Genomic DNA, 54,591 nt, shown 5'->3' with positions numbered 1-54,591 from the left:
GTGCTGCGAAGAGGCCGGCGACAGCACCGTAGATCTTCGTCATTTTCACTGGCCTCTTCGCAGCACAAGGCTGCTCCTACCGGGAAGTGTGCTGCCTGGTCAGGCGCCTGGTAGGGGCGCGCGGCGGGCCTGGGGGGCGGCCCATAGCAGCTGAGCCACGCCAATGGCGCGCTCTTCGAAACCGCCCTGGCAATAACACAGGTAGAACTCCCACAGGCGCTGGAAGGTTTCGTCGTAGCCCAACTCCATCAACGCGTTGCGCGCATGGCGCAGGTTGTCGCGCCAATGGCGCAGGGTGCGCGCATAGTCGGTGCCAAAGTCCTCCAGGTGCACCAGGTTCAGCGCCGTCTGGCGGCTGGCGGTGTCGAGCAGGACGCTTAGTGAGGGGAGGGCGCCGCCGGGGAAGATGTAGCGTTGTATGAAGTCCACCGAACGCCGGGCCTTTTCATAGCGCTGGTCACGAATGGTGATGGCCTGCAACAGCATCAGGCCGTCGTCCTTGAGCAGCGCGGCGCAGTGGCGAAAGTACAGGGGCAGGTAACGATGGCCGACGGCTTCGATCATTTCGATCGACACCAACTTGTCGAAGCGCCCTTGCAAGTCGCGGTAGTCCTCGCGCAGTACCGTGATACGTTGCTCCAGGCCTGCCGCCTGCACGCGTTGCAGCGTGTGCGCGTACTGCGCCTCGGAAAGCGTCGTGGTGGTCACGCGGCAGCCGAAGTGGGTAGCGGCATGGATGGCCAAGCTGCCCCAGCCGCTGCCGATTTCCAGCAGGTGCTCGTGGGGCTTGAGCTCAAGCTTCTGGCAGATGCGCTCCAGCTTGTTCAACTGGGCCTGCTCCAAGGTCTGCTCGGGGCTGTCGAACTGTGCCGCGGAATACATCAGGGTTGGGTCGAGCAGCCGTTCGAACAGCGCATTGCCCAGGTCGTAGTGGGCCAGGATGTTGCGCCGCGCACCGCGCCGGCTGTTGCGGTTAAGGCGATGCAGCAGGCGCAGTGCCGGGCGGCCGAAGCGCGCCAGGCCACCTTCAAGGGCATCCAGCACGTCCAGGTTGGCCACGAACAGGCGGGTTACCGCCGCCAGGTCGGGGGTGCGCCAGTAGCCATGGATATAAGCCTCCCCAGCACCGATCGAACCGTTGCCGGCGATCAGGCTCCAGGCGGCGTCATCGACGATCTCGACTTCGGCATACAGCGCGCTGCCGGCGTCACCGAAGTTCCAGTGCTGGTCATTGCAAATCAAACGCAGGCAGCCTTGGCTCAAGCGCCGCAATTGCGCCAGCACGGCCATCCGGGCCAGGCTGCCAAGCACCGGCGTCAGGCCGGCCGACTTGCTAACGCTCAGTGTGGGGTCGGACATGATCAGGTTCCTTACAGGCGTGGCCAAGGCTCAGGTCGCCCTGGCTGGCGGTGTGGTTGTAGACAGGGGTGCGCTTGAGCAGCAGGCGCAGGGCCTGCCAGTAGATGGCAGACACCGTACGCAGGCTCATCCACGGGAAGCTCAGGATGTAGCGGTGCAAGGCGGGCCGGTCCAGCGGTTCGCGGCGCAGCGCCAGGTGGGCCTCGAATACCTTCTGCCCCTCGCGCCAGTTCGCCATGTGAACGTGCACGCGTTGGCCGTCGAGCACGAAGCGCAGGCGGTAGTCCATGTCCAGCGGCATGAACGGCGATACATGAAACGCCTTGGCCAGGCTAAATGCGTCGGGTTGGCCGTCTTGCACCGGCAGCACGTAGTGGTGGCGCTGCCGCCAAGGTGTATTGCGGACCTCCAGCAGTATCGCCACCAGGTGACCGTCGCGGTCATGGCAGAAGTAGACGCTCACCGGGTTGAACGACAGCCCCCAGCAGCGCAGTTGCGTGAGCAGGTGCACCGCGCCTTGGGGTGCGTGCCCGGTTGCTTGGCCGACCAGCTGGCGGGCGGCCTGGGCCAACGGTATGCCACGCGCGGTCAGTGCCGGCAGGTAGTCGGTTTCCCGCCAGCACAAGGGCGCCAGCCGCGAGCGCGCGAGCCAGCGCGACAGGCCGCGCCAGTGTATTTGCTCGTCCAGGTCCAGGTAGAACATGCCGACCCGGTAGCGGAATGCATGGTGCCGCGGGGTCAGCCGCCGATGGCTGACCCAGCCATGACACAGGCTGCTGTTCACAAGCGCTCTCCGAAGTATTCTGCCACTTTCAACGCGCTGAGCACGCCGTCTTCATGGAAGCCGTTGCCCCAGTAGGCACCGCAGTAGTAGCTGTGCTGGCGGCCCTGCAGTTCGCCTTGGCGGGCCTGTGCAGCCAAGGCCGCGAGGCTGTACTGCGGGTGGCTGTAGCTGAAGCGGGCGAGCACCTGGGCTGGGTCGATCTGCGCCGTCTGGTTGAGGCTCACGCAGAAGGTGACCGGGGCGTCGATGCCCTGCAGGATGTTCATGTTGTAGGTGAGTGCCGCAGGTGCCTGCTCGGCGCCGCCCAGCCGATAGTTCCAGCTGGCCCAGGCTTTGCGCCGACGCGGTAGCAGGCGAGTGTCGGTGTGCAGCACCACATCGTTGCTGGCGTAGGTGAGGGTACCCAGCACCGCACGCTCGTCCGCACTGGCTGTTGCCAGCAGGGCCAGGGCCTGGTCGCTGTGGCAGGCGAACACCACCTTGTCGAAGCGCTCGGTACCGGCAGCGCTGATCACAGTCACGCCGTCGGCGTCACGGATCACCCGGGCCACGGGGCAGTTGCGCCGGATACGCTCGGCAAAGGGCTGGCACAACGGTGCCACGTAGCTGCGCGAGCCACCTTCGATCACCCGCCATTGCGGGCGCTGGTTGACCGACAGCAAACCGTGGTTGCGGCAAAAACGCACGAAAAACTGCAACGGAAAGCCCAGCATGTCGGCGCGTGACATCGACCAGATCGCCGAGCCCATGGGCACGATGTAGTGGTTGATGAAGCGCCGCCCATAGCCGTGTGTGCGCAGGTAGCTGCCCAGCGTGGTGTCCTCTTCGATGCGCCGGTTGTCCAGGTCGGCCAGGGCTTGGCGATTGAAGCGCAGGATGTCGCGCAGCATGCCCCAGAACCCAGGTGACAACAGGTTGCGCCGTTGGGCGAACAAGGTGTCGAGGTCATGGCCGTTGTACTCCAGGCCACTGGCGGGGTCATGCACCGCAAAGCTCATCTGGGTCGGCCGCGAAGCCACCCCCAGGTGTTCGAGCAGGCGAATGAAATGCGGGTAAGTCCAATCGTTGAAGACGATGAACCCGGTGTCCAGCGCATACTGCTGGCCGCCCCAGTTCACGTCGACGGTATGGGTGTGGCCACCCACCCAGTCAGCCGCCTCGAACACCGTCAACGCATGCTGGCGTGAGAGCAAGTGGGCACAGGTGAGGCCAGCGATACCGCTGCCGATGATTGCGATGCGCATGGCGTGCTATTCCCGTGGGTTTCGTGCCAGGCGTTGGCCTAGCTGCAGACGCCAGCGCACCGGCAATGCGCCGAGCAGGCGCAACACCCAAGTGAATGCGCCGGGGAAGTTGATTTCCAGCGGGCGTTTGGCCAAGCGCGCGACGATGTGCCCGGCGGCGTGCTCGGCGCTCCAGCGCTGTGGCATGGGGAAGTCGTTGCGCTGGGTCAAGGGCGTGTCGACGAAGCCAGGGCTGACGAGGGTGACATCAATGCCCTCGCGGACCAGGTCGATGCGCAGCGACTCCACCAAGTAACGCAGAGCCGCCTTGGACGCACCATAGGCGCCGGCGCGGGGCAGGGCCAGCCAGCTCACCGAGCTGCCCACCACCACCAGGTGCGGGCGCTGCCCACGGCGCAGCAAGGGCAGGGCAGCGGCAAGGCAGTGGCTGGTGCCGATCAGGTTGGTGCGCATCACCCGTTCGACCAGCGCCGGGTCGAAGTGCCCTGGTTCCAGGTATTCGCAGGTGCCCGCGTTGAGGATCACCAGGTCGAGTGCACCCCAGGCATGCTCGATCTGCTCGGCGACCTTAGCGACCTGGCCCGGCTCGTCGTTATCGCCAATGGCCAGCATGGCCTGCTGCGCAAACCGCGCCGCTAAGGGTGCCAAGCGGTCGGCCTGGCGGCCACCCAAGGCCACCTGATGCCCCTGCTCCAGCAAGCGCAGGGCCAGCGCCGCGCCCATGCCACTGCTGGCACCGGTCACCCAGCAGCGGCTCATGCCAGCCTGCCTTTGAGCCAGCGGACCGCGCTGCCCATGATCGGGACGTGCTCGTAAAGCAGCGCACCGGCGTCGAAGTAATCCTGATGAAAGTGAACCCGCTCGTGCCAACGCAGGTGGCTGCAGCCTTGCAGGCTGATCAGCGCGCCATTGCCTAGGCGAGGGTGGCGAAAATGCAAGGTCCAGCGCAGGTACCCGTGCCCCGGCTGCACTTCGTCGTAACCCTCGAAGGTGTAGCGTACCTCCTGCACGTTCGCGTACAGCTGCGCGAAGTACCCCCGCAGCGCAGGCAAGCCGCTGATCTGGTGCAGGGGGTCGCGAAAGGTCACGTCCTCGCTGTACAGGTCACCGAGCATGTCGAGGGTGTGCGCATCGAGGCTGGCAAAGCGTTCGGCGAAGGTTTGCAGGTAGCTGTGCATTCACTTTCCTGTACAAAAAAGTTTTCTTGTACAGGTATAGTTTAGCTTTCACCGCAAAGCTATACAGGATGATTTTTCTGTACAGTTTTTACCCGGTGGCCGCCAAACGGTGGCCTTATTCCGGCGCCTGCGCCCCGGCAATATGCCGCCCGGCCACGTAACCGAACGTCAGCGCCGGGCCCAGGTTGATGCCGCCTGAGGGGTACCAGCCGCCAAACACACTGGCCATGTCGGTACCGGCGGCATAAAGCCCGCCAATCGGCTGGCCTTGCTCATCCAGTACCCGTGCATGGCCATCGGTGCGCAAGCCGGCAAAGGTGCCAAAGCAACCGGGCTGAACCTTCACAGCATAGAACGGCCCTTGTTCGATCGGCGCCACGCACGGGTTCGGCCCGCTGTACGCCGGGTCACCCTGCTTGCGGTTGAACGGCGTGGAGCCGCGGCCAAAGGCCGGGTCCTGGCCGTGGCGCGCATGGCTGTTGTACTCCGCGACGGTGGCACTCAAGCCGACAGGGTCGATGCCGCAGGCGCGGGCCAATTGTTCGAGGCTGGCACCGCGCTTGAGGTAGCCACTGCGCAGGTGCGGCCATACTGGCAACGGCGCAGGCCGGGCGTGACCGAGGCCGTAACGCCGCAAGAAGCGGTGGTCGCAAATCAGCCACGAGCAGGCTTCCTCGCCCGGCGGCACCGCCTCGAGCATGGCTGACACATAGTCGTAATAGCCGTGCGCCTCGTTGACGAAGCGCTTACCGCTGGCCAACACGCCAATAACGCCGGGCTTGCCGCGTTCGATGATGTGCGGGAAGTGGCCGACGCTGCCGTCGCGGTGCGGCACTTTGGAGACCGGTGCCCAGGCCACTGCAGATTTCAGGTCGGTGGCCACCACACCGCCTGCCGATTCGCCAAGGCGCAGGCCATCGCCCGAGCAGGACTGCGGGGGCAGGGCGAGGTTGTCATGGCCACTGGCATCACGCGCAAACAGCTGCCGGCGCCGCGTACTGTCGTTGGGGAAGCCCCCGGCGGCGAGCACCACGGCTTTCGCCCGGACGGTAAGGTCACCCTGCGGTGTGCCTATCACGGCGCCGCGCACTTGCCCGTGCTCAATCAGCAGGCGCTTGGCCGGGGCAGATTCCAGCAGCCGCACGCCCAGGTCTTCGGCCGATTTGGCCAGGCGCGCCACTAGGGCTACGCCGTTGACCAGGTGCATGGCCCGGCCATGGCGGGCGAGGTGGTACAGGTGGCGGCCAAAGCGCTTGCACACATGCAAGAAGGCCCGTGGCGAGCGGGTCATGTTGAGGAAGGCGGCCAGGTCAGGGCCGGCCATGATCGGCATGCCCATGAACGAGGTCTCGCGCAGGGTCTTGCGCAGGCGGGGCAACAGCGCGCCGACCTCGCGGGCATCATAGGGCGCGGCGATCACCTGGTGCCCACCGGTGGCGGCGCCGGGTGTGTCGCCATGCATGTCGGGGATGGCGTTGCCGTCGACAAACTGCAGCGCAGTGTGTTTCTCGAAAAAGGCGACCATGTGCGGGCAGGCCTCTAGGAAGGCATCAACCCGTTCAGCATCGTAATGCGTGCCCAATTCGTTACGCAGGTAGGTGCGGGGCTGTTCGATGTCTTCAACGATGCCGGCGCGGCGGGCCAGCGGGTTGCGGGGTACCCAGGCCCAGCCACCGGACCAGGCCGTGGCACCGCCGAACACCGGCGCCTTCTCTACCAGCATCACGCGCTGCCCATGCCAGGCTGCCGTTACCGCTGCGGCCAGGCCGGCTGCGCCTGAGCCAATGACCAGAACGTCGTATTCGGCTTGCAAGGTGTCGGTAGGCATCGCAGGGTCTCCGGTATTATTATTGGAACGTGATTCCATATTCTTTATGTGAGACGGTGCCGGATGCAAGTGAGGCCGTGCAGAACTGGTCGATAACCGGACACTTCAACGCCCGCCTGCTGCGCCGATGGCCGTGGCTGTGGAATCATCTTCCAAAATTCATCCATTTTTCAGGGACCTTAGCCATGGCTGGTAGTCAGATCGAACGCGCCTTCAGTCTTGTAGAAAGCCTGACCGGCGAGCCTGAGGGCCTTGCCCTGCAGACGTTGGCCGAGCGCCTGGAGATCCCCAAGAGCGCCACCCATCGCATGCTGGCCGAGCTGATCCGCCTGGGCTACGTGCGGCAGAACCGCGACAACAGCCGCTATCAGCTGTCTGCCAAGCTGGTGGCGATGGGCTTTCGCTACCTGTCCAGCAGTGGCGCCGACATCATTCAGCCGATTCTCGATCGCCTGGCCCAGGACAGCGGTGAGCTGGTGCGCCTGGGCGTGATCGAAGGCAGCCGCCAGACCTGGATCGCCAAGTCCCAGGGCGCGCGCTCCGGCTTGCGCTACGACCCCGACATGGGTCGCGATGCCCCGCTGTTCTACACCGCCTCCGGGCATGCCTGGCTGGCCAGCCTGAGCGACGACGAGGCGCTGCAGATGGTCTTGCGCCAAGGCATCGCCGACCCGGCACAGTTCGGCCCGAATGCGCCGCGTTCCACGGATGAACTGCTGGGCTACCTACAGCGTGCACGGGAGCGTGGCTATGCCTGGGTCGAGCAGACATCAGCGGTGGGCACTTCAGCGTTGGCCGCCGTGGTGCGGCGCCCACGCACTGACGAGGTGATCGGGGTGCTGAGCATCGCCGGCCCCAGTGCCCGGCTGGCGCAAGGGCGCCTGCCTGAACTGGCAGCACTCTTGCTGGCGGCGGTGGGCGAACTCTCGTCGGCCAGCCAGGCCAGTGAGCTGTTTGCCTAAAGCGTCGCCTGTTCATTAGTGGTCGATAACCGCACAGTCTGTGCAGGCGGCGCTTCTGTAAAGCGGACCCGGGTTCTAAATTGTCAAGTGTAAATACTGGAACACTGTTCCGTAATTTATGCCCGACAACAATGACAAGAGGACAGTCCGTTGAATGCACCGCTTCGTATCGCCCTGATTGGCGCCGGTATCATGGGCCGCCAGCACTACCAGCACCTGCGCCAGCTGCCGCAAGCGCAGTTGTGCGCGGTGGCAGACCCCGGCCCGCAGGCTGAGGCTTTCGCCGCCGAATGCGGGGTGGCCTATTACGCCGATCACCGGCAGATGCTGGCCAGCGTCAAACCCGAGGCGGTGATCGTCGCCAACCCCAACAACCTGCACGTGGCCACCGCGCTCGATTGCATCGCAGCCGGCGTGCCGGTGCTGGTGGAAAAGCCTGTGGGCGTGCACCTGGACGAAGTCCGTGCGTTGGTCGAAGCGTCCAAGCGCTGTGGTGTGCCAGTGCTGGTCGGCCACCATCGTCGGCACAACCCGCTGATCGCCAGCGCGCGCGGCCTGATTGCCGAGGGGGCGCTGGGTAGGCTGATCAATGTCACTGCGCTGTGGCAGTTGCAGAAGCCCGACAGCTACTTCGACACCCCCTGGCGCCGCGAGCCGGGCGCCGGTTTTTTGCTGACTAACCTGATCCACGACCTCGACCTGCTGCGCTACCTGTGCGGCGAGGTCGTGCAGGTGCAGGCGTTCACCCGCAACGATGTGCGTGGGTATGCCAATGAAGACAGCGCCGCCGTGCTGCTGCAGTTCGCCAACGGGGCGCTGGGCAGCCTGACAGGTTCGGACGCGGTGGCTGCCCCCTGGAGCTGGGAGTTGACGTCCGGCGAGAGCCCGATCTACCCGCGTCAGGACGGCCAGCCCTGCTACCTGCTGGCCGGCAGCCACGGCGCGCTGAGTATTCCGCAGCTCAAGCACTGGCAGTACGGCCAAGCAGGCTCCGGCTGGCACACACCCTTGCTGCAAAGTGGCGCCGAAACGCCGGCAGGTGAAGCGTTGACCTTGCAATTGCAGCACTTCATTCGCGTCGCCCGCGGTGAAGAGGCCCCCTTGACCGACGCTGCAGATGGTGGCCGCACGCTGGCCCTGGTCGAGGCGATCCGCCAGGCAGCCGAAAGCGGCCGGGCCTGTGCCCCCGAGACGATCGTCTGACGCGAGCCCCCTTCACACCTTTAATTGCCTTCAGGTAACGAACATGACTGACCGTATTTTTTCCCTTGCCGCGCTGACGGTGCTCGAGCTTTCGCCGCCGGCCATGGTGGAGGCCGCTGCCCGTGCCGGCTACAGCCACGTGGGCCTGCGTTTGGTGCCGGCTACCGCAGAGGAACAGCACTTCCCGCTGGTGGCCGACGCTGAGCTGCGCCGGCAGACCCAGGCGCGCCTGCGCGATACCGGCATCAAGGTACTCGACCTGGAAATCCTGCGCCTCAAGCCCGAAACCTGTGTTGCCGATTTCGAAGCCATTCTGGCGGTGGGTGCCGAGCTGGGCGGGACCGAACTGCTGGTGGCCGGTAACGACCCGGACGAGGCACGCCTCACGGAGCGCTTTGCCGCACTGTGCGACCTGGCGGCGGGCTATGGCATCCATCCGCACCTGGAGTTCATGCCCTGGACTGATGTTCGCGACCTGCGCCAGGCCATGCGGGTGGTTGCCAACGCTGACCGGGCAAACGGCTGCGTTCTGGTGGACGCCTTCCATTTCAACCGCTCCGCTTCCTCACTCGACGACCTGGCCCACCTGGCACCGCAGCGCATGCGCTATGCGCAGCTGTGCGACGTGGCCGGCCCGGTGCCGGACGACATGGACGAAATCCTGCGCCAGGCCCGCAACGAACGGCGCTTCCCGGGTGATGGCGATGCTGATTTGATCGGCCTGTTGCGTGGCTTGCCGGCCACCGTACCGTTGAGCCTGGAGATTCCGACGCGGCAGTTGCTGGAGCAGGGCGTGAGTGGCGAGCAGCGTGCGCGGATGGCGCTGGAGAAAGCCAAGGCGGTATTGGCGCGGGTTTGAACTTCAAGGGCCGCTGTGCAGGCGCAGAGAACAAAGATCGAAAGCGAGCCCCCCATCCTGTGGGAGCGGGTTTACCCGCGAAGCAGGCGCCGCGGTATATGGCACCGGCTTCGCCGGTGTTCGCGGGTAAACCTGCTCCCACAGGTCCCTGCTAAATCTATTAGGTATGTGTTGTTCTGTAAGAAGTAACCCAGCCCTTTTGGTTGCGTTGCCGCGAAGAGAACAAAGATCGCAAGCGAGTCCCCAATCCTGTGGGAGCGGGTTTACCCGCGAAGCAGGCGACGCGGTGTATGGCACCGGCTTCGCCGGTGTTCGCGGGTAAACCTGCTCCCACAGGTCCCTGCTAAATCAATCAGGTATGTGTTGTTCTGTAAGAAGTAACCCAGCCCTTTGGGCCGCGTTGTCGAGCAGAGAACAAAGATCGCAAGCAAGTCGCTGACCCTGTGGGAGCGGGTTTACCCGCGAAGAAGGCGACGCGGTGTATGGCACCGGCTTCGCCGGTGTTCGCTGGCAAGCCAGCTCCCACAGGTCCCTGCTAAATCAATCAGGTATGTGTTGTTCTGTAAGAAGTAACCCAGCCCTTTGGGCTGCGTTGCCGCGAAGAGAACAAAGATCGAAAGCAAATCGCTGAACCCTGTGGGAGCGGGTTTACCCGCGAAGAAGGCGACGCGGTGTATGGCACCGGCTTCGCCGGTGTTCGCTGGCAAGCCAGCTCCCACAGGCCCCTGCTAAATCTATTCGGTATGTGTTGTTCTGTGAAAGCTGGCAAGCCAGCCAAGGGCTGCAAAGCAGCGCATGACAGTAAACCTCAAGGCCGGTCCAAGTTAGCGCAAAGGTCCAATGGCCTGTCTGCAGGCAAAAAAAGAGGCTCCGAAGAGCCCCATAGAGGAAACCTGGTTAGCCCTCAAGCGGCCTCAATCCCACGCGGCGCCATGAAGTACATCCACACCAGGGCAATGAAGTACATCACCGGAATCATGGTGAACAGCACCGAATAATTGTTGTGGGTGACCGTCAGCACGCTGCCGACGATCTGTGTCATGAACATGCCGCCGATGGCCGCGCACATGCTGCCGAAGCCGAACACCGTGCTCACCAGATGCTTGGGCGTGTAGTCCATGACCAGGCTCCAGATGTTCGCGGTCCAGGCTTGGTGCGCGCCGACCGCCACGGCGATGGCAAGCACCGCGACCCACAGGCCACTGGCGTGGGCAGCGAAGACCACGCTGACGATGGTGCAGGCAAAGATCAACATCGAGATCAACCGGGCACGGGTGGCGCGCACGCCGCGGCCGATCAGCCAGGACGACAGAATGCCGCCGCCGATGCTGCCGAAGTCTGCAGTCAGCCAGATCAGGATCAACGGGATCCCCATCTGGGTGACGCTGATGCCCAGGTCGTACTGCTGGTTGAGAAACGGCGGCAGCCAGTACAGGTAAAACCAGAACACCGGCGCCGTGATCGAGTAGGCCACGGCAAAGGCCCAGGTGCCGCGCTGGCGCAGGATGCGGCTGAACGGCACGGGTTTGGCTTCGGGCTCCACGTCTTGCTGGATATAGTCCAGCTCGCTCTGGCGAACGTGCGGGTGCGTCTCAGGGTTGAAATACTTCAAACCCCACAACACCACCCAAACCAGACCGAGGCTACCCATGGCGATGAACGCGGCCTGCCAGCCCCAAGCAGCGAGAATCAGTGGCAGCAGCGCCGGGGTGACCATGGCGCCGACGTTGGTGCCGGCATTGAACAGGCCGGTGGCGATGGCGCGCTCGCCGGCGGGGAACCACAGGCGCGTGGTCTTTACGCACGCCGGGTAGTTGGCCGCCTCAGTCAGGCCCAGAATGAAGCGGCAGACCATGAAGCCGGTTGCCGAGGTCGCCAGGCCATGGGCGCCGGTGGCCAGGCTCCACAGCAGTACTGCGCCGAAGAAGGCATGCTTTACCCCGACTTTGTCGATCAGCCGGCCCTGCAGCACAAAGCCGATGGCATAGCCGACCTGGAACCAGAAGTTGATGTTGGCGTAGTCCATCGCCGTCCAGCCCATGTCCTTGGCGAGAACGGGCTGCATGATGCCGAGGGCGGCACGGTCGATGTAGTTCAGGGTGGTGGCGAAGAACACCAGGGCAAGCATGCCCCAGCGGGTCTTGCCGACGGCGAAGGCGCCGCGCACCTTGTCGCCGATGGATCCATGGGCGAGGCGGGGGCTGGCAGTGTCGAACTTGGAAGGGGTCATGTGAAGTCGTTTCTTGAAATTGTTTTGAACGGCAATGCGTCTGGAACGCGGTTTTGCCCAGGGCAAGGCTGGGCGTGCAAGGTCATTTATGGTGAGCAGTGAAGGGGGGAGCGTCAATTCAAAGATGGGGCTACTGTTCGATGATCGAACAAAAGTGACGCGGCGTCTTCTGGCTGATTGCACAGTGCCATGCCTGCCAGGTAACCGAAGGTCATCCCAGGGCCAAGGGTGATACCGCCGCTGGGGTAGTGCCCGCCCATGATGCTGTGCATGTCGTTGCCGACCGCGAACAGGCCAGGTATTGGGCGCTGCAGGCTGTCCATTACCTGTGCCGAAGCATCCGTGTGCAGGCCGGCGAAGGTGCCGAGGCTGCCCGGCAGCAGTTTTACCGCATGAAAGGGCCCGTGCAGCAGCGGCCTCAGCGACGGATTGGGCGCGTGCAAGGGGTCGCCCTGCGCACGGTTATACAACGATGCGCCACGCTGGAAGTCCGGGTCCGTACCCTGCGCCGCATGGTGGTTGAAATGTGCCACGGTGCGCTGCAGTTGCGCTGCGTCGATCCCGCAGCGTGCGGCCAGTTGCGCCAGGGTAGGGCCGCTGAACAGGTAGCCACGGCGCTCATAGAAGCCGGCAGGGAAGGGGAACGGCTTGGCCCAGCCGATACCGTAACGACGTTGCGCGGCGTGGTCACAGATCAACCAGGCTTCGTGCTCCTCACCGGGTGGCGTGGAGGTGAACAGCGCATTCATGAAAGCATGGTAGCTGTCGGCCTCGTTGACGAACCGCCGACCGTCACCGCGCACGGCAATGAAACCCGGCTTGGCGCGGTCGATCAGGTGCGGGAAGTGGCCGAGGCTGCCGTCGCTTCGCGGCACCAGTGAGACCGGCGCCCAGGCCCCGGCGTGGGCCGCCGTGGTGGCGAACTGTGCGCCGACCTGTTCGCCCAGGCGCAGGCCGTCGCCATTGTTCTGCGGCGGCGCTGCGGAATAATGGCGATCGCCCTCAGGGGCATGGGGTATCAGCTGGGCGATGCGCTGGCGGTCATGGGGGAACCCGCCGCAGGCCAACACGACACCGCGTCGCGTATGGATCACCTGGCCATCGCTGAACTGCACGCCTGTGATACGCCCATCCCTCAGCAAGCCTGTGGCCTGCCGGTCATGCAACAGCGTCACGCCCAGGTCGAGGGCACTGCGCAGCAGGCGCGCCACCAGCGCGTTGCCGTTGACCAACTGCAGGCCGCGACGGTACAGCAGCAAGTCGCGCCCATGGCGCAGCAGGCGTTTGCCGACGTGCCAGGCCGCCTTGGGTGAGCGGCTGGCGTTGAAGAAGGCGGCCATGTCTGCGCCACCGGCGATGCCCATGCCGGCCAGGCTGACGATGTCCAGGGGGGGCCGTAGCCGGTGGATCCAGTGCCCAAGCAGGCGCCCGTCGAATGGCTGCGCACACAGGGAGCGCCCGCCACGCGCACTGCCATCCCCCTCGTGCATGTCGGGCATTTTCGTCCCGGACTGGAACTGCACGGCGGTATGTCGCTGGAAGAACGCCACCATTTCCGGTCCATGGCGCAAAAACGCCTGCTGGCGCGGGTCCAGTTCGGCGACGTGGGTCTGTGCGCGCAGGTAGCGTTCTGGCGCATCGTCGGCTTCGACGGTGCCTTCGGCGATCGCCAGCGGGTTGCGGGGTATCCATAACCAGCCCCCCGACCAGGCGCTGGTGCCGCCGAACTGGCTGGCCTTTTCCGCGACGATCACCTTCAGGCCGTGATGGGCGGCGGTTACTGCGGCAGCCAGGCCAGAGGCGCCGGAGCCGAGGACAAGTACGTCACATTCCAGGGGTTGCATGGAGGGGCTCCGGTCAGGTTGGAGGGGGCGTCAGTTACTGCAGCGGCGAAAAGCCGGTGGGCCGCATCAACCGCGACTGCAACCGCAACACTGCGCCCAGCTCTCGATTGCGCTGCGAGAACTCCGCCCAGCGCGGGTCCGCCGCCATCGCCGCGCGGCGCTGCATGCGGTCGTCGAGGCTGGTGTAGGCCCACAGGTGCACCACCTGGTTGACCTCGCCGAATTCACTGGTAAAGAAACCGACCAGCTTGCCCAGGTGCTCGCTCTGCACCGCCAGCGCGTGGCTTTGGTACAGGGCCAGCCAGTCGGCCATTTTCAGTGGGTCGAGGGTGTAGGTTCTCAGTTCGTAGTACATGCGTTTGTCTCCAGAGGGTGGGCCTGCGCCTGCAGGCGGTTGGCAATATGGCTGGCGGCGATCCAGCCGAAGGTGAGGGCAGGGCCTAGGGTGATGCCTGGGCCGGGGTAGGTGCCGTTCATCAATGAGTTCATGTCGTTGCCCGTTGCATAAAGGCCGGCAACCGGCGTACCGGCGCGGTTGAGCACGTTGGAATGGGCGTCGGTCACCAGGCCGCGTGCCGAGCCCAGGTCGCCGGTGTGGAGCTGGATGGCGTAGAAGGGCGCCTTGACCAAGGGCGCGAGGCAGGGGTTGGGCGTGTGATGCGGGTCGCCCATGTAGCGGTTGTAGCTGTTGCCGCCTTTGTCGAATGCGCGGTCGATGCCGTTGCGGGCGTCGGCGTTGAAGCGCTCCAGCGTCGCCTGCAATGCCTGAGGGTCGACGCCGATGGCCTCGGCCAGGGCGTGCGGTGTGGCGGCACGGTATAGGTAGCCGGCGTCGATCAGTGCCGCGTTGTTCACGGGTTTCGGGCGTGCCAGGCCCAGGCCGTAGCGGTTCATGGCCTCGGCGTCGCAGATCAGCCAGCAGGTGGTGAGGTTGCTGGCGAACATGGTCTGCACGAAGTGATGGTAGGAGTTCGACTCGTTGACGAAGCGCTGCCCGGCCGGGTTGATCGCGATCATCCCCGGTTTGGCACGGTCGGTGACCAGGTGCGGGAAGCGTTCGCGCTCACCATTGGCATGGCGCAATTCGGAAACGGGTGCCCAGAAGAAGTTGGCGGCCAGCCCCTCGCCGTAGGCAGCATCCACCGCTTCACCCAGGTGCAGCGCGGCGCCGTCATTGGTTGACGGCGACATGGTCAGGTGCGGCGCATTAACGCCCGGGCGGTAGGCGGCAGCCAGTTCGCCGGCTGCGAAGCCGCCCATGGCGCAGACCACGCCACCCCGGGCACGCACCTGCACGCGCCGGCCTTCGTGCTGCACCACCACGCCAGTCACCGCGCCGTGCTCGACGATCAGCGCCTTAGCCTCGCTGCGCAGCCACAGTTGCGTGCCATGGGCAAAGGCCGTGGTGGCCAGGCGTGCAATCAGCGCATTGCCGGTGGTCAGGCGGGTGCCACGGTGATGGCGAAGGCGGTCCAACGCATAGCGCGCCATCAACTTCAGGCAATGCCACAGGGAGCGTGGTGATTTGCGCAGGCCAAGAAAATGCTGGATATCCACACGGTTGACCATCATCCCGCCGAACAACAGCATGCCCGGCGGCGGCATTTTCAGGTCCTTGAAGCGCGGGCCGAGGCGGCGGCCGTCGTATTCGACCATTTCCAGTGCTCGGCCGAACTGGGTGGCGCCGGGCTCATCCGGGTAATAGTCCGGTGAGTGCGGGCGCAGGGCATAGCGCAGTTCGGTGTGGCGCTCCAGCCAGCGCAGCGCTTCATGCCCACGTGCAATGAAGGCGTCTACCAGCGGTGCGTTGTAGCCGGCACCAATCACGGTTTTCAGGTAGGTGCGCATGGCTTCGGGGGAGTCTTTGGCGCCGGCTGCACGGGCTTGATCGGTGCCATACACCCACGCCGCACCGCCGGAAATCGCCGACGTGCCGCCGAAGGTGTCGGCTTTCTCCACGATCAGTACCTTCAGGCCAAGGCTGGCGGCCGTGGCGGCGGCGGCAAAGCCCCCGGCACCACTGCCCAGGACCACCAAGTCGTACACCGGTTGCGCGTGTTCGGTAGCGGCCATGGCTCAGATCTCCAGCGGGGTGACGCCCATGAAGGCGCCGAGGTGTCCGAGTTGGGCAAAGGCCATCTGCGGGCCAGTCTGGATCGCACAGCCCCGGTCGCGTGCCTGCTGCAACAGTGGGGTGATTTCTGGCGAGGTGACCACGTCGGCAACCAACGTGGAGGGTTGCAGGGTTGCCAGCATCGGCGCCGGCAGCGGCAACTCATCGGTGCTGCCCATGCCGACCGGCGACGCGTTGACCACCAGGTCGAACGCTTCAAGCGAGCGGTAGTGGGTGGCGATTTCGAGACTGGGGAAGGCCGTGCCGAGTACTTCGCAAAGCGCGCCAACGCGGGTAGCGCTGGGGTCGCTGAGGGTGATCTGGCGCACGCCCGCTTCGCCCAGTGCGTAGGCGATTGCACTGCCCACCCCACCACAACCAATCACCAGCGCGCGTTTGCCTGCTGGCTGAAAGCCCTGTTTGCGTGCGGCGCCAAGAAAGCCTGCGCCGTCGACATTGTCGCCGAGCAGGCGGCCGTCACTGTGGCGGCGCACCACGTTGACCGAACCCAGTGCGGCGGCGCGCGCACTGAGGCCGTCCAGGCGTGCGGCCAGTGCCTGTTTGTAGGGCACGGTGACCACGCAACCGCGCAGGTTCTGCCAGCCGCGCAGGCTGCCGACAAAGGCTTGCAGTGCAGTCTCTTGCAGGTCGATGGGGAGCATTGCCAGGTCGCAGCCATTGCTGGCGAACCAGGTGTTGAAGTTTTCAGGCGATTTCACCTGGGCGATGGGTGAACCGACGATGGCGACCAGTTCTGTCGAACCCCGAATCATGTTGACCTCCGTGCTTGCTGTTGTTGTGCAGCAAGGGTGACCGGGTGCAGGGCGCGGGGAAATGCGCTTGTCGGGCGGGTAGTGCGATAATCGCAGTCAGGTAGCGATTATTGGCGGGCAATGCTGAAAAATGTCCGTCAGAAATACGCTCTCTCATTGTAGGAGCAGCCTTGTGCTGCGAAGAGGCCAGCAAAAACAGTGAAGATCGAGGGTTTTGCCACCGGCCTCTTCGCAGCACAAGGCTGCTCCTACCCGGGCTCGCGCATCACTGGAGAACCCCAATGAATCAACCCGATATCCACCCCCGCGACCTTATCGCGGGCTTGCAGAAAGGCCTGGCATTGATGCAACTGTTCAGCGTCGATCAGCCGCGCCTGACCGTGCCCCAGGCAGCCAGGCAATCGGGCCTTACCCCCAGCGCCGCGCGCCGCTTCCTGCTGACGTTGGTACACGAAGGCTTTGCCGACACCGACAGCCGCCAGTACTGGCTCACGCCCAAGGCGCTGCGCATCGGCCAGGCCTACGTGGACTCGGCACAGTTGCCGCGCATGCTGCGGCCCATCGTCGAGCAGGTGGCGCGGCAGACCCAGGAGCATGTCTCGGTCGGCACCCGTGACGGCGATGAAATCATCCACCTGGTGCGCAGCCGCTACAGCCACATCGCCTCGTTGTCGATCAGGCCCGGCTCGCGGGTGCCGATGTACTGCACCGCCGGCGGGCGAGTCTGGCTGGCGGCGCTGGAGGAAGCCGCGCGCGATGACTACTTCTCACGCAACCCGCTCCGCCCGCTCACGCCCTATACCCAGACCGATCGGGCGCTGCTGGAAGCAGAGTTGCAGCGCGTGCGCCAGCAGGGCTACAGCATCGTCGACCAGGAATACGAAATCGGCATGCGCGTGCTGGGGGTACCGCTGCTGGACCGTAGCGGCCAGCTGAAGGCGACGCTGACGATCACCACCCACGCCTCGCGGTTGAGCGTCGACGAGATACGGCTGCGCTACCTGCCACCGCTCTACGAGGCGCAAGCGTTGTTGAAGCCGGTGGTGGGCTGATTGCTGCGCTGTCAGCCAGCGGGCTACAGCTTGAACGTCAATTGTGGATAATGGGCCTAGCTGACGAGCCTTATCGTGCCCGTCAGATGCAGCAATCGCCTACGCATGCTTCACAATCTTTTTATTTATATAACAACAAGATAAGGATATTTCAGATGACGATCGAACGCCTGCACACTAACGCTCGCATGAGCCTTGTGGTCAAGCACCAAGGCACCGTGTACCTGTCCGGTGAGGTTGCCAACGATTTTGCGGGCGATGTGCAGCAACAAACCCGTGAAACCTTGCAGAACATCGAGCGACTGCTCGACCAGGCCGGCACAGACAAGACACGGATTTTGTCCGCAACCCTTTACCTCAAAGACATCGATGCCGACTTCGCGGGCATGAATCAGGTGTGGGACCAGTGGTTGCCGCACGGGTGTGCGCCAGCGCGTGCGACGGTGCAGGCCAAGTTGTATGACCCTGCCGTGCTGGTCGAAATCTCGATTATCGCAGCGCTCCCTGACGCTTGACCGCCCGCTGGCAAGCCAACGCGCAGGTACAACGCTGCCCTTGAGAGCAGTGCTTGCCTGTAGGAGCTGGCTTGCCTGCGATCACCGGCAAAGCCGGTGCCATGCACCGAGGTGCCTTCATTGCCGACAGGCCTGGACAATCTTCTACCGCCGAACGGAACTACCGCCCGGGCCACGCTTTCTCAAGGCTAGCTGCCTGCTTTGAAAGTGGCGTGATATTCGCATCCATGTGAATAACGCTACCCGCTTGCGAGCGCAGGGCAGTGTTTTGGTAAGTAGGAGGTAGACATGTCTGACAGGAGCAGCCTCAGGAGCAGAGCGACGGTGCTGTGCTTTCGCAGTGGCAAAATACTCCTGGTGCGTAGAAAGGCCAGGAAATGGGGCTTTCCGGGGGGCGGTGTGGGCACGAATGAGGCACCGTTGCACGCCGCCAGCCGAGAGCTGAAAGAGGAAACAGGGATATGCCGTGAGCGCCTGGTGGCGCTGTGCACGCTGCAAGTCGGTAACACCCTCCATTACATTTTTACCCTTCAGCTGGACGATCAGGATAAACCGGTGCCGAAAAACGAGATCGTCGCTTGCAAGTGGATTGAGCGCGATGCACTGAATACCTCCCTCCTCAAGCCCGCCGCTGCGGCACTGCTGCGTAGCGAACTGCCGGCGCTGTGTGCTTGACCCGAGTCACGCTAGCCGTCACGGCGTTTCCGGCCTGCTTCATAACGCGACAGAAGAGGCTGCACGCTTAACCCATGCACGACAATGCTCAGCGCCACTACCGACAGCGTGAGGTTGGTGATGGCCGTGGCATCGCTGGCGCTCAGGCCGTGGTTTACCGAGTAGAACAGGTAGTAAAGGCTGCCGATTCCGCGTATGCCGAACCAGCCCAGCATGCCGCGCTGGCGAAGGTCCAGCAAGCCACGCCCTGGGATGATCAGCGTACTCAATGGCCGAATGAACACGAACAGCGCCGCGCCTACGGTCAGTGCGCGCCAGTCCCAGTGCTCGATCAACACGACACCGAGCAAGGTCACCAGAAACACCTCCATCGCCCGCTCCACAAGCCCACCAAACGAGAGCATGTCGCCCAGCATGATGCCGGCTGCGACCTGCGTGTCTTCCAGCGCGGCGATATCGCCTTTGACCGCGTGCTCCGGGGCGACATGCTGGTGGCCGACCACAGGCTGCACAAGGTGTTCTGCAGGCGCTTGCGGGGTGGGGCTGGCGTGCACTTCGGCCTGTCGCAGGCCCAGCCCGGCAGCGAACACCGCGAGAAACCCATAGCCATGGATCAGGTCGGCCACCACATAAGCCATCGCGATCAGCGCCAGCGCCAGGTAGTCGTTGGGCGAGAGGGTGCTGTCCTCGTGCCGGGTGCGCAGGTACAGGGTCAGGTGCCCTAGGCCGCGCCCCATCCAGTAGCCACTGAGCAAGCCGGCGGGCACCGCCCACAGCACGTCTTGCCACAACCAGTCAGTCAGCCATTGGCTGCCTGCTGCGCCCTGCACAAGCAGCAAGCCCAGGATTACGAACGGAAAGGCGACCCCATCGTTAAGCCCTGCCTCACCCGACAGGCTGAAGCGCACGCGGTCGTAGTCCTGCGCGTCATTGACCTGGACCAAGGTGGCCAGCACCGGATCGGTCGGGGCCAGGATGGCGCCGATCAACACCGACACCCCCCAGCCCAGGTTCAGGCCGTAATGCAGCACCAGGCTGACCCCGGCGATGCAAGCCAGCATGACCGGCCCAGCCAGGAAAACCGCCACCCGCCAGCTGCGGCTGCTCAGCGGCAGGCGCAGCTTGAGGCCGCTGACGAACAGGGAAAACAGCACGGCGACCTCGGTCAGGTGCTCCATCCAGCCGTGCGCATCGGGCAGCTCGAGTTGCAGCAAGCCGAGGCCACCGGGGCCCAGCGCGACGCCCAGCGCCAGGCACACGACCGATGTTGTGACCGGGATCCAGCGCAGGTAAGAGGAGGTCAACGCCAGCAGCAACAAGACTGCGCCGAGCATGGCCACCCAGACGATGAAGCTCATGTGCGCAGTGCCTCCACGGCGTCGGGCTCTGGGGCTGGCGCAGGCAGGCAGCTTTGCTAGCCACCGGCTGGGTCAGACACTCAGTCTAGTCGTCGCCCGAACTGCCGCAGGTGACAAGGCGGCGGGCGACCCTGCCTCAGGCTCGCGTATTGTTGGGCGCACCGGCAGTACTGCGGCCTGTAGCTGCTTGCCAACGGCGTGATCGAACGAAAGCCTACCGTCTATCTGACGCTCCTCGATGATACGCCCGGCGTCCAACACGACCACCCGTTGGCAGAAGTAGCGCACCAGGCTCAGGTCATGGGTGATCAGCAAGAACGCGGTGCCGTGCTCGCGTCGAAGTGCGTCCAGGCGCTGCAGAAGCTGCAGTTGCAACACCCGGTCCAGGTTTGACAAGGCCTCGTCCAGTATTACCAGTTTGGGTGAGATGGCCAGCGCGCGGGCGATATTGGCGCGCTGCAGCTGGCCACCACTGAGTTGGTGCGGCAGGCGCTCGGCATGCTCGCTGCGCAGGCCCATGTGCTCTAGTAGCTCCACGGTACGGGCGTTGCGTGCAGCTTCGTCCAGCTCGCTCAGGTGACGCAACGGCTCGGCAATGCTCCAGCCGATGCTGCGTTGCGGGTTGAACGCGCTGGGCGCGTCCTGGAGTACCAACTGAACGGCGCGCAAGAAAGCACGGGCCTCACCGCCGCGCAGTCGGCTGACCTCTTGGCCGGCAAATGTCACCTGGCCACACGCGGGTTTCTCCAGGCCCAGCAGTAACCGGGCAAGCGTGCTCTTGCCGCTGCCGCTGCTGCCGAGCAGGCCGAGCGACTCACCGGGCTGCAACTCAAGCTCAATGCCGTCGAGCACCTGCAGCCAGCCGCGTCTGCTCAGTAGCCCTCCGGAACGGTAGCCATGCCCGAGTTGGTTAACGTGCAGCAGGCTCATGGCTGGCTCCCGTTTAGTAGCTGATGGGCTTCAAGCAGGGTGCGGGCGGTGGCGCTGGCCGGTTGATCGAACAGGCCATGCACTGTTTGCCGCTCGACGACGCGCCCTGCTTCCATCACCGCGACATGGTCGGCGCAGCGGGCAACCACCCCCATGTCATGGGTCACCAACAGCACGCCAAGCCTGTGCTGCTGCACCAGCTTCATGAGCAGGTCGAGAAAGCGCGCCTGGTTCAAGGCGTCGAGGTCGCTGGTGGGCTCGTCCGCTAGCAGAAAGGGGCTTTCGGCCATGAGCGCAAGGGCGATCATCATGCGCTGCAACATGCCACCGCTAAGCTGGAACGCGAACGACTGCAAGACCCGACTGCGGTCATCCAACCCCACGGCCTCCAGGCATTCATCCATCCGCGCATGTGCAGCGCTGCCGACGACCCCTCGCAGTTTCAGGGTTTCCTGGGCATGGCTAGCCATGTTGCGCACAGGGTTGAATGCACTGCGTGGGTTCTGCAGGATCAGGCTGGCAAGCTGCCCACGCACCTGATCGGCCGCCAATGGCTTGCCATCGTGCAGCAACTGGCCGCGTGTACGGCGCAGGCCTGGCGGCAGCAGGTCAAGCAAACCCAGGCAACTGAGCGATTTGCCCGATCCGCTGTGACCGACCAGGGCACAGACTTCACCTCGGCGCAGCTGCAGGTCGACGTCGTCCACCAACACGCCAGCACGCCCTTCGATACACAGGCCTTTGAGCTGTAACGTCGACACGGGCATTCAATGAGCCTCCTGGGATGGGTCCAGGCGATCACGCAACGCATCGCCCAGCAGGTTGAACGCCATTACCGAGAAGAAGATCATCAGCCCGGGTAACAGCAGCAGTTGCGGCTGGGTCCAGATGAACTCCTTGGCATCGTTGATCATCACCCCCCATTCGGCACTGGGCGGGGTGACGCCAAGGCCGAGGAAGGACAGCCCCGAGACATGCAGCATCATGTGCCCGATGTCCATCGTGGCCAGCACCAGCAAGGGGCCGGCAATGTTCGGCAGCACATGCTGGCGCAGCCGTGCCCAACGTGAAGCACCGGCCAGGCGTGATGCCATCACGTATTCGCGGCCGCGTTGGGCGATGACCATGCCGCGCACCATGCGCGCATACCATGCCCAGTGCGACAGGGCGATGGCAATGATCACGTTGCTCAGGCCAGTACCCAGCAGGGTGACGAAGAAGAACGCCAGCACCAGCGTGGGGAAGGTCATGAACATGTCGCACAGGCGCATCAGCAGCAGGTCGACCTTGCCACCGACAAAACCGGACACCCCGCCCACCAGCAGGCCCAGAAACAGCACCAGCGCCAGTGTCAGCACTACGCTACCCAGCGACAGCCGTGTGCCGACGATCAACCGGGACAGCACGTCGCGGCCAAGGTGGTCGGTGCCCAGCCAGTGGCTGCTGTCCGGTGGCAGCAGGCGTCGGCCGAGGTCGACCAGGTCCGGGTCGTGCGGGGCAAGCCATTGGCCAAACACGGCCAACATGCAGAGCACGCTGACCAGTACCAGCCCTGCTATCAGGTTGGCCTGGCCGGCCAGCGTAGCGCGACGGAAGATGGCCAGTACACTCATGCGTCGACCCCTTCAAGACGGCTGCGAGGGTCGAGCCAGGCATAACAGACATCCACCACCAGGTTGCAGACCATCAGCAGGCCTGTCAGCAGCAGGGTGAAGCACTGCATGACCGGAAAGTCGCGGTTGAGCACCGCCGACACCGCGAAGCGGCCGACGCCGGGCCAGGCGAAGATGGTCTCGATTACCAGTGCCCCGCCGATCAATTCCCCAATGTGCATACCGGTGGCCGTGACGAAGGGTAGCCAGGCGTTGCGTAGCACGTGGTCGCGCCATACCCGGCGCTCGGGCAGCCCGCGGGCACGGGCGTAGGTAACATAACGCTGGCCGCTGGCCTCCAGCAGGCTTGCCCGCAGCAGGCGGGCGTTGATCGACATCGACATCAGGGCAATCGCCAGTACCGGCATCACCAGATGCCCGGCACTGCCGCGGCCCAGTGGCGGTAGCCAGCCCAGCCAAAGGGAAAACAGCGCAATCAGCAGAAACGCCAACCAGAAGTTGGGCATCGAGACACCCAGGAACGTCACCGCGCGAACGGCGTGATCGGGCCAGCGCCCTTGCCAGCGCGCAGCCACCAGGCCCAGCGGAATCGACAGCAGCAGGGTGCAGGCCAGGGCCAGGCCGCCCAGTTGCAAGGTGGCGGGCAGGTAGTAAAGGAGGTCGTCGAGCACCGGCCGCCCAGTGAGGTATGAAATACCGAAGTCCAGCTGCACGGCCTTCGCGAGCCAGGTCAGGTACTGCTCAAACAACGGCCGGTCGAGGCCCAAGGTATGGCGGACTTCGGCAATGGCCGCGTCAGTCGGCGGGATGTGCGACAGGCGAAGGTAGTCCAGTGCCGGGTCGGTGCTACCCAGGTGCAGCAGCACGAAGACCAGCAGTGAAACACCGAGCATTACCGGTACCAGCAGTGCCAGCCGCAATAGGATATAGCGCAGCATGTCAGTCTCCCTGCTTCGGTGTCATGGCTTCGAACGGCACGTCGAACAGCGTGCTGCCGAATTGCACATGGGCAACGGAGTCGCGGCGAACGCTGATGGCGGTAAGGTAGGAAATCGGCAGGTACACGGCTTGCTCATGCAAGGTGGTGAGGATGAACCGGTACTGTTCGGCGCGTTGCTGCGCGTCGGTACTTGCCAGTACCTGGCCAATGCGTTGGTCCAGTTCGTCCTTGATCGCCAAACCGCGCTGCGCCATGTAGTCGGCATGGCCGGCATAGCGCATGGAGCTGACAAAGGAGTGCGGGTCGTAGGGCGCTCCCCAGGTGTCGGCGAAGATCATGCCGAAGTCGCCATCGCGCTGGCGCCGGACCAGCCCACCTTCTTCGACCGCACGCAGCTCGATGCGCATGCCGACGTTAGCCAGCTCGCCTTGCAGCACTTCGGCCAGGCTCTTCTGCAGTGCGCTGGTGCCAAGGAATACCAGTTCGATCGACAGCGGTTCACCGGCCTTGCTACGTACCGTTGCGCCTGCCGTCAGGGTCCAGCCGGCAGCGTCAAGTTCGCGGGCGGCTTGGGCAGGGTCGTAGGCGTAGGGTTTCAGGCCGATGTCGGCATAGGGCATGTTGCTGGCGAACAGGGTATCGGCACGGGGCTCGAGGCCATACAGAATCTTGTCGATGATGGCCTGCTTGTTCACCGCTTGGTTGATCGCTTGACGCACGGCCAGGTCACGGGTGGCGCCATGCCCGGTGTTCATCGCCAGGGTGCGGGTAGCCAGCGGTGCCGAGAGGGCGGTGGCGAAGCCTTGGTCGCGCAGGCGCACGAACGTGCCGGCGGTAATCTCGCCGGCGGCCCCTTGAATCAGCTCGAGCTCGCCGGCCTGCAGGGCCAGCGCGCGGCTGTTGGGATCAGGGATGACGTTTACCCGCACCTCGCCATAGGCCGGTTTTGCGCCCCAGTAAAAGGGGTTGCGGGCAAAGCGGTCATACTCGCCCAAGCGCGATTCGATACGCATCCATGGGCCGGTGCCGGCGGGTTCGCCAGGTTTGGCCTGCGGGGAGCCGAAGCGCAGCGGGCGCACTTGGGCCAGTTCCATCAACGTTGGGTAGTACGGGTGCTTGAGCACCAGGCGCAAGGTCAGCCGGTCAGGGGCCTCGATGTGGTCGAGGGTGGTGACCAGCTCCATCCAGCGATGGCGTTGGCTATTGGCAAGGACGGCATCCAGGTTGGCCTTGGCAGCTGCAGCGTCGAATGGCGTGCCGTCACTGAAGCGCACGCCATCTCGCAAGTTGAAGGTGTAAGTCTTGCCATCGTCGGAGACTTGCCAAGCCTGTGCCAACCACGGCTCTACAGTGCCCGCCGAGGTGTAACGCACCAGCGGTTCATACACCATGGCCTGGGCGTACATCTGATTGGGCGAGTAGCCGCGTGGGTCGAGTGGGCCTGCGTTAACGGGCCAGGAATACACCAGCGTCGGGCTTTGTTGGGGTGTGCTTTCTGCGTGTGCGCAGAGGCTCGCGGCGACCATGAGAATGCCCCAGAGGGCGGGCTTTCGTTTAGCTGACTGCTGCTTCACACGGGGTCCCCACTTCGACGGAGGCGTAAGGCTAAAGAGTGGTGGGAATGATGTCCATGCAAAAACTTCTTACTGAACGTTACAAAATGCCGCGCCAGAAAAGGCAGTAGAAAGCCCTGGCGATGATTGAACCGTGACGCGTTCGCCCAGGGCCTGAAGTGGCGAGCTCAGGCGACCTGTTTGCCACAAGCCGGTTGACGTAGCGGGCTTTTGATGGTCATCTGCGCGCCTGTTTCAGGTGCCCCCTGCCGCCGTGCATGGGGTGAAACGGGAAGCCGGTTCGTCATCGTTCGATGATCAGTCCGGCGCTGCCCCCGCAACGGTATGCGAGCGAAGCATTCAAGACACCACTGTGCCCTGGCATGGGAAGGTGAAGGCTTCATGACCCTCGCGAGCCCGGAGACCGGCCTGAAGCATCGTTTGGCAAACCCGCGGTGGGCGGGCGCAGGCCGATTTCCGTGGGCGTGCTCGCCCGCGATTCCTCTTTGCGTTGTTCCCCCGGGATTCTTTCATTCCTGCTTCAAGTGGAACGACATGTCCCGTTATTCGCTGTTCAGTTCTCTGCCAGGTACGCTGCTGCACGCCAGCCTGGTGCCCTGTGTTTTTCTCTCTGTTGCCGCCCACGCCGCCGAGGCGGACAACGCCCTGGCGCTACCGGCCACGGACATTACCGGCACGGCCGAGCACAACCCTCAGCCCGACCTGCATACCCCAGGCACCAGTGGCTCGAGGCTTGGCCTGACGCCGCTGGAAACCCCAGCCAGCGTGACCAGTATCAGTGCCGAGCAAATCCTCAAGCGCAACAACGCCACGGTGCAGGACGCGGTCACCCGTTCACCCGGCATCACCTTCATCGGCACCCCCGGTAACGGCGGCACGGCCTTGTCGGCCCGCGGCTTCACCGGGCACAGCTCGACCATGCAGTTGTACGACGGTACCCGGCTGTACGTGGGCGCCGGCACAGTGACCTTCCCGGTCGATACCTGGTCGGTCGAGCGCATCGATGTGCTGCGCGGCCCGGCCTCGGTGCTGTACGGGGAGGGCGCCACCGGTGCGGTGGTCAACGTCGTGCCGAAGAAGCCCTTTGAAGGCGAAATCCGCAATCACCTGCGCCTGGGCTACGGCTCGGATGACCGTCGGCAGATGGCCCTGGACAGCGGCGGCTCGCTGACCGACACCTTGAGCTACCGCCTGAACCTCAACAAGCTGGCCAGCAACGGCTGGGTCGACCGGGGCGATTCGCAGAGCCTCGCCATCAGCGGCGCGCTGCGCTGGCAGCCCAGCGATGAACTGAGCTTCACCCTCAGCCACGACTACGGAGACCAAGACCCGCAGCAGTACATGGGGACGCCGTTGGTGGACGGGCATTACCGCGAGTCGCTGCGCGATCACAACTACAACGTCGACAACGCCGAAGTGCATTACAACGACCAGTCCACACGGCTAGTCACCGACTGGGTAATCAACGACAACCTCACCGCCAGTAACCAACTGTACTTCCTCAAGGCCCAGCGCCGCTGGCGCAACGCCGAGACCTACACCTGGCTGCCAGGCGACCAGGTGCGGCGCAGCAGCTTCATCAGCATCAAGCAGACCCAGGAACAGCTTGGCGATCGCCAGTCGTTCACCCTGCAACACCCACTGTTCGGCCTGGACAGCCAGACCGTGGTGGGCGCCGACTACAACACGATCCGTTTCGTGCGCAAGCACGACTTCGGCAACACCCTGACCGATACCGTGCCGCTGTCCGGTTCCGGTGGGGGCGAGTACATCAGCAACGACCCTTACCGCTCGCGCGAAGCCAACCAGGCCAAGCAATTCTCGCTGTTCGCCGAAAACCGCACGCAACTCACCGAGCGCCTGTCGTTGATCACCGGTGCACGCCGCGACCAGGTGCACCTGAACCGCGACGACCTGGATGCCGATACCCGCACCGATCGCAGCTTGTCTGGCGACAACTGGCGCGCCGGCCTGGTGTTCGCGCTGACCGAGGACCTGTCGGTTTATGGCCAGTACGCCACCAGTACCGAAGGTGTGAGCAACCTGCTCACCCTCAACGCCGCGCAGCAGCAATGGGACCTGAGCACCGCCAAACAGACCGAAGCCGGCATCAAGCACATGCTGCCTGACGGGCGAGGCGAGTGGACCCTGGCGGCGTATCACATCGTCAAGAAAAAGCTGCTGAGCACCGACCCGCTCAACCCCACGCTGCAACAGCAGGTCGGCCAACAGTCGTCGGACGGCATCGAGGCCACCCTCGAACTGCGCCTGCCGTATGACGTGCAGCTGTCGGCCAACGCCGCCTGGGTGCGCGCGGAGTATGACGAGTTTGCCAGTGGCGCCAACGACTACGCCGGCAACCAGCCGATCAACGTGCCGCGCCGCTCCGCCAACCTGTGGTTGAGCAAAGACTTCGGCCAACGCTTCAGTGCCGGCGCCGGGGCGCGCTATGTCGACAGCCGCTACGCCGACAACGCCAACACCGTCGAGGTGCCCAGCTACACCGTGGTTGACGCCAACATCGACTGGCACGTGCAACCGGACCTGACCCTGGGCCTGCAGTTGAACAACCTGTTCGACCGCCAGTACGCCACCACCACGGGTAACAACGGCCGGCAGTGGTACCTGGGCGAACCGCGTTCGTTCTTCGTCACGGCTGACTACAGCTTCTGAGCCTGTCGCACCGGCCCCTGGCCGGTGCTTCCTGGAGGTGATGCCCATGACGCAACTGCACATCGAGGCCCTGGACTGGGCCCTGCTTGAACGGGGACAGCCGCCGCGCCCGCTGCTGCAGGGTGTGGACCTGCGGGTGGAGCAGGGCGAGTTCGTCGGCTTGATCGGCCCCAATGGCAGCGGCAAGACCAGCCTGCTGCGGTGCGCCTACCGTGCCAACGAACCTGCCGAGGGCCGTGTGCGCCTTGGCGGTGATGACCTTTGGCAACGCAGCGCACGCTGGAGCGCACAACGCATCGCGGTGGTGCTGCAGGAGTTTCCCGATGCGTTTGGCTTGAGCGTTGGCGACATCGTTGCGATGGGGCGCGCACCGCACAAGGGCTTGTTCGACGGCGACACGGCCGAGGACGCCCGGCAAGTGGCCCAGGCACTGGCGCAAGTTGGCCTTGCCGGCGAGGGCGAACGGGCCTTTGCCAGCCTGTCTGGCGGCGAGAAACAGCGCGTTCTGCTGGCCCGGGCGCTGGTGCAGACGCCACAGCTGCTGCTACTCGACGAGCCAACCAACCACCTCGACCCACGCTACCAGCTGGAGCTGCTTCAGCACCTGCGTGGCCTGGGCCTGAGCATTTTGGCCAGCTTCCACGACCTCAACCTGGCGGCTGCGTTTTGCGATCGGCTGTACGTCATCGACGGCGGGCGCATCGTCGCCTGTGGTACGCCACAGCAGGTGCTGACCCCCGCGCTGCTGCTGCAGGTTTTCGGCGTCGAGGCGCTGGTCGACCCGCATCCTCTGCATCCCTACCCACGCATTACCTGGATCACCCGAACATGACTGTCCGCTACCTGATCGGCCTGTTGGCGTTGCTGACCGCGCTGCCTGCGATGGCCAGCGATTACCCCCTGAGCGTGCGCAGCTGTGACCGCGACATAACGTTCACCCAGCCACCGCAGCGGGTCGTGGTGCACGACGTGAACATGACCGCCATGCTGCTGCACCTGGGGCTGCGCGAGCACATCATTGGCTACACCGGCTTCACTGCCAGCAAGCACCGCGACCCGTGGGTGGATGCAGCGCTGCAGGGCGTACCACCGCTGGCCAGCCGTTACCCTGCCATCGAAACCTTGCTGGCGGCTGAAACCGACCTGTTCTTTGCCGGCTGGAACTACGGCATGCAGGTCGGTGGGCCGGTCACGCCCAGCACCCTCGCGCCGTTCGGTATCCCGGTGTACGAGCTGAGCGAGTCGTGTTCGTGGGTCATGGCCCAGCAACGGGCCAGGCTGGATGACGTTTATCGCGACCTGGGCAATCTAGGTCGGATTTTTTCCGTCGAGCCCCAGGCCGACGCCTTGATCGCGAACATGCGCGCGCGCATCGGTGACGTGCAGCGCCGGGTTGAACACGCGCAGCCTACGCCCCGTGTGTTTCTGTACGACAGTGGCGAAGACCGCCCGACCACCTCGGGAAGGCTGGGCGTACCCCAGGCCCTGATCGAGGCGGCAGGCGGTCGCAATGTGATGGACGACGTGTCTGCCAGCTGGACCCAGGTGAACTGGGAGAGTGTGGTGGAGCGCGACCCGCAGGTCATTCTGATCGTCGACTATGGCCCGAGCAGTTGGCAGCAGAAGCGCGATTTCTTGCTGCGCCAGCCGGCGTTGAAAGACGTGCAGGCGATTCGTGAGCAGCGCTTCATCGTGCTGACTTATCTGGAGGTAACGCCCGCTGTCGAGAACGCCCTGGCCATCGAGAAGCTGGCTGCTGCCCTACATCCGCAGCTGTTCCAAGGTGCCCTTCAATGAGGGTCGGGCACAGCCCCGTGGCCTACCGGTGGTTGATCGTGATGCTGAGCGCACTGTTGCTGGTGTCGTGCCTGATCGCCCTGGCATTCGGCCCCGCATCGGTACCGCTGGCCCACGTGGCCGGGATCGTCGGCCAGCAACTGGGCATCGCCGGGCCAGGCGAGTGGTCCCAGAGCCAGGCGCAGATCGTCTGGCTGATCCGCGCCCCCCGGGTGTTGCTGGGGGCCTTGGTGGGGGCCGGCTTGGCGCTGGTCGGCACGGCGTTGCAGGCCGTGACCCGTAACCCCCTGGCAGACCCGCACCTACTGGGCGTCAGCTCCGGCGCGGCGTTGGGGGCGGTGCTGGTGATGCTCTACCTCGGCGAATTCATCGGCGCCTTCAGCCTGCCGTTGGCGGCGTTCATGGGCGCGGCGGCGAGCATGCTGCTGGTGATCGCCGTGGCGCGGCGCCATGGCCGCATGGAAAGCGACCGCCTGCTGCTGGCGGGCGTCGCCGTGTCGTTCGTGTTGATGGCCGTGGTCAACCTGCTGCTGTACACGGGCGACCAGCACGCCGCCGCCTCGGTGGTGTTCTGGATGCTGGGAGGCTTGGGGGCGGCGCGTTGGCATGTCCTCTGGTTGCCGGCGCTTTGCGTGGTGCTGGGGCTGGTGGCCTTGCAGGTCATGGGGCGCGGGCTGAATGCGCTGATGAGCGGTGAGCAGACCGCAGTGAGCCTGGGCTTCAGCGGCCGACGCCTGCGCCTGCAGGTGTTCACCTGCACCTCGTTGCTGACCGGTGTGCTGGTATCGCTCTCCGGTGCCATCGGCTTTGTCGGCTTGATGGTACCGCACATGGCGCGGGCGCTGGTGGGGGCGGAAAACCGCCGGCTGATGCCGGTGAGTGCACTGCTGGGGGGGATTTTCCTGGTCTGGGTAGACGTGGCTGCACGCACCCTGATCGCCCCGCAAGACCTGCCGATCGGCATTGCCACCGCAGCGCTTGGCGGGCTGTTTTTCATTGCCCTGCTCAAGCGCTGAACGGCGGTGGCAGGCGCCCGCTAGGGCTGCAGGAAATCAGTGACCACGTTGGCGAACGCTTCTGGCTGGTCGAGCATGACGAAGTGGAAGCTGTCGTCAATGCGCGTGAAGTTGATGTGCGGGGTATTGGCATAGGCGTTGCGGAAGGTCGCCTCGACATTGGCCGCGGGGATGCCGTACACCGGGTCATAGGCATAAACGACCTCGACCGGCACCTGGATGCGATCAAGCTCTGGGCGCAGGTCGGTGGTCATCAGTTCGTAAGTGGCTTGGGCCGTGGTCTGCCGATCCGAGCTTGTCGCCGCCGCAAGCAGCACAGGCCGGGCTGCTTGGCTTTTTACCAAGCGGGCAATGGATACACGCTGCAGGGCTTCAGCCTGCTCAGGCGTTGACGCCAGCAGCGAATCGCGGAATGCAGCCGCCTGCGGTTCGGCTGTCTCGCGGGTTGCGAAAGGGTTCATGAGCAGTGTGTAGAAGGGCAGGGCATCGACGACCATCAAGCGCGCGACCTGATCGGGGTGACGCGCGCCGAGCATCAGCGCCACCTCGCCACCCAACGAGTGACCAATGATGACCGGGGCCTTGAGGTGCTGGGTGCGGATGTAGTCAGCGATGGCCTCGGCCGTTGGCGCCACGACTTCTCCACGCGAGTCGGACACCGCAGGTGCGCCGGCGAAACCTGCGACCTGTACCAGGTGAAGGCGGTGGCTGCGCTGCAAGCGGGTGGCCAGATCACGCCACACCTCGCGGGAAGACGCCAAACCTGGGATCAAGATCACATCAGGGCCGCTGCCTTCGACCGTTACCGAAATGCGGTCTTTGTTCACCTGTGTCGGCGTCACGGGCGCCGGCTGGGTGGCCGATGCCGGGGCTGACAGCAGTGTGAACGCGGCGCCGAATGCCGCGAGGAGGGTGCGTGTACGCATGACATTTTCCTTTTGTCCTGTTCGCCGTCCGCTACTGCCAACGGGGTAAAACCGCTGGAGGATACCATCCAGCCTGTCTAATTAGCCTGCGGCAGCTATCTAATTCGAAGCGTCTGTACGGTAGCGCACAGACCGCTTGCGCCATTGCGCACAGGCTTTAACGGTCTGCATCCCAGGTGCAGCGGCTGTGAGGTTTCACTCAAGGCGTAAGGATATGGCGGACAAATACGTTGGAAAAAAAGTTGGGGTGGGTACGGATAATGTGGTCTACGTGATCAACATTTATCAGGATGAGACCGTTGAGCGCTCGCCCAATGGAATGATTCGGCATGAAGGTCCGGTGCATTATGAAATGCAATTCGGTGGGGCCGTGCGGCAGATATCGGAATCCGAATACGAAATCGCTAGCACGGGCGTGAGGGTCAGTGTGCAGGAAGGTGACAGCTAAACAGCACAACCTCACAGGCTGTTTACGCTCGGGGCCATGCCTGCGCGGGCTTCAGGTTAATGAAATCGCGCAGGCATCTCAGCCCGGTCAGGCGGCTCCCTTGGCCTGTTGTTCCAGGTGCACCTGCAAGGTCGGGTCGATTTGCAGAGCGCTGGCCAGTTCATCAAGGTAGGCCCGCTCTGCGGCCTGCTGGTCATCCACCAGCATCACGCTGGCCAGGTACATCTCCGCAGCCATGGCCGGGTCCTGTGCCGACTGTGCCACTTCGGCAGCATCGAGGGGTTTGCTGACTTCGTCATCCAGCCACTGCTGCAGTTGCGGGTCGCTGGTGTGACGTTTGATTTCTGCGTAGATCAACTGTTCTTCTTGCTCGTCGATGCGCCCGTCAGCTTTGGCTGCCGCAATTAGCGCGCGCAATATTGCATGGCTGTGGCCCTCGGCCTCGGGGCCGGACAATTGATCGACAGTACGCATGGCCTGTTGCGGGGCTGCCGCCTGGCTGCGCTGCCAGCTTTGATAGGCCTGGAACGCCATCATGCCCAGCGACGCCAGGGCCGCGTAATTGGTGCCACCCGTGGCGCGCCCCTGGCTAACGCCGCCAGCGCTGCCGCCACCCCGTAACAGGCCGCCCAATAGACCGCCAAGGCCACCGCCGCCACCCGCGGCACTGCCGCCGTTAAGCAAACCACCCAGCAAGCCGCCCAAACCGCCCAGGCCATCTTGCGATGACAGGCCACCGCTGCCTTGTTGCGCTTGCGAGCCTTGCCCGGCCCGGAGTAACTGTTCAAGAAGATCACTGGTGTTCATCGCCCCGCCCTCGGTCGGTAGTCGTTGCCCAGACAAGCAACGATAGCCCCCTCAAGGCGATTCGCCATGACCGTTTGGCCGACGGCTAAGGGTGACATTCTTGAAGCAGCTAGGGAATGCATCCCCGCTCGTGTGGTCTGTACAGGCACTTTGCAAAGGACATGCGCCATGTCGATACGTACTGCACGCTGCTTGCTGCTTCTGCCGTTGTTTGCGGGCTGCCAATATTTACCTCATACCGATTACTTCGTCGCGCCTGAAAACGAGCCGGATCCCGCGTGGGTTCGCGTCGTCAACTTCACGCAGCATGCCACTATTTACCAATACGAAAACGGCGTGCGCTCGGGCGGCGTGATCCGCACCGGTCCGCTGCCGTTCATCAATACACAGGACCAGGGCATGCCCAAAGCCGGGCAGGACTTGACGTTCGACTACTTCGAAACCCGTGTCAGGCCCGGTATCAAAACGCAGGTGGGCATGTTCTGGGAGGGGCCGCGTACGCAATCCTGCATGGTCGTAACTCAGTTCACGCCCCAGGCAGGGCGCTACTATCAGTTCAGGTTGACCTCCGGTTCAGGCGGTATCTGCACGCTGTATCCGACGCTGGTTGAGCGCGACAAAGACGGCGCCGGGTGGCACCTCGTCCCCAACCCGCAAGTGACGTACCCCCACAGCGGGCCAACGGCCAAAACGACTTACAGTAACAGTCGCTTCGAAGACCCCGACTACCACCCCCCTGCGGGTCTGTACCCGGGCATGTAACGGAGTTGAACGAATGACGGAAAAGCCCGTGTACCTGTTCGCCAAGGTGCGGCGACCCTGTGAATATCGTCCCAACGTAACAGCCATCGTGCTGTTTGGTCTTGAGGTCGAAGGAGGGCAGGACCCGCCGGTTTATCTGGAGATTCGCTTCATCGATTACGGCGCTCAACAGGTTGAAGGCGATCACCTAATGCTGTCATTGGCGCAGGCCCTGGAGTCCGCGCGCGCCGATTACGGGATTTTGCCGGCTGATTGGCGTGCGCTGAGCCAGGAAGAGATTGATCGGATTGATGGGTAGCGGGCGATGCTTGTGCTCGTAAGTGAATCGCACGGCCCTGTTATTCCGGCTGCATTCGCCTGTTCCAGCCAAAAGTGTCGGCACAGGGTGCCAGCCATTGCCGTAGTTCTGGATTGCGCGCTAACGCTTCGGGTTCCAGCAAGCGCGCCCCTATATTGGCATGGCGCAGGAAGGTCACCTCGAGGCACTGCTGCAACTGTTCGACCAGCAAGGGGAAGCCCATCAGGTTGTGCAGGCGGGGCCACTTGATCTGCTTGCGGTAGCGCAGTTGCTGCGACTCGATGCGCAGGTCATCGTTGGGGCGCCACTGGACGTTGAAGAGCTTGTCATGACGCGACAGGTCGACCCACCAGCTACCGTTGGCCGGGATGTGCAGATCGAGTTTCAGGCTTTCAGGCCGCAACTTCTTGCGTTTGTAAAACCAGTGCTCGGGCGGCTCATTGCTCAGGTCAATGGAGCAGACGCTGTAGGACACCTCAGGGACATTGAACTGGGTAAACCATTCAGCGATTTCGGGGTGGGTCGGGTGATCGAACATGGTTGGCCTCGTCCTGAGAGAGCGGTCAGACAGTGCGGTAGCTTAATGGCTTGTTGGGTGGGGTGATAGCAGACAGTCACCACCGCCTGCTGTCGACTAACCGGACGTGAACGACCTCCGTCCGAGCCATGTTCTAACTTCTCAGTTGCCAAGGCTTAGGACTGGGTCCATACCAATGACATCTCTGCCAAAGGAGTCACCGCATGTCAAAGCTATATCCAAGTATTGATCCTGAGGGGCTGGTCGAGTATTCGGTGGTCTACACCGACCGCTCGCTCAATCATATGTCGCAGGCATTTCAAGGCGTGATGAAGAACATTTCCAGCACCCTGAAACAGGTCTATAACGCTCAGGCTGTTGCAGTAGTGCCGGGTAGCGGTACATTCGGGATGGAATCGGTAGCGCGGCAGTTTGCCACCGGCCAGCAGTGCCTGGTGATCCGCAACGGTTGGTTCAGTTATCGCTGGAGCCAGATCCTTGAGATGGGCAACATTCCGGCGGCTACCACGGTGCTGAAAGCCCAACCGATCGACACGGGTCGCCAGCCAGCCTACGCGCCCCCGCCTCTGGACGAAGTGTTAGCGGCCATTGAGGCGCACAAACCGCAGATTGTCTTTGCACCACACGTTGAAACGTCATCCGGGATTATCCTGCCCGACGATTACTTGCGGGCCATTGGCGACGCTGTGCATGCAGTGGGGGGGCTGTTCGTTCTGGACTGCATCGCCTCAGGCACGCTTTGGGTTGATATGGACAAGTGCGCAGTCGACCTGCTGATCAGCGCACCGCAGAAAGGTTGGAGCGCCTCCCCTTGCTGCGCGCTGGTGATGCTCAGTGCTTTGGCCCTCGAGCGCATCGAGCAGACGCATAGCAGCAGCTTTGCCTGCGACCTGAAAAAGTGGCTTCAGATCATGCAGGCATACGAACAGGGCGGACATGCTTACCACGCGACCATGCCCAGCGATTCTCTCGCGCGATTCAACGACGTGATGAGCGAGATGCAAGCCTACGGTTTCGACAAGGTGCGCGATGAACAACAGGCGCTGGGCGATCGCGTCCGCGCCATGTTGACCGGCAGAGGCATCAAAAGCGTGGCCGCAGCCGGCTTTCAGGCCCCGGGTGTAGTGGTGAGCTACACCGATGATCCCGACATCAAGAACGGTAAGAAATTTGCAGAACACGGCCTACAGATAGCCGCCGGAGTGCCGTTGCAATGTGATGAGCCGGCCGACTTCCAGACCTTCCGTATCGGTCTGTTCGGGCTCGAAAAACTGCACAATATCGAGCGCACGGTCAGCACTCTTGAACGGGCGCTGGACGAAGTGATGGTGAACTGAGCCCTCCTTTTGGCTGCAGCACGGCTACGGCTGTCAGCTAGGGGTCGAAAGGGGTTACTAGCGAGCGGCTGCAATCGACCCATGGCTGCCGTTGGACTCACCAACATTTATTGTGGGAGCGGGTTTACCCGCGAAGCAGGCAACGCGGAGGATGGCACGGGCTTCGCCCGTGTTCGCGGGTAAACCCGCTCCCACAAAGATCACCTCAGACATGACTGGCTGCTATGGGTCGAAAGCAGCCGGTCGCGACTGACCGCAATCGACCCAAAGCAGACACTGAATAGGGCTGTTGTGGCCTGCCAAAGAACATTCGAGCGCCGCCAGCAGGCAAGCATGCAAACTGGCTTTGCGCTGCGCTCGATGAAACGCTACCCGGTGCCTAGTTCGCGGGCAAGAGGATCACGAAGTTCTTTTTCATGTCTTCCAGCACAGTCCATTTGCCCTTGGCGCCCGGTTCGATAATGAACGTGTCGCCAGCGGCCAGTGTGACGGGGGCGCTGCCCTCAAGCTCGATGACGCAGCGTCCACTCAGGACATGGCAGAACTCCCACACTTTGTAGTCGATGCGCCACGCGCCGGTGCTGGCTTCCCATTCTCCGGAAATGCGGCCTTGCTGTTCATCGTGATAGTACTTGGACGTCAGCGTATGAGGGGTGCCTTCCACGACCTCTTCAAAAAAGGGAAGGTCGCGCACCGGTTGGATATCCAGTTCGCGGAACACGGTCAGTTTGTTGTTCATGGTTTTTTCTCGAGCACGTTGTGGGTAGGGCGATACATCAAATAGGCTTCACCGGTTACGCTCAGCATCGGGTGCGGAACGATCTGGCAGGTTTTAACAATTTGAAAACCGTGACGTTCGTAGAAGCGGCGTGCACCGTGGTTTTCTGCATAATCGATCAGGCATAGCCCATCCAGGCCAGAGTCCTCAGCGCGTTGCTGAGCATGGCGAAGAAACTGGACGCCCAGCCCTTGGCTGCGCCAGGCCTCATCCAGGGCCAGGCTGGATATGTATAAGGTGCCGGGTATTTCCATGTCGGCATAAGGCGCGAGGACCGGGTCTGTCTCGACAGGCCTGTCAGGGGTCTCGCGCAAGGCATAGCTATGCATCATGCCGATGACGCGCCCTTCGAAAATGGCCATCAGGCAGTTCTTATAGGAAAAGTCGCCCTGTTCCCTGGCATAGCGAGATGTGCCGACACTCAGTAATGCTTCCCCGGGTGCGGCAAGCTTGCTCCATATGTAATCGGCCATGCCCTCCGATGTCAGTTGAAAGAAGCGCGCAATATCGTGCGCATCCGAGGCTTGAGCGGGCCTGAAGTCGATAGGCATGTACAGTGCTCCCATGGGATCGGGTGGTTAGTTTTCAAGGATTACGCCTTTGAAAGGGTGGCAGGTTAGGCGGGTTCAACGGTTCCCATCATGCTCTGGGCGAACACCGTCAGCACGGCATGCGACGCTGCCCATGCTCAAAGGCCGGTGGCCGTCTAATGGCTCAGGCCTGGGGAATCGATCGTGCAAATGCCGGAGGGGTGAGGCAAGAAGCGGGGCGCGCTGAGGCCGGACATGTGCGTGCACAAAAGCGTGCTGTAGTCGGTGGTTGATCAGCCCCTTGAGAGTCCCCCTTGGAACCCTGTACCATTGCGAATGATTAGCAGATGCATTCCATTCTGATCATGGACGCGAGGAACGATCGTGTTGCCTTCCCCAGCTATCGCACCTGAAACACGCGAGCGCATCGCCGGTCTTTACCGTGATCATCACCTCTGGTTGCTCAGTTGGCTGCAACGCCGGCATCACTTCGGTGATCATGCGTCTGACGTTGCACAGGACACCTTCCTGCATGCCATTCTGCGCCCGCAGCAGCTTGCTGGATTGCGCCAACCTAGGGCTTGGTTGAGCAGTGTAGCGAAAGGGCTGTTGATCGACCGCTATCGCCGGCAGAAGCTTGAGGCGGCCTATCTACAGGCGTTGGCGCAGTTGCCGGAGGCTGAAGCGCCCTCTGCTGAGCGACAATTGATGCTGTTGCAGACGCTGATGCAGATCGACGCCTTGCTTGACGGCCTTGCACCGAAGGTACGCATGGCGTTTCTGCTGTCGCGCCTGGAGGGCCTCAGCTACCAAGATATCGCAGCCCGCCTGGGGGTCAGCCTGAGCAGCGTAGAGAAGTATATGGCCAAGGCTATTCGTCACTGTTACCAGCTTACACTCGAACCATGACAGACAAGGTGCTCGACCAAGCCATCGACTGGCTGGTGAAACTCGAGTCCTCGCAACATGCTCCGAGCGTGAGTGCAGCGTGCTTGGCTTGGCGCCAGGCGGATCCGACGCATGAGGCGCGCTGGCAAGCCCTGCAAGAGGCTCAAGCCTGTTTCCCGCTCGCGCGCGAGCTACCGTCCGGTGTCGCAATTAGTACGCTGGGTAATCAGGGGCGCCGCACGGCGATCAAGACGCTCGGATTGGGCATTTTTGGCTTGGGCATGGCGGGTGGTGCCCTGCAGCAGTCGCCTTGGCGCCGCAGCTTCGCCGACTACAGCACCAGCACCGGCGAGCGACGCCGCTTCGCACTGGCCGACGGCAGTACGGTGCAACTCGACAGCAGGAGTGCCATGGATGTAAGGCTCGATTCGCGCGGGCGCCGGATCTTACTGCGGGAAGGGCAGGCGTACGTACAAACGGCCCTCGACGCGTTGCAGCGCCCGCTTTGCGTGACGACGGCGCAAGGGCGCTACGAGACAACGAACGCAGCGTTCAACCTTTGCCAAGAAAACGGCTACACACGGTTGACCGTTGACCAAGGCAGCGTTGCTGTTCAGCTTCCGGGCCAGGCGCCAGCGCGAGCGCAAGCCGGGCAACAATGGCGGATCGACAGTGCCGGCTCCCGACTTGTCGAACGGCCGACATTCGAAGGCTCCGCCTGGGTCCGCGGCGTGTTGATCGCCCGGGACATGCCCTTGCAGGCCGTGCTCGATCAACTAGGGCGCCAACGTGCGGGCTGGGTGGGCTGCGACCCGGCCGTGGCCGGGCTGAAGATCTCTGGCGTATTTCAGCTAGACGATACCGACAATGCCCTGCGCACCCTGACCCACACGCTGCCTGTACGCCTGGTCTGGCGTACGTCGCTGTGGGTGCGCATCGTTCCCGCCTGAAAAAAACTGCCGGGTTGTTTACGGGGTTTAGCAGGCTCTTTCGACAAGAAGAAAAAGCCCGCATTTTTCAGGAGCCGCAACTCGATGGATCTGCAATCCCGTTATCGTCCCGCCTTGCTTGCCCAGGCCATCTTCATTGGCACGATGTCGAGCCTCTGCCAAATGGCTCAGGCGCAGCAACCTGCACAGCGCTACGACTTGCCCGCAGCACCGCTGGGCCAGGCGTTAAACCGCTTTGCCGAGCGATCCGGCATCAGCCTGCCGTACACACCGAACATGGTCGAAGGCAAACAGGCACAAGCCGTCAACGGCGAGATGTCTGATGAAATGGCACTTCACTTGCTGCTGGAGGGCACTGGTTTGACAGCAACGCAGGCCGTCGATGGCAACTGGTCCTTACAACCGCTGACGAATGACGGCGGACCTGCATTGGAACTGGGCAGTACCCTCATCGAAGGCCAGGGCATGGGCATGATGACCGAGAATACCGGCTCATACACCACCGAGAAGGTCAGTATCGGCTCCAAGACCCCGACAAGCCTGCGGCAGACACCACAATCGGTGTCGGTGATCACCAACCAGGTCATCGAAGAACAGCGTATGACCGACCTTGCCGATGCCATGAAGATTACCCCCGGCATCACGGTGAAGAACAACAACTTCCGCCTTTCGGACTTCTATTCGCGCGGCTTCAAGGTGGAGAACATCCAGATTGACGGTGCTGCACCGATGGCCCTGGGGACCACGTCAGGCAGCTTCTACTCGAACAAGAACTACGACATGGTCGAGTTCGACCACGTTGAAGTGCTGCGTGGCTCGTCCGCCCTGTTCGGTGGCACCGGTGACCCGGGCGGCATGATCAACCTGGTGCGCAAGCGACCGCTGGACACCTATCAACTCAAGGTCGACATGTCGGCTGGCAGCTGGGACAACTACCGCACCCAGTTCGACGTCACCGGGCCGTTGGGCATCGATGGCAAGCTGCGTGGTCGCCTGGTCGCCGCCTACACCGACCGTCAGTACATGCTCGACGACCGTGCCACTGAAAAGCCGATCGTATATGGCATTCTGGAGGCCGACATCACGCCAGACACCATGCTGACCGTCGGCGGCCGCTCTGAGCGCATTCACGAGACCGGCTCCGGCACTGGCCTGCCGCGCTACAGCACCGGTGCCGACCTGGGCCTATCGCGCAGCACCAGCCTGACCGAGAACTGGGCCTATCTGGATGGCCGCTCTCAGGAAGTGTTCGCCAAGGTCGACCACACATTCAACGACGACTGGAAAGCCAACGTCACCTACACCCAAACACTGGACTCGGGTTTCAGCAAGAGTGCATTCAACTTCGGCTCGGTCAACCCGGTCACCCTTGATGGCCCGGCCTGGAGCGGCAACGTCAACCAATACCGCAGCGACCAGAAGCTTTGGGATGCCAACATCGCCGGCAAATTCCGGGCATTCGACCTGCAGCATGAATTTCTCATGGGCATCGACTACCAGAAAATCACCAGCCAATGGGAAGGCACCCTGCAGTCGTCCGGGTCCGGCGGCCCGATCAACGTGTTCAACCCAAGCTCTACACCGTGGGTGATGCCGCCGACCAACAAGGACTTCTACCGTGACTATAACCCCAACACTCAAACCCAATACGGCTTGTACTCGACACTTCGTCTGCAACTGGCTGACCCGCTGCACCTGATCGTCGGCGCCCGAGCCCAGCGTTATAAGTTCGAGCAGTTGTACCGCGCCCGCAGCAATGGTGTTTGGACCGTCGAGTCGGACATCGACACACGTGAACCCACCAAGCTGGTGCCCTATGGCGGTCTGGTTTACGACCTGAATGACGAGTGGTCGACCTACGTCAGCTATTCCGAGATCTACAAACCACAGCAGAACAAGCTGCAGGGCCCGCTGCCAGGCAGCTCGATCGAGGCGATGAAGGGCAAGACCTACGAAACCGGGATCAAGGGCGAGCTGTTCAATGGCGCAGTGAATGCTTCGTTTGCGCTGTACTACACCAAGCGAAACAACGAGGCGGTGGTCGATCCGGCCTACCAGCTCACCAACGTGCTGTTCGGTGGCAACTGCTGCTACCTTACTCAGGGCGAAGTGGTCAGCAAGGGCATCGACATGGAGCTGACCGGTGAGATCCTGCCGGACTGGAACGTGCTGGCCGGCTACACCTACAACAACAACCGCAACCGCCAGGACAACACGGCGTTCAGCAGTATCACCCCCAAGCACCAGTTCAAGCTGTGGAGCACCTACCAGATGCCGGGCCAGTTCCATGACTTCAAGGTCGGTGGTGGCGTGACCGTGCAGAGTGCCAACCTAGTCAGCGGGACCGCCAGTGTGATCGACAGCGCCGGTAACGTGTTGCGCAACGAAGCCTATGACTACCGTCAGGGTGGTTACGCGGTGTGGAATGCGTTGGTCGAGTACAGGATCGATGATCACTGGACCTTGGCCTACAACGCCAACAACATCTTCGACAAGACCTACTACGCAACGTTAGGCTCTTCGGCGTCGGGTAACTGGTATGGCGACGAGCGCAATCACATGCTGACTCTCCGTGGCACATTCTGGTAAGTGGTAACTGATTTTCAGGAAGCGCTTTAGGGGGGATTCAAAGCCCCCCAACTGGCCGCTTGGGTTCGATTGCAGCCATTCGCCAGTGACCGCTATCGACCCAAACCTGCCATCCACTGCTGTTCAGTACAGGTCTGCAATCTCGCCGCACATCACATGGCTGCGGCGAGACCAGGCCACGTCAGTTTTCGTACCGTAGCGTAACAGCGAAGTTACGCGGCTCACCGTAATAGTTGCCCAGGTTCGAGTTAAAGACGGCAGCGTAATAATGCTTGTCAAACACGTTGTTCAGGTTCAGTTGTGCACTCAGGTTCTTGTTGATCTGGTAATTGGCGTTCAGATCGACCAGGCTGTACGCACCTTGCTCCACGTTGCCCAGGTAGACTTTGCTCTGATGATAGAGGCTGCCGCCCACGCGCCAGTTGTCCAATTCGCCGGGCAAACGGTAGTTGGTGGCCAGTTTGACTAATCGGCGCGGGGAGGTTTCGGTGGCGTAGTCGGTACCTTTGCGGGTTCCGCCGACATATTCAGGGTGACTGTAGGTGTAGCCGAGCACGGCGTTCCAACCGGGGAGAATCTCGCCAGAAGCCTCTACTTCAAAACCTCGGTTGCGCACCTTGCCGCCTTCCTCGTAGCACGTTGAGCTATGCCCTGGCCCGCAAATACGGTCTGCGCCAGCGACCGCCTGAGGTAAATGGCTTTGGTCAACCTGAAATACCGCCACCGACGTATTGAGCAGCCCGTCGTAGAACTCGTTCTTTAGGCCGATTTCGTAGTTGCTGCCGGTGATAGGGTTGAGCAGTGTGTTGTTGATGTCGTAGTTGCTTTGAACCTGATAAATCTCGGTGTAGCTGGCGTAAACCGAGGCATTGTCAGTCAGGTCATACACGACGCCCGCATAAGGAATGACTTTTCCGTTTTCCTTGAAACGGTCGTCATAGTCAGCAGACGCGTAGTCAACCCAGCTGAAACGGCTGCCCACTATCACATGCAGGTCGTCGCTGGGGTTCAACCGGGTGGCGGCATAAAGCCCTTTGTCCTTGCGTACGTTGCGGTACTGGATGCGTTCGTAGCTATAGGTGGGCGCGACTACGTGCGAAGGGGCGAAACCCAGAATATCGACGACGCTTGGGTTGTTGTTGTAACGCGACTCGTTGATGAACCGGTCTTTGCGTGCGTTAGCGCCAAACACCAGTTCGTGGCGCTGGCCGAGCAGGTAGAAAGCGCCGTTCAGCGCGGCATCAAGGCTGATTTGTTCGTCGTCGTATGTTGTGTCGTTGGTGGACAGGCGGAACTGGTCGTTACCAATATTGTTGCCGTAGAGCCCGAGGAAATCGGCATTCGACCACATCAGGTTAGTATTGACGGTGAGTTTCCAGTCATCGTTGAACGCATGCTTGATGTCAGCGAATACCGTGCGATTGATTTTGTTCAGGTGGGCCCAGCTTGGCGCAAAGGACGCTGAGCGCGACAGTGGATAGAAGCTGCCATCGAGTTGAGTGGGCAAGCCGCCCCAGTCATAACCGCCGTGATAATCCTTTTGAAAGACGGTGCCGAGAGTCACGGTCGTATCTTCACTCACGTCGGCTTCGCCAATGGCGTAGAACAGCTGGTTCTCTTTGTCGGCACGGTCTACGAAACTATTGCCGGCGTTGTATAACAGTACGGTCCTGCCACGCAGCGTGCCCTGTTCGTTCAACGGCCCGCTTACGTCGATCTGACTATGATAATTATCCCAGGAGCCGCCGCCGATTTCTGCTTTGAGCTTATAGGTATCCGTTGGCCGCTTGCGCACCAGGTTGATGGCCGCCGAGGGGTTTCCCGCACCCTGCATCAAGCCGTTTGCGCCGCGAACAAACTCTACCCGGTCGTAGATGGCCATGTTGTTAACAGAGGTCACGTCCATCGAGTAGCTTTCGGAAATGCTGGTCGGTACGCCGTCGTATTGCAGGTCGTTGACCTGGAAGCCGCGGGAGAAATAGCGTGAGCGTTCGGTACCAAAATCCTTGGTGGTGTTGATTCCCGTCGCAGCCCTGGCAACGTCTTCCAGGGATTGCATGTTTTGATCGTCCATTTGCTGACGCGTGACGACGCTGACCGACTGCGGCGTTTCGCGCAGCGAGAGATTCATCCGCGTCGCTGTGTTGGTGCTACCTGTCGTGTAGGACCTCGACCCCTCGGTGATGGCGCCCAGCCCCGAGCCTGTCACGTTGGTCACGCCCAGTTGCAATGAGCCCGACGGTGCAGCCGGCAGTACCACATAGCTGTTATCCCCACCGGCAACTGCCTGCAATCCAGACCCGCTCAGCAACACAGAAAAGCCCTGATCGATACTGTAGCGGCCGTTGATGCCCCGGCTCTGCTTGCCTTCGGTCAGGCCGTTGTCGAACGACAAGACAACGCCTGCTTTGGTGGCAAAGCTGTTCAGCACAGTGCCAAGAGACCCGGCTTCGATAGCAAATTCCTGCTGGTGCAGGGTACGGGCTGGTACCTGGCTTTCAGCCGCGCGAGTAAGTGCTGGAGTGGCCATCAACAACGATGCACCCATTAGGGCAAGGCATAGCGCGCTTGGGGTGTTCAACGTGGCGGTGCAGAAGCCTGGAAGGGGATGCTGCATGCTTTCTCCTGATGCGATTGTTGGCATTTTATGAGGTGTCTGCAAAAGGAGTCGCGCTGCCGAGCGTAAAGTGACAACGCGTTATGAAATTTTTTTTTGCCTGTTTTTTGGCCCAAAAGTCGATTGCCCTCAGGCCACCATTTCACTATATTGAGATTAATTCTTATTCTCTGCTTGGCTTCGACATGCCGTCTGGCAACCCTATCGCGACGCTCTACAACGACCATCAACCCTGGCTTATCAGCTGGCTGCGCAAGCGTACCGGGTGTTCGCAGGCGGCGGCAGACTTCGCCCAGGACACCTTTCTTCGCGTGCTGCTCGCCGAGCGCCGTGAACCCCAGGCGGCCACGCTCAATGAGCCACGGCATTTTCTGGTAACCATCGCCAAGCGGGTAATGATCGACAGTTTTCGCCGTCAGTCGGTGGAGCGTGCCTACCTCGAAGTGCTCGCCGCGCAGCCTGAGTCGTTCGAGATTTCTGCCGAGGAACAGCTGTCCTTGCTCCAGACACTGCTGGAGCTGGATCGCATGCTTGACGGCCTGGGCGTGAAGGCGAAAACGGCGTTCCTGATGTCGCAAGTGCAAGGGCTGACCTACCCTCAAATCGCGGAACAATTACAGGTGTCCGCCAGCTCAGTGACCAAATATATGGCCCGAGCCACCGAACGCTGCCTCTTGTATCTCTTGGACAATCCCTGGTGACCAAGGACGCCCAGCGCCAAGCGCTTCGCCACGCTGCGCAGTGGTTCGCGCACCTGTCCGCGAACCCTGACGACCCGGCGCTGCGCGCACAGTGGCAACGCTGGCACTGCCGAAGTGCGGAGCATGAGTGGGCATGGCAGCAGTTGACCGAATTGCAGGCGCGCCTTGGCAGCATGCCGCAGCAGTTGGCCTGGGCGGTCATGGAAAAGTCCACGTTACGCGAGAGCGGGCCGAATCGCCGCACCCTTCTCAAAGGGCTGTTGCTCGGCGCCGGCGCGAGTTCATTGGCATGGCAAGGCTATGACGTTGCGCCAAAATGGATGGCCGATCTCAAAACCCGCACCGGAGAACAGCGCCAAGAGGCGCTTGCTGACGGCACCTTGCTGGTGTTGGATACCGATACCGCGCTGGATGTAATGTTCAATGCCAGCACGCGCTTGCTGATCCTTCGGGCCGGTGAGATCCACGTAACCACCGGCAAGGACTCCCGTCCGTTCCTGGTGCGCAGTGCCCAGGGGGAGCTGCGCGCATTGGGCACTCGTTTCGCCGTGCGCCAGTTAGACGGGCTGACGCGTCTTAGCGTCTACCAGCATGCCGTTGCGGTACGCCCTGAGCAGGCCACCGATGAGGTCGTGATCGAGGAAGGGCAATCGGTGACGTTTGATCGTCAGCGACTGTTGGGCACGCAGGCGTTGAAAACAGCCGAAGAGGCCTGGGCCCAGGGGCGGCTGGTAGTGGAAGGCTGGAGGCTGGACCTACTGATCAATGAGTTGCAGCGCTATTGCCCCGGCTATCTTGGCTGCGCGCCCGAGGTCAGCCATTTGCGGGTGTCGGGCTCGTATTCGCTTGGTAATATCGAGCTGACATTGAACACGATTGCCCGCTCGTTACCCATCCGAATCCAGCAACTTACCCGTTACTGGACGCGCATCCTGCCGGTTTGATGATTCGTCCACTTTTGGCCCCGACGCTTTTCCCGGCTCATTGTCAAACGCAGGGGCTTACGCTTTAATTCCAATTTGCCATTCACCCAATCGGCGATCTTGATGCCTTATCCGTCTGACCTTTCACACGACATCAGTACGATTGCCAAGATCGAGGCCGTCCCGCTTATTCTCAATATGGTGAAGCATGTTACCGGCATGCGCTTTGCGGCAATTGCGCGTGTCACCGAGACAAAATGGGTGGCTTGCGCTGTCGATGATTCTATTGATTTTGGGCTCATACCTGGCGGTGAGTTGGTGCTGGAAACGACGATTTGCCACGAAATTCGTCAGCACCGCAAACCCGTTATATTCAGGAATGCCAGTGAGCATCCGGTGTACTCAACCCACCACACCCCTCAGACATACGGCTTAGAAAGCTACGTCTCCATTCCTATCACCAGGACAAACGGAGACTTCTTCGGAACGCTCTGTGCTATCGATGAGGTTCCGGCCCATTTTGATGAAGAGGCGGTGTGCAAAACGCTAACGCTTTTCGCCCAGTTAATAGCTGTTCAACTCGACGTTTTGGCGGACCTTGAGACCAAAACGATTGAACTGGCCAATGCAGCTGAGACCGGCACTGTCCGGGAGCAGTTCATTGCCGTACTGGGGCATGACCTCCGTTCGCCACTGTGCGCTATCAGAATGAGCGCCGATCTACTGGAGGCTAAGCTTCCCGCCGGTCGCGAGCAGCAGCTTGCCACTGCAATACGACAAAGCTCGCAGCGGATGAATAACTTGATTGAAGATGTCCTGGATTTTTCTCGAGGAAAGCTGGGGGGAGGCATTCCGGTCAAACGGACGTTAGTGGACAACCTGGGTGACGTTTTTAGTGCCGTCATCAATGAAATCATGACGAGTCATCCCAACGTCAACATCCGTCAAGAGGTGATCATTTCACCTGGGGTCTTCTGTGATGCTGGGAGAATGGGGCAGTTGCTTTCAAACCTCTTGGGCAATGCAGTGGCTCATGGGGCGCGTGATCTTCCGATAGAGGTGACCGCAAGCATGCAAGAAAATCATATAGTGCTGTCAGTGATGAACCATGGCCCAGAAATCCCCGACGTTTTGTTACCGCTACTGTTCCAGCCGTTCAAAAGGTCGGCAGCCGGTGGCCGCGGGGAGGGGCTGGGGCTCGGTTTGTATATCGCATCCCAGATCGTAACGGGTCACAACGGGACGTTATCAGTAACCTCTACGCCTGAGGCCGGCACGCGCTTCGTAGCGAGGTTCCCTGGCACTTTGGAGTGGACGAAGAGGACTAGATGTAGTCCGTGGGCGTTGTTGGCAGCGACTATCATCCTCCCAAAGCGGCATTAAATCCTTCGCTGTCAGTAGAAAAAATACTATGAACGGACATACCTTGTTGCCTCCCCTTAACGCGCTCAGGGTATTCGAGGTGGTTGCCCGTCATCTGAATTTTCGGCTGGCTGCCGACGAGCTAGGTGTCACTCAGGCCGCTGTGGCACAGCAGATACGAGGGCTTGAGACGAGCCTGGAGTTGAAGTTGTTTGAGCGGTTGCCGAGAGGGCTGAGCTTAACGGAACCCGGGAGGGGCTACAGCTTGGCAATTCGTGAGGCATTCGCCTTGATCACTACGGCCACGCAAGCCCTCAAACCAGTGGGGCTGGAGCTGACGGTCAGCGTCACGCCTACTTTTGCGGCAAAGTGGCTAATCCCTCGGCTGTCCTCGTTCTCAGTTGCGCACCCTCAGATCGATCTGCAAGTACTTGCCACTGACCGCATTTCGCAATTTCGGCCTGGTGGAACTGACATCGCTGTCCGCTACGGACGTGCACCTTTCGAGAACATGCTCAATGCCGAGCTTTTTCTGACTGAACGTATAGTTGCGGTAGCTAGCCCGGTATTGCTTGAACAACTGGGTCGGCCAGAGAGCGTGGAAAAACTGCAGGAATACACCCTGCTGCATGACGCTCACAGTTTCTGGCCTGAGTTCATAGATCAGGCCTTCCAGAGCCCCATCCGCCAACCCTCTAAAAATGTGCGGTTCAACCAAACGGTACTTGCGATCGAGGCTGCAGCAGCAGGACAAGGGCTGGCATTGGCCAGCTACCACTTCGTCAAAGCAGACCTAGAGGCAGGAAGGTTAGCGCTGGCGATGGCGCATCAAATGAGCTTGGACAAAGCCTATTATCTGGTCTGGCCGCGAAATGCTCACCAGCCGGCGGCCCTGGAAACCGTCCGAACGTGGCTACTTGAACAGGCGAGGCTATAGATTATCTACTGGCAGGAAGAAGGGTTGTTGTCTCTCTGAGACGTGCTGAGCGGTGCTAGTCTCATTTCACCAACAACCCGTCAACGCCTCACTTAGGGGGATGTATGTCAGTAGAAAAAGTAGCAATTGTCACTGCCGGTGGTAGCGGCATGGGAGCGGCGGCAGCACGTAGATTGGCTGCCGACGGCTTCAAGGTCGGTATTCTCTCTTCGTCTGGCAAAGGCGAGGCCCTGGCGCAAGAGCTAGGCGGTATTGGTGTAACCGGCAGTAACCAGTCAAATGAAGACCTGCAGCGCCTAGTCGACGCAGTCATTCAGAAATGGGGCCGTATCGATGTGTTGGTTAACAGCGCCGGCCATGGTCCGCGGGCACCCATTCTTGAAATCAGCGACGAAGACTGGCACCAGGGTATGGAGACCTACCTGCTCAACGTCATTCGCCCGGCGCGGCTGGTGACCCCGTACATGCAGCGCCAGAAAGGCGGTGCAATCATCAACATTTCTACTGCATGGGCGTTCGAACCAAGCGAACTCTTCCCTACCTCGGCAGTGTTCCGTGCCGGTTTGGCGTCGTTCAGCAAAATCTATGCGGACAAGTACGCCGCTGACAACATTCGCATTAATAACGTGCTGCCTGGTTGGATCGACAGTCTCCCTGCTACCGAACAGCGTCGAGAAGGTGTGCCGCTTAAACGCTATGGCACCAGTGAGGAGATTGCCGCCACTGTCGCCTTCCTGGCGAGCGAAGGGGCAGCCTACATTACTGGCCAGAATATCAAGGTCGATGGCGGCGTTACACGCAGCGTCTGAGTGCCTCCGGGCCGCACGCAGTACGCGGCCCTTTTTCATTTTGGGCGATTGCCATGCTTGATCTGATATTGGCTGAGGTATGGTCAAATTTAGCTATACCGGTTGGCGGTAGTCCAAATCCCTTTCGCTTGATGCAACTGGCCACCGTCAACGCTGAAGGGCAACCTAAGGTAAGCACCGTTGTCTTGCGCCATGCGGATGAGTCTACGAAGTCGATCATCTTTTATGTGGACAAGCGGTCGGCGAAGCTCGCAGAGATACTGGCCGAACCTAGAGTCGGTATTACCGCCGTCGACCCGTCTGGCAAGCGTCAGCTTCGGCTTGAAGGCCTAGGTAAACCTGTGTCTGATGTGTCGCTGCTTGCCAAGCACTGGGAGCAGGCACGTGGAAGAACTCAAGCGCTCTTTCGCCATGGGCGCATACCCGGCGAGTCGATTTCTTCACCTTCTGTAGCCTATGAAACGCACAGGGAGGGTTTCAAAAATTTCGCTGTACTGGCTGTCCACCTACGACAAATAGAGTGGCTTGATCTTACCCAGGATATCCACCAACGGGCACGCTTCATTTTGCAAGGCGAGCATTGGCAGGCGGGTTGGATCGCGCCCTAAGACAGGATCAATTTTAATGAGCAACGAAGGGCAGGAACCGGCCAGAAACGGTCGGTTCAAGACACTCGCGCCACTAACGTGATCAGCAGCCCGAAATCGTTTACTAAGTGGAAGGGGCGGATGCTTTACCGCCCAAGCGAATCAGTTCATTGGAGAAGCACAGGCCGACGATGATCAGTGCCGCTCCCGCGTACAGGCTTTGGGGCGGCACTTCGTTAAGCGCTACAAATGCCAGCAGCGCGGCGAACAGTGGCTCCGTCAGCTCCAGTGCCTGCACTTGGGATGGCTTCAGGTACTCGATGGCTTTGGTGGTGCAGAAGAAGCCGAGGATTGTCGGCAGTGTGGCCAGCGCCAGCAGCGCCGCGATCGCCAGCGGCGACAACTCGCCGATCGCGAAACCATCGGCGGCAGCTGGCATCAGCAGATACAGGCTGCCAAAGAACAACAACTGACGGGTGAAGTGCAGCCCTCCCGATACTCCCATACGCTTCATGGCAACCGAAAAAGCCCCATAGCCGGAGCCGGCAATGGAGGCGAGCGCAGCACCTTGCAGGCTAAAGCCCTGCTGCAGGTCGCCACCGAAGATCACCGAAATCCCAGCGATAGCCAATGCGGCGCCTAGGGTAGCGTTCGCAGTGATGGCATCCTTGAGAAAAATGCGCCCTAGGATGATCGACGAAATTGAGGCACTGGCCATCAGCACTACTACCACACCTGCCGCAGCGTAGTGTCTATAGGCGGACGTTTCGAAATGGAACAGCACAAAGATGCCAAGGAATGCACAGATAGCAGCCTGAACCCATTGGGTCGACACCGCAGGGCGCTTGAGGAAAAACAGTAAGATCGAAAGAAGCATGCACCCCAGTACGGTCTTGATCACAGCGACACTGCTGGCGGTGAAGCCATTACTCATGAGTACTTTGCTGAGTACACCGATTGTTGCGTTCAGTGCTGCAGCGGAAAGTGCAAATATGACGCCTTTGCCGAAAGTTGATTGCATGGCTGGCGATCCCTGTCGCTGAGTTGTCGTTCGATAGAATTCCGCCAGTATCGACGGCATAAATGTTGAGGAGGAGAAGTCAGGTGCCTAGCCTTTGGCGATGCAATAGGAATTGACGAACGCTGCCGTGTGCTGCAATGACTGACGGATATCCGGTTTGGCAATTTTATGCCGTTTTGCAAATTGCTCGACCGCCGTTGTATCAAAACGCGTGGTCTGGATAAAGTCCAAGGCTTCGGGTTTTGTGTGCAAGAACGACGCGACGGGGGGAATAGCCAATAGCAGCTTCAACAATCGGAGGGGAATGTGATGCTTGGGAGACTTTAAGCCCAACGGTTGTGCAACCTGCATCAGGAGTTCTCGCAAGTTTGGGGTGTGGTCATCAAGTGCCAGCAATTCCTGGCCTACCATGGCAGGGTCAAACGCACAAACTGCCACCAGCTCAGCCAGATAATCGACGGTGACCAGTGGCAGCCAGTGCTTGGCGGTACCGGGTACAGCAGTGAGCTTTCCCTGCACAAGGTTGCGTATCAGCGCCACCAGTGGCTGCCCCTCAAGAATATGCCCCGTGCTGCTGTGGCCACAGACCGTCGCAGGGTGGACAACGGTAATCTCCCCACCCTTGGCAGACATGAGCGCCAGGGTCGCAAAATGCGCCTCCAGCTTGCTGCCCTCGTAACCACCCACACGTCGATAGACGGCAGACCAGTTCGTCAACTCCGGACTACGAGGATCAATTCCGATGCGTTGCAGGTGTTTATGATTTTTCAGCATGAAGCCGCCGATCATGACTAAACGGCTTTTTTGCTCTGCCGCCAGAAGCGTCACGCGCTTTGCCCCTTCCACATTTACCGCACGGGAATGCTCCACTGACAGCCCCCATGCGAAGTGGGCGCCTAGATGGAATATGACGCTGGCGTGCCTTAGCACCTCCCGGTCAGCAGGACTCAGCCCGAGGTTGTCCCGTTCCAAATCGCCCGCTACGGCAAACACCCGGCTGGCGCACCCGCCCAAATTAGCGACGTGCTCGCGCAGTGCAGCCAATTGCTCTGGGCGACGCATCAACACCCTGATGGTGTGACCTTTTGCACTCAAGTTCGCCACCAAATGTTGGCCAACAAAGCCCGTTCCGCCTGTAACAAAGCACTCCACGCTCATTTCCCTGTTCCTTGTTGAAGGTGAGAAACAAAGCGTAAACTATCGACCCAACTCTAGGGTCAAGCGGTATTGTCATGAAAATCGGCGAACTCGAGGCGCGCAGCGGCGCCAGCCGCCATACGCTGCGTTACTACGAGCAACTTGGCCTGATCTCACCGCTGCGGCAAACCAACAACTATCGCGTTTACACCGAGCAAACGCTGCACGATCTGGACTTTATCCAGCGCGCGCAAAGCATGGGGTTTTCCCTTGGGGAAATTGGCGAGATTCTGGATGCGCAGCGGAACCAGCTGATTGACTGTGCTGACGGCGCCAGGCTAATTGAAAAAAAGATGGCAGAGATCAAGCAGAAGATCGCCAACCTGCAAAGCATTTATCGGTACCTGGATGAAGAGCGTGCAAACCTTGAGGCCAGTGCTGCCAAGCAACTTGAACTTCAGCAGATGAACAACGCCGCAAACTGAACTGTCAGCCCGGGAAACGGAAACTGCAGCCCACGTCGCTCGTGAACGACCGCAATGGGTCGTAGCAGACGGTCATGACTGGCCGCAATCGACCCAAGGCGGACACTGATCCAAAGCTCTGTTGTCAGTGCAGGCCTCATCGCCGGCAAGCCGGCTCTCACCGGAATATCACCAGCCTTCAGGCATGCGCTGTACCTGTGGGAGCCGCGCTTGCCGGCGATGGGCCGCGAAGCGGCCCCGGTTACAGATGTCCGCTTGCCCAGAAATCCCCGACGTTTTGTTACCGCTACTGTTTCAACCGTTTTGTGTAGCCATTTGTCGAATCCGATCAATGGGTATTGATCGGATTCATATTTGGGAGAGCGTGCACCTGTCATTCGACTTCAACCACCTGTTGCTCGTGCTGACCGTCTACGTAAGAGGTGCGGACAGCCCAGGCCCTAGCAACATGCGAATCATGGGGGTGGCCATGCATCAAGGGCGGCGCCCAGTCTTTGGCGCCTGAGTCGCGAATGTACCAGCGGGTTAGAAACCTTCGAGAACGATCTTGCCTTTGGCTTTGCAGCTCTCGATCAGAGCATGGGCGCGCTTCAGGTTGTCCGAGCTGATTTTGCCGAAGTGTTCCCCGATGGTGGTCTGGATCACGCCGTTATCGACCAGCACCGAAATTCTGTTCAGCAACTCATGCTGTTTGATCATGTCTGCAGTGTGATAAAGCGATCGCGTGAACATGAGTTCCCAGTGCAGCGAAAGCGATTTGCGCTTGAGCGGCATGACATCCAGTTGTGCGGGGTCATCGATCAGCGCCAGTTTGCCTTGTGGGCGAAGCACTTCAACGAGCTGCGGCAGGTAGGTATCGGTATGGGTCAGGCTGATGACGTAGTCGACCGGGTTGAGTTTCAGGTTTTCGAGTTGCAGTGGGATTGAGGCGGAGTGATCAATCACATGGTGGGCGCCCAGTTCTTGCACCCAAGACTGGGTCTCTGGCCGCGACGCTGTACCGATGACGGTCAGTTGAGTCAGTTTGCGAGCCAGCTGAACCAGTATCGAGCCAACGCCGCCACCGGCGCCGATCACCAGCAGGCTTTGGCCTTCACCCCCGTTTTCCTGCACGCCCAGTCGGTCGAACAGCAGCTCCCAGGCAGTGATGGAGGTCAGCGGCAAAGCTGCGGCACTGGCATTGTCCAAGCTACGCGGCTTGTGGCCGACGATGCGCTCATCGACCAGGTGAAATTCGCTGTAGCTGCCCGGGCGATCGATTGCGCCGGCGTAAAATACTTCGTCACCCACGTTGAACAGTGACACATCACTGCCCACTTCACGGACGATGCCGACGGTATCCCAACCCAGCACCTGAACCGCTTGGCTGGAACTGCGAGCTCGTACCTTCGTATCTACCGGGTTCACTGCAATAGCCTTAACCTCGACAAGCAGATCGCGAGCTCCAGGCGTGGGCGTGGGCAGGTCTGTTTCGAACAGGGAACGAGCATCGTGAATGGGCAAACCAGCTTCTTGGAAAACTATGGCTTTCATGTGACGTTGTCCTTTACAGGTCAGAGAGTGATGCCAGGCTAACGCCCTTTGTGTACCTCAAAAACTAGCTAATCCGAGGAAGACTTTCGCCACGCTCAAGTTGTTTGATCAAACGCCGTAACGCGGTGCGAGTGTGTTGCTGGAAAGATGCCCGAACAGCGCTTTGCGGCTGCTTTCGTAGCGCTCGAAATGCTGCAGGTCGTGCATGGAAGGGATGGAGATCAGAACGCTGTTGTCGAAATCTTGAAGAGCGCCATCCACCAGGTCGCTGGCTGACATCACGATGTTGGGATCAAGGTTTTCGACAGGCAGCCCCCCGATTTCCCAGAAGTCGGTCGCTGTGGCGCCTGGCAGCACCGCTTGAACCCTGACGCCATGTTCTGCCAGCTCCTTGTGCAGCGACTGAGTGAAGGCCGTTACGTAGGCTTTGCTTGCGCCGTACACACCATTCAGTAATTCGGGGGCCAGGCTGACGATGGAGGAAATATTGATGACTGCGCCCTGTTTGCGAGCGACGAAGCCCGGAGCAGCGGCGTAGGTGAGCCGTGTCAGTGCGGTGACGTTGAGCGTGATCATCTCGGCCATGCGCTCGACATCGCTTTCCATCAAGCTGGTGTGGGTGCCGATGCCGGCGTTATTAACCAACAGGTTGATGCTGGCGTCTTCGCGCAATTTGCGCTCGACGCGGGCCAAGTCCGCTGAGCTGGCCAGGTCCGCCTGGAAGACTTCCACACTCTGCTGGGTCTCGTTGGTGATACGGCTGGCGAGGGCATTGAGGCGATCACGATTGCGGGCGACCAGAACCAGGTCGTAGCCACGTTGAGCCAGGCGTTCGGCGTAGATCGCGCCGATGCCGGAAGATGCGCCTGTGATCAGGGCAGTGCCTTTGTATTCCTGAGTCATGGTCCAGCTCCGTTGATTGGGTGTGGAGCCATGATGCAGAGAAATTGATATGTCTTAAACGACGCATATGGTCATGATTTAAGACATCAAGTCGCCCGCGCGTGCTGCTTCGATGGCGGCGTTCAGTGCCAGCAGGTTGGTTTGCTCGGCAATGCTGTGGATCACCCCCACCACGCCGTTGATCTTCTGGCTGTCCTCGGCCAGT

At 61.6% G+C, this 54,591-nt stretch carries 51 protein-coding genes, 1 pseudogene and 1 riboswitch; of the genes and pseudogenes, 24 read left to right on the top strand and 28 right to left on the bottom strand.

Annotated elements, in window-relative coordinates; genetic code table 11:
• Positions 1 to 99: 99 nt before the first annotated feature.
• The 6 genes from OO306_RS18210 to OO306_RS18185 all read right to left on the bottom strand — a co-directional run bounded on the left by OO306_RS18210 (position 100) and on the right by OO306_RS18185 (position 6,393).
• A complete protein-coding gene (locus OO306_RS18210) occupies positions 100 to 1,359 on the bottom strand; it encodes a cyclopropane-fatty-acyl-phospholipid synthase family protein (protein ID WP_265969530.1) in 1,260 nt (419 codons plus the stop codon).
• A complete protein-coding gene (locus tag OO306_RS18205) occupies positions 1,334 to 2,143 on the bottom strand; it encodes a DUF1365 domain-containing protein (RefSeq protein WP_265969529.1) in 810 nt (269 codons plus the stop codon). The genes OO306_RS18210 and OO306_RS18205 overlap by 26 nt, the downstream gene beginning before the upstream one ends.
• Complete coding sequence (locus OO306_RS18200) at positions 2,140 to 3,387, bottom strand: NAD(P)/FAD-dependent oxidoreductase (protein ID WP_265969528.1); 1,248 nt, start codon at positions 3,385 to 3,387, stop codon at positions 2,140 to 2,142. The genes OO306_RS18205 and OO306_RS18200 overlap by 4 nt, the downstream gene beginning before the upstream one ends.
• Positions 3,388 to 3,393: 6 nt before the next feature.
• Positions 3,394 to 4,146 (bottom strand): SDR family NAD(P)-dependent oxidoreductase, encoded by a 753-nt coding sequence (locus tag OO306_RS18195; protein WP_265969527.1) that lies wholly within the window; start codon positions 4,144 to 4,146, stop codon positions 3,394 to 3,396.
• A complete protein-coding gene (locus OO306_RS18190) occupies positions 4,143 to 4,565 on the bottom strand; it encodes a nuclear transport factor 2 family protein (protein ID WP_027596246.1) in 423 nt (140 codons plus the stop codon). The genes OO306_RS18195 and OO306_RS18190 overlap by 4 nt, the downstream gene beginning before the upstream one ends.
• Positions 4,566 to 4,680: 115 nt before the next feature.
• Complete coding sequence (locus OO306_RS18185) at positions 4,681 to 6,393, bottom strand: FAD-dependent oxidoreductase (RefSeq protein WP_265969526.1); 1,713 nt, start codon at positions 6,391 to 6,393, stop codon at positions 4,681 to 4,683.
• 185 nt (positions 6,394 to 6,578) lie between these two features.
• On the opposite strand from OO306_RS18185, the gene OO306_RS18180 reads away from it, so the two are divergent.
• The 3 genes from OO306_RS18180 to OO306_RS18170 all read left to right on the top strand — a co-directional run bounded on the left by OO306_RS18180 (position 6,579) and on the right by OO306_RS18170 (position 9,417).
• Entirely contained in the window at positions 6,579 to 7,355 is a 777-nt protein-coding gene (locus tag OO306_RS18180; RefSeq protein WP_265969525.1) for an IclR family transcriptional regulator, read from the top strand.
• Between the two features lie 150 nt (positions 7,356 to 7,505).
• On the top strand, positions 7,506 to 8,558 hold the full coding sequence (locus OO306_RS18175; protein WP_265969524.1) for a Gfo/Idh/MocA family protein: 1,053 nt from the start codon (positions 7,506 to 7,508) through the stop codon (positions 8,556 to 8,558).
• A 43-nt stretch (positions 8,559 to 8,601) separates the two neighbouring features.
• Positions 8,602 to 9,417 carry a sugar phosphate isomerase/epimerase gene (locus OO306_RS18170; RefSeq protein WP_265969523.1) on the top strand — a complete coding sequence of 272 codons (816 nt, stop codon included), beginning with the start codon at positions 8,602 to 8,604 and terminating at the stop codon, positions 9,415 to 9,417.
• Between the two features lie 904 nt (positions 9,418 to 10,321).
• Here OO306_RS18170 and OO306_RS18165 read toward each other — a convergent pair.
• The 5 genes from OO306_RS18165 to OO306_RS18145 form a co-directional block, all read right to left on the bottom strand.
• A complete protein-coding gene (locus OO306_RS18165) occupies positions 10,322 to 11,647 on the bottom strand; it encodes an MFS transporter (RefSeq protein ID WP_265969522.1) in 1,326 nt (441 codons plus the stop codon).
• A gap of 113 nt (positions 11,648 to 11,760) precedes the next feature.
• Positions 11,761 to 13,491 carry an FAD-dependent oxidoreductase gene (locus tag OO306_RS18160; RefSeq protein WP_265969521.1) on the bottom strand — a complete coding sequence of 577 codons (1,731 nt, stop codon included), beginning with the start codon at positions 13,489 to 13,491 and terminating at the stop codon, positions 11,761 to 11,763.
• Positions 13,492 to 13,525: 34 nt separating this feature from the next.
• A complete protein-coding gene (locus OO306_RS18155) occupies positions 13,526 to 13,846 on the bottom strand; it encodes an NIPSNAP family protein (protein ID WP_085273160.1) in 321 nt (106 codons plus the stop codon).
• Positions 13,831 to 15,564: an FAD-dependent oxidoreductase gene (locus OO306_RS18150; RefSeq protein ID WP_265969520.1), complete on the bottom strand. Its 1,734-nt coding sequence runs from the start codon at positions 15,562 to 15,564 to the stop codon at positions 13,831 to 13,833. Before OO306_RS18150 ends, OO306_RS18155 begins: the two co-directional genes overlap by 16 nt.
• A 3-nt stretch (positions 15,565 to 15,567) precedes the next feature.
• The gene (locus OO306_RS18145; RefSeq protein ID WP_238216888.1) at positions 15,568 to 16,377 is read right to left on the bottom strand and encodes a shikimate dehydrogenase; all 810 of its coding nucleotides are present in this window, start codon (positions 16,375 to 16,377) and stop codon (positions 15,568 to 15,570) included.
• A 281-nt stretch (positions 16,378 to 16,658) separates the two neighbouring features.
• Here OO306_RS18145 and OO306_RS18140 point away from each other — a divergent pair, with 281 nt between their 5' ends.
• The 3 genes from OO306_RS18140 (at position 16,659) to OO306_RS18130 (ending at position 18,619) form a co-directional block, all read left to right on the top strand.
• Positions 16,659 to 17,429, top strand: coding sequence for an IclR family transcriptional regulator C-terminal domain-containing protein (locus OO306_RS18140; RefSeq protein WP_265969519.1), 771 nt, complete (start codon positions 16,659 to 16,661; stop codon positions 17,427 to 17,429).
• A gap of 155 nt (positions 17,430 to 17,584) precedes the next feature.
• Entirely contained in the window at positions 17,585 to 17,944 is a 360-nt protein-coding gene (locus tag OO306_RS18135) for a RidA family protein (protein ID WP_099454537.1), read from the top strand.
• Positions 17,945 to 18,232: 288 nt separating this feature from the next.
• The gene (locus OO306_RS18130; protein WP_099429745.1) at positions 18,233 to 18,619 is read left to right on the top strand and encodes an NUDIX domain-containing protein; all 387 of its coding nucleotides are present in this window, start codon (positions 18,233 to 18,235) and stop codon (positions 18,617 to 18,619) included.
• A gap of 11 nt (positions 18,620 to 18,630) precedes the next feature.
• Here OO306_RS18130 and OO306_RS18125 read toward each other — a convergent pair whose 3' ends face one another.
• From OO306_RS18125 to nikA, 6 genes are all read right to left on the bottom strand, one after another.
• The gene (locus OO306_RS18125) at positions 18,631 to 19,977 is read right to left on the bottom strand and encodes a sodium:proton antiporter (RefSeq protein WP_265969518.1); all 1,347 of its coding nucleotides are present in this window, start codon (positions 19,975 to 19,977) and stop codon (positions 18,631 to 18,633) included.
• A gap of 72 nt (positions 19,978 to 20,049) precedes the next feature.
• Positions 20,050 to 20,907: a nickel import ATP-binding protein NikE gene (gene nikE / locus OO306_RS18120; RefSeq protein ID WP_099429743.1), complete on the bottom strand. Its 858-nt coding sequence runs from the start codon at positions 20,905 to 20,907 to the stop codon at positions 20,050 to 20,052.
• The gene (gene nikD / locus OO306_RS18115) at positions 20,904 to 21,674 is read right to left on the bottom strand and encodes a nickel import ATP-binding protein NikD (RefSeq protein ID WP_265969517.1); all 771 of its coding nucleotides are present in this window, start codon (positions 21,672 to 21,674) and stop codon (positions 20,904 to 20,906) included. The genes nikE and nikD overlap by 4 nt, the downstream gene beginning before the upstream one ends.
• Positions 21,675 to 22,520 carry a nickel ABC transporter permease subunit NikC gene (nikC, locus tag OO306_RS18110; protein WP_265969516.1) on the bottom strand — a complete coding sequence of 282 codons (846 nt, stop codon included), beginning with the start codon at positions 22,518 to 22,520 and terminating at the stop codon, positions 21,675 to 21,677.
• Positions 22,517 to 23,458, bottom strand: a complete 942-nt coding sequence (nikB, locus tag OO306_RS18105) for a nickel ABC transporter permease subunit NikB (RefSeq protein WP_099429740.1) — start codon at positions 23,456 to 23,458, stop codon at positions 22,517 to 22,519. Before nikB ends, nikC begins: the two co-directional genes overlap by 4 nt.
• A 1-nt stretch (position 23,459) precedes the next feature.
• Entirely contained in the window at positions 23,460 to 24,986 is a 1,527-nt protein-coding gene (nikA, locus tag OO306_RS18100; protein WP_265969515.1) for a nickel ABC transporter substrate-binding protein, read from the bottom strand.
• Positions 24,987 to 25,253: 267 nt separating this feature from the next.
• Positions 25,254 to 25,461, top strand: a riboswitch (cobalamin riboswitch).
• A 107-nt stretch (positions 25,462 to 25,568) separates the two neighbouring features.
• Here nikA and OO306_RS18095 point away from each other — a divergent pair.
• The 4 genes from OO306_RS18095 to OO306_RS18080 are packed head-to-tail and all read left to right on the top strand — an operon-like array spanning position 25,569 to position 30,520.
• Positions 25,569 to 27,707: a TonB-dependent siderophore receptor gene (locus OO306_RS18095; protein ID WP_265969514.1), complete on the top strand. Its 2,139-nt coding sequence runs from the start codon at positions 25,569 to 25,571 to the stop codon at positions 27,705 to 27,707.
• 46 nt (positions 27,708 to 27,753) lie between these two features.
• Positions 27,754 to 28,539 (top strand): ABC transporter ATP-binding protein, encoded by a 786-nt coding sequence (locus OO306_RS18090; protein ID WP_265969513.1) that lies wholly within the window; start codon positions 27,754 to 27,756, stop codon positions 28,537 to 28,539.
• On the top strand, positions 28,536 to 29,504 hold the full coding sequence (locus OO306_RS18085; RefSeq protein WP_265969512.1) for an ABC transporter substrate-binding protein: 969 nt from the start codon (positions 28,536 to 28,538) through the stop codon (positions 29,502 to 29,504). Before OO306_RS18090 ends, OO306_RS18085 begins: the two co-directional genes overlap by 4 nt.
• Entirely contained in the window at positions 29,501 to 30,520 is a 1,020-nt protein-coding gene (locus OO306_RS18080) for an iron ABC transporter permease (RefSeq protein ID WP_027596266.1), read from the top strand. Before OO306_RS18085 ends, OO306_RS18080 begins: the two co-directional genes overlap by 4 nt.
• A 20-nt stretch (positions 30,521 to 30,540) precedes the next feature.
• On the opposite strand, the gene OO306_RS18075 is transcribed toward OO306_RS18080, so the two are convergent.
• A complete protein-coding gene (locus tag OO306_RS18075) occupies positions 30,541 to 31,446 on the bottom strand; it encodes an alpha/beta fold hydrolase (RefSeq protein WP_265969511.1) in 906 nt (301 codons plus the stop codon).
• Positions 31,447 to 31,660: 214 nt separating this feature from the next.
• On the opposite strand from OO306_RS18075, the gene OO306_RS18070 reads away from it, so the two are divergent.
• Positions 31,661 to 31,894, top strand: coding sequence for a hypothetical protein (locus tag OO306_RS18070; RefSeq protein WP_099429733.1), 234 nt, complete (start codon positions 31,661 to 31,663; stop codon positions 31,892 to 31,894).
• An 87-nt stretch (positions 31,895 to 31,981) separates the two neighbouring features.
• Here the strand turns inward: OO306_RS18070 and OO306_RS18065 are convergent, their stop codons facing one another.
• The gene (locus OO306_RS18065; protein ID WP_099429732.1) at positions 31,982 to 32,701 is read right to left on the bottom strand and encodes a tellurite resistance TerB family protein; all 720 of its coding nucleotides are present in this window, start codon (positions 32,699 to 32,701) and stop codon (positions 31,982 to 31,984) included.
• Between the two features lie 168 nt (positions 32,702 to 32,869).
• Between OO306_RS18065 and OO306_RS18060 the strand changes: the two genes are divergently transcribed.
• Together OO306_RS18060 and OO306_RS18055 are read left to right on the top strand one after the other, a co-directional pair.
• A complete protein-coding gene (locus tag OO306_RS18060; protein WP_265969510.1) occupies positions 32,870 to 33,463 on the top strand; it encodes a hypothetical protein in 594 nt (197 codons plus the stop codon).
• 13 nt (positions 33,464 to 33,476) lie between these two features.
• Positions 33,477 to 33,761, top strand: coding sequence for a hypothetical protein (locus tag OO306_RS18055; protein WP_265969509.1), 285 nt, complete (start codon positions 33,477 to 33,479; stop codon positions 33,759 to 33,761).
• Positions 33,762 to 33,801: 40 nt separating this feature from the next.
• Here the strand turns inward: OO306_RS18055 and OO306_RS18050 are convergent, their stop codons facing one another.
• On the bottom strand, positions 33,802 to 34,299 hold the full coding sequence (locus OO306_RS18050) for a hypothetical protein (RefSeq protein WP_099429729.1): 498 nt from the start codon (positions 34,297 to 34,299) through the stop codon (positions 33,802 to 33,804).
• A gap of 203 nt (positions 34,300 to 34,502) precedes the next feature.
• On the opposite strand from OO306_RS18050, the gene OO306_RS18045 reads away from it, so the two are divergent.
• Complete coding sequence (locus tag OO306_RS18045) at positions 34,503 to 35,636, top strand: aminotransferase class V-fold PLP-dependent enzyme (RefSeq protein ID WP_265969508.1); 1,134 nt, start codon at positions 34,503 to 34,505, stop codon at positions 35,634 to 35,636.
• Between the two features lie 379 nt (positions 35,637 to 36,015).
• Here the strand turns inward: OO306_RS18045 and OO306_RS18040 are convergent, their stop codons facing one another.
• Together OO306_RS18040 and OO306_RS18035 are read right to left on the bottom strand one after the other, a co-directional pair.
• On the bottom strand, positions 36,016 to 36,375 hold the full coding sequence (locus tag OO306_RS18040) for a cupin domain-containing protein (RefSeq protein WP_265969507.1): 360 nt from the start codon (positions 36,373 to 36,375) through the stop codon (positions 36,016 to 36,018).
• Complete coding sequence (locus tag OO306_RS18035; RefSeq protein ID WP_265969506.1) at positions 36,372 to 36,965, bottom strand: GNAT family N-acetyltransferase; 594 nt, start codon at positions 36,963 to 36,965, stop codon at positions 36,372 to 36,374. The genes OO306_RS18040 and OO306_RS18035 overlap by 4 nt, the downstream gene beginning before the upstream one ends.
• Positions 36,966 to 37,331: 366 nt before the next feature.
• On the opposite strand from OO306_RS18035, the gene OO306_RS18030 reads away from it, so the two are divergent.
• The 3 genes from OO306_RS18030 (at position 37,332) to OO306_RS18020 (ending at position 41,371) form a co-directional block, all read left to right on the top strand.
• Entirely contained in the window at positions 37,332 to 37,853 is a 522-nt protein-coding gene (locus tag OO306_RS18030) for a sigma-70 family RNA polymerase sigma factor (RefSeq protein WP_265969532.1), read from the top strand.
• Positions 37,850 to 38,782, top strand: a complete 933-nt coding sequence (locus OO306_RS18025) for a FecR family protein (RefSeq protein WP_265969505.1) — start codon at positions 37,850 to 37,852, stop codon at positions 38,780 to 38,782. Before OO306_RS18030 ends, OO306_RS18025 begins: the two co-directional genes overlap by 4 nt.
• Positions 38,783 to 38,866: 84 nt before the next feature.
• Positions 38,867 to 41,371, top strand: a complete 2,505-nt coding sequence (locus OO306_RS18020) for a TonB-dependent receptor (protein ID WP_265969504.1) — start codon at positions 38,867 to 38,869, stop codon at positions 41,369 to 41,371.
• A gap of 181 nt (positions 41,372 to 41,552) precedes the next feature.
• Here OO306_RS18020 and OO306_RS18015 read toward each other — a convergent pair whose 3' ends face one another.
• A complete protein-coding gene (locus tag OO306_RS18015; protein WP_265969503.1) occupies positions 41,553 to 43,988 on the bottom strand; it encodes a TonB-dependent receptor in 2,436 nt (811 codons plus the stop codon).
• 185 nt (positions 43,989 to 44,173) lie between these two features.
• On the opposite strand from OO306_RS18015, the gene OO306_RS18010 reads away from it, so the two are divergent.
• From OO306_RS18010 to OO306_RS17985, 6 genes are all read left to right on the top strand, one after another.
• Complete coding sequence (locus OO306_RS18010) at positions 44,174 to 44,689, top strand: sigma-70 family RNA polymerase sigma factor (protein WP_265969531.1); 516 nt, start codon at positions 44,174 to 44,176, stop codon at positions 44,687 to 44,689.
• Positions 44,686 to 45,633, top strand: coding sequence for a FecR domain-containing protein (locus OO306_RS18005; protein ID WP_027596291.1), 948 nt, complete (start codon positions 44,686 to 44,688; stop codon positions 45,631 to 45,633). Before OO306_RS18010 ends, OO306_RS18005 begins: the two co-directional genes overlap by 4 nt.
• Positions 45,634 to 45,735: 102 nt before the next feature.
• Positions 45,736 to 46,995 carry a GAF domain-containing sensor histidine kinase gene (locus tag OO306_RS18000; protein WP_265969502.1) on the top strand — a complete coding sequence of 420 codons (1,260 nt, stop codon included), beginning with the start codon at positions 45,736 to 45,738 and terminating at the stop codon, positions 46,993 to 46,995.
• Between the two features lie 28 nt (positions 46,996 to 47,023).
• Positions 47,024 to 47,911: a LysR substrate-binding domain-containing protein gene (locus OO306_RS17995; protein WP_265969501.1), complete on the top strand. Its 888-nt coding sequence runs from the start codon at positions 47,024 to 47,026 to the stop codon at positions 47,909 to 47,911.
• 104 nt (positions 47,912 to 48,015) lie between these two features.
• Entirely contained in the window at positions 48,016 to 48,720 is a 705-nt protein-coding gene (locus OO306_RS17990; protein WP_027596294.1) for an SDR family oxidoreductase, read from the top strand.
• A gap of 53 nt (positions 48,721 to 48,773) precedes the next feature.
• A complete protein-coding gene (locus OO306_RS17985) occupies positions 48,774 to 49,328 on the top strand; it encodes a pyridoxamine 5'-phosphate oxidase family protein (RefSeq protein WP_099429717.1) in 555 nt (184 codons plus the stop codon).
• Positions 49,329 to 49,431: 103 nt separating this feature from the next.
• On the opposite strand, the gene OO306_RS17980 is transcribed toward OO306_RS17985, so the two are convergent.
• The gene (locus OO306_RS17980; RefSeq protein ID WP_265969500.1) at positions 49,432 to 50,328 is read right to left on the bottom strand and encodes a DMT family transporter; all 897 of its coding nucleotides are present in this window, start codon (positions 50,326 to 50,328) and stop codon (positions 49,432 to 49,434) included.
• An 87-nt stretch (positions 50,329 to 50,415) separates the two neighbouring features.
• Complete coding sequence (locus OO306_RS17975) at positions 50,416 to 51,486, bottom strand: SDR family oxidoreductase (protein WP_265969499.1); 1,071 nt, start codon at positions 51,484 to 51,486, stop codon at positions 50,416 to 50,418.
• 74 nt (positions 51,487 to 51,560) lie between these two features.
• Between OO306_RS17975 and OO306_RS17970 the strand changes: the two genes are divergently transcribed.
• Positions 51,561 to 51,950, top strand: coding sequence for a MerR family transcriptional regulator (locus tag OO306_RS17970; protein ID WP_099429712.1), 390 nt, complete (start codon positions 51,561 to 51,563; stop codon positions 51,948 to 51,950).
• 525 nt (positions 51,951 to 52,475) lie between these two features.
• Here the strand turns inward: OO306_RS17970 and OO306_RS17965 are convergent.
• The 3 genes and pseudogenes from OO306_RS17965 to OO306_RS17955 form a co-directional block, all read right to left on the bottom strand.
• The gene (locus tag OO306_RS17965; protein ID WP_265969498.1) at positions 52,476 to 53,483 is read right to left on the bottom strand and encodes a zinc-binding alcohol dehydrogenase family protein; all 1,008 of its coding nucleotides are present in this window, start codon (positions 53,481 to 53,483) and stop codon (positions 52,476 to 52,478) included.
• 108 nt (positions 53,484 to 53,591) lie between these two features.
• Positions 53,592 to 54,386, bottom strand: coding sequence for an SDR family oxidoreductase (locus OO306_RS17960; RefSeq protein WP_265969497.1), 795 nt, complete (start codon positions 54,384 to 54,386; stop codon positions 53,592 to 53,594).
• A 90-nt stretch (positions 54,387 to 54,476) separates the two neighbouring features.
• Positions 54,477 to 54,591: pseudogene (locus OO306_RS17955) on the bottom strand (methyl-accepting chemotaxis protein); the annotation flags it as partial.

The sequence above is a fragment of the Pseudomonas sp. DCB_AW genome, from assembly GCF_026240895.1.
Taxonomy (GTDB): Bacteria; Pseudomonadota; Gammaproteobacteria; order Pseudomonadales; family Pseudomonadaceae; genus Aquipseudomonas; species Aquipseudomonas kermanshahensis.
This window is presented reverse-complemented; position numbering and strand designations above follow the sequence as displayed.

Excerpts from the sequence above, each read along its gene's own strand:
- nikA (WP_265969515.1), bottom strand. The coding sequence starts at position 24,986 with ATGGTCGCCGCGAGCCTCTGCGCACACGCAGAAAGCACACCCCAACAA.
- OO306_RS17980 (WP_265969500.1), bottom strand. The coding sequence starts at position 50,328 with ATGCAATCAACTTTCGGCAAAGGCGTCATATTTGCACTTTCCGCTGCA.
- nikC (WP_265969516.1), bottom strand. The coding sequence starts at position 22,520 with ATGAGTGTACTGGCCATCTTCCGTCGCGCTACGCTGGCCGGCCAGGCC.
- OO306_RS18155 (WP_085273160.1), bottom strand. The coding sequence starts at position 13,846 with ATGTACTACGAACTGAGAACCTACACCCTCGACCCACTGAAAATGGCC.
- OO306_RS18045 (WP_265969508.1), top strand. The coding sequence starts at position 34,503 with ATGTCAAAGCTATATCCAAGTATTGATCCTGAGGGGCTGGTCGAGTAT.
- OO306_RS17995 (WP_265969501.1), top strand. The coding sequence starts at position 47,024 with ATGAACGGACATACCTTGTTGCCTCCCCTTAACGCGCTCAGGGTATTC.
- OO306_RS18070 (WP_099429733.1), top strand. The coding sequence starts at position 31,661 with ATGGCGGACAAATACGTTGGAAAAAAAGTTGGGGTGGGTACGGATAAT.
- OO306_RS18090 (WP_265969513.1), top strand. The coding sequence starts at position 27,754 with ATGACGCAACTGCACATCGAGGCCCTGGACTGGGCCCTGCTTGAACGG.
- OO306_RS18150 (WP_265969520.1), bottom strand. The coding sequence starts at position 15,564 with ATGGCCGCTACCGAACACGCGCAACCGGTGTACGACTTGGTGGTCCTG.
- OO306_RS18040 (WP_265969507.1), bottom strand. The coding sequence starts at position 36,375 with ATGAACAACAAACTGACCGTGTTCCGCGAACTGGATATCCAACCGGTG.
- nikB (WP_099429740.1), bottom strand. The coding sequence starts at position 23,458 with ATGCTGCGCTATATCCTATTGCGGCTGGCACTGCTGGTACCGGTAATG.
- OO306_RS18085 (WP_265969512.1), top strand. The coding sequence starts at position 28,536 with ATGACTGTCCGCTACCTGATCGGCCTGTTGGCGTTGCTGACCGCGCTG.
- OO306_RS18065 (WP_099429732.1), bottom strand. The coding sequence starts at position 32,701 with ATGAACACCAGTGATCTTCTTGAACAGTTACTCCGGGCCGGGCAAGGC.
- OO306_RS18000 (WP_265969502.1), top strand. The coding sequence starts at position 45,736 with ATGCCTTATCCGTCTGACCTTTCACACGACATCAGTACGATTGCCAAG.
- OO306_RS18095 (WP_265969514.1), top strand. The coding sequence starts at position 25,569 with ATGTCCCGTTATTCGCTGTTCAGTTCTCTGCCAGGTACGCTGCTGCAC.
- OO306_RS18010 (WP_265969531.1), top strand. The coding sequence starts at position 44,174 with ATGCCGTCTGGCAACCCTATCGCGACGCTCTACAACGACCATCAACCC.
- nikD (WP_265969517.1), bottom strand. The coding sequence starts at position 21,674 with ATGCCCGTGTCGACGTTACAGCTCAAAGGCCTGTGTATCGAAGGGCGT.
- OO306_RS18125 (WP_265969518.1), bottom strand. The coding sequence starts at position 19,977 with ATGAGCTTCATCGTCTGGGTGGCCATGCTCGGCGCAGTCTTGTTGCTG.
- OO306_RS17965 (WP_265969498.1), bottom strand. The coding sequence starts at position 53,483 with ATGAAAGCCATAGTTTTCCAAGAAGCTGGTTTGCCCATTCACGATGCT.
- OO306_RS18165 (WP_265969522.1), bottom strand. The coding sequence starts at position 11,647 with ATGACCCCTTCCAAGTTCGACACTGCCAGCCCCCGCCTCGCCCATGGA.
- OO306_RS18080 (WP_027596266.1), top strand. The coding sequence starts at position 29,501 with ATGAGGGTCGGGCACAGCCCCGTGGCCTACCGGTGGTTGATCGTGATG.
- OO306_RS18055 (WP_265969509.1), top strand. The coding sequence starts at position 33,477 with ATGACGGAAAAGCCCGTGTACCTGTTCGCCAAGGTGCGGCGACCCTGT.
- OO306_RS18130 (WP_099429745.1), top strand. The coding sequence starts at position 18,233 with ATGTCTGACAGGAGCAGCCTCAGGAGCAGAGCGACGGTGCTGTGCTTT.
- OO306_RS18195 (WP_265969527.1), bottom strand. The coding sequence starts at position 4,146 with ATGAGCCGCTGCTGGGTGACCGGTGCCAGCAGTGGCATGGGCGCGGCG.
- OO306_RS18025 (WP_265969505.1), top strand. The coding sequence starts at position 37,850 with ATGACAGACAAGGTGCTCGACCAAGCCATCGACTGGCTGGTGAAACTC.
- OO306_RS18180 (WP_265969525.1), top strand. The coding sequence starts at position 6,579 with ATGGCTGGTAGTCAGATCGAACGCGCCTTCAGTCTTGTAGAAAGCCTG.
- OO306_RS18035 (WP_265969506.1), bottom strand. The coding sequence starts at position 36,965 with ATGCCTATCGACTTCAGGCCCGCTCAAGCCTCGGATGCGCACGATATT.
- OO306_RS17975 (WP_265969499.1), bottom strand. The coding sequence starts at position 51,486 with ATGAGCGTGGAGTGCTTTGTTACAGGCGGAACGGGCTTTGTTGGCCAA.
- OO306_RS18200 (WP_265969528.1), bottom strand. The coding sequence starts at position 3,387 with ATGCGCATCGCAATCATCGGCAGCGGTATCGCTGGCCTCACCTGTGCC.
- OO306_RS17990 (WP_027596294.1), top strand. The coding sequence starts at position 48,016 with ATGTCAGTAGAAAAAGTAGCAATTGTCACTGCCGGTGGTAGCGGCATG.
- OO306_RS18015 (WP_265969503.1), bottom strand. The coding sequence starts at position 43,988 with ATGCAGCATCCCCTTCCAGGCTTCTGCACCGCCACGTTGAACACCCCA.
- OO306_RS18060 (WP_265969510.1), top strand. The coding sequence starts at position 32,870 with ATGTCGATACGTACTGCACGCTGCTTGCTGCTTCTGCCGTTGTTTGCG.
- OO306_RS18145 (WP_238216888.1), bottom strand. The coding sequence starts at position 16,377 with ATGATTCGGGGTTCGACAGAACTGGTCGCCATCGTCGGTTCACCCATC.
- OO306_RS17960 (WP_265969497.1), bottom strand. The coding sequence starts at position 54,386 with ATGACTCAGGAATACAAAGGCACTGCCCTGATCACAGGCGCATCTTCC.
- OO306_RS18050 (WP_099429729.1), bottom strand. The coding sequence starts at position 34,299 with ATGTTCGATCACCCGACCCACCCCGAAATCGCTGAATGGTTTACCCAG.
- OO306_RS18160 (WP_265969521.1), bottom strand. The coding sequence starts at position 13,491 with ATGCAACCCCTGGAATGTGACGTACTTGTCCTCGGCTCCGGCGCCTCT.
- OO306_RS18185 (WP_265969526.1), bottom strand. The coding sequence starts at position 6,393 with ATGCCTACCGACACCTTGCAAGCCGAATACGACGTTCTGGTCATTGGC.
- OO306_RS17985 (WP_099429717.1), top strand. The coding sequence starts at position 48,774 with ATGCTTGATCTGATATTGGCTGAGGTATGGTCAAATTTAGCTATACCG.
- OO306_RS18170 (WP_265969523.1), top strand. The coding sequence starts at position 8,602 with ATGACTGACCGTATTTTTTCCCTTGCCGCGCTGACGGTGCTCGAGCTT.
- OO306_RS17970 (WP_099429712.1), top strand. The coding sequence starts at position 51,561 with ATGAAAATCGGCGAACTCGAGGCGCGCAGCGGCGCCAGCCGCCATACG.
- OO306_RS18020 (WP_265969504.1), top strand. The coding sequence starts at position 38,867 with ATGGATCTGCAATCCCGTTATCGTCCCGCCTTGCTTGCCCAGGCCATC.
- OO306_RS18210 (WP_265969530.1), bottom strand. The coding sequence starts at position 1,359 with ATGTCCGACCCCACACTGAGCGTTAGCAAGTCGGCCGGCCTGACGCCG.
- nikE (WP_099429743.1), bottom strand. The coding sequence starts at position 20,907 with ATGAGCCTGCTGCACGTTAACCAACTCGGGCATGGCTACCGTTCCGGA.
- OO306_RS18190 (WP_027596246.1), bottom strand. The coding sequence starts at position 4,565 with ATGCACAGCTACCTGCAAACCTTCGCCGAACGCTTTGCCAGCCTCGAT.
- OO306_RS18140 (WP_265969519.1), top strand. The coding sequence starts at position 16,659 with ATGAATCAACCCGATATCCACCCCCGCGACCTTATCGCGGGCTTGCAG.
- OO306_RS18075 (WP_265969511.1), bottom strand. The coding sequence starts at position 31,446 with ATGCGTACACGCACCCTCCTCGCGGCATTCGGCGCCGCGTTCACACTG.
- OO306_RS18135 (WP_099454537.1), top strand. The coding sequence starts at position 17,585 with ATGACGATCGAACGCCTGCACACTAACGCTCGCATGAGCCTTGTGGTC.